Source organism: Cryobacterium gelidum (assembly GCF_004403985.1).
GTDB classification, from domain to species: domain Bacteria; phylum Actinomycetota; class Actinomycetes; order Actinomycetales; family Microbacteriaceae; genus Cryobacterium; species Cryobacterium gelidum.
In genome coordinates this window covers 1-57,671 of record NZ_SOHL01000030.1, presented here as the reverse complement: position 1 = coordinate 57,671, position 57,671 = coordinate 1, and the positions used below count along the sequence as shown (strand labels likewise).

Sequence of the window (57,671 nt, the reverse complement as noted above, 5' to 3'; positions counted from 1 at the left end):
CGTTACCCGAACCGCATCTTCACCGAAGATGCAACGTTCGCCGAGGGTGACCTCAGCTTCGTCGACTTCGACAGCTTCTCGTCGGATGACCTGACACCGGGCACGTACAACTAGTCCCCGGCAGCTCTACACGGATGGCCCCTGCTTCGGCAGGGGCCATCCGTCGTTAAGACACCCGGAAAGGGTGGTGGGTACCGTGGAAGCGCCCGCGCCGCCTCGCGGGGTACGCTCGAGGGACGAGTTTGTTGCCGATGCGCCCGAACTTGTTCCTGGGGGGGCGAGCACGTGCGGTTGAAAGTCACGTTGGCCCGGTCCAACGGTCAGAACGACGACATCGTCGTCACAGCGGATGCCGCGGCCAGCATTTCCGATGTCGCCGGTACGATCGCCAGGGTCGATCCGCGCTCGGCGCTCGCGCCCGGCGCCGCCGACCGGCCGCTCACCCTGCGCACGGTCGCTCCCGGAGGCACCGACTGGTTGCTCCTGCCGCCGGACGCCCTGATCGGCGAGGACTGGGTCGGCTCTGGCGCGAGCGTTGCCCTGGCGGACTCCGGCACGTTTTTTCTCTCTCACGAGCACGGTGCCGCCGCGACCCTGGCCGTGATCCACGTGCTGACCGGTCCGGACGCCGGAGCGCAGATTGCCCTCAGCCGCGGAACGACCATCATTGGGCGCGACGCCGAGTGCGACGTGGTGCTCAGTGACAAGCTGGTGTCGAAACGCCATGTACGTCTCGAAGTCGCCGCGGGTATCGATCTGGTGGACCTCGGATCGGCCAACGGTGTCGTCATCGACGGCGGACTGGTCACCCGGTTGCACATCGAGCAGGGCGAGACGGTGCAGATCGGCGACACCCAGCTGCGCATCACGGTCGTGCAGACCGTGGCCGCGATCGGCGACCAACACCGCGACGGTCCGGTGTACTTCAACCGGTCACCGCGGGTGGAAGGACGTTACGCCGGCCAGGAGTTCACGGCGCCCGAGGTGCCGACCGAGAAAGACGACCAGCCGTTCCCCTGGCTGGCCATGGTGGCACCGGTGTTGCTCGGAGTGAGCATGTGGCTCATTTTTAATCGCCCGGCGGCGTTGCTGTTCGTGCTGATGAGCCCGATGATGCTCATCGGCAACTTCTTCATGAACCGCTCCAAAGACAAGCGCCTGCTGAAGCGATCGATCGGCCGTTTCGACGTGCGTCTGGCTGCGCTCCGCGCGCAACTGCTCACCGAACGTAGCAGGGAACAGCAGGCGCGGCTCGGAGAGTCGCCCTCGACCCATGATGCGCTCAGCCAGTCGCTGCAGCGCGGCCCGCTCATGTGGACCCGCCGGCCCGAGCACTGGTCCTTTCTCAATGTGCGGCTCGGTCTCGGCACGATGCGCTCGCGCAACACGACCGACGCTTCCCTGCGCGGTGAACTGCTGCCCGAATTTCAGGAGCGTCTCGATACCGTCATCACCGAGCACGCCACGGTTGATCAGGTTCCGCTCATCGACAATCTGTTCGATGCCGGTGCCGTCGGTGTGGCCGGCACCGCCGCCGCGTGCGCCGGCACCGTGAATTCGCTGCTCGTTCAGCTCACCGCCCTGCACTCGCCCGCCGAACTGGCCGTCGCCTCGCTCGTGACACCGCACTGGTCGAGCGAGCTCGAGTGGCTGAAATGGCTGCCGCACACTTCCTCGCCGCAGAGCCCGCTCGCCGGCGGCCACCTGGCCGACAGCGCGTCGAGTGCGGCATCCGTTCTCGCCGCCCTGGAAGAGGTCATCACGCAGCGGCAGCAATCGAAGAGATCGGCGCGGCGCGGCGCCATGGACCAGGAGCGCGCAGCGCTCGAGCGCGGAGAAGAAGTGGGGTTGCACAGCACCGGCGATGGCACCAAATCGCCGATTCCAGCCATCATCGTGGTCATCTCCGACGATGTGGCCGTTGACCGATCGCGACTCGTGCAGCTCGCCGAGAACGGCGCCGACGCCGGCGTGTATCCGGTCTGGATCGCTCGCACCGTGGCGGCACTTCCCGCCGTGTGCCGCACCGCCATCGAAATCGACGAGAGCACCGGGCTCGGTACGGTCTCGTTCGTGCGGCTCGGTGAGACGATAGCGGATGTCGTGGTCGAGTCGGTCGACGCAGCCACCGCCCTGCACTTCGCACGCCGCCTCGCTCCGGTCATCGACGCCGGTGCACTTATCGCCGATTCGAGCGACCTGCCCCGCTCCGTATCGATGGTCACGCTGCTCGGCCACGACCTGATTGCGGCGCACGACGCCGTGATCGACCGGTGGCGGCAGAACGCGTCCATGCACGATCGCACCCCCGGCGCGGTGCCGTGCTCCAAACGTGCCGGAACCCTGCGGGCCATTGTCGGTTCCATCGGCGTGCAGTCCATGCACCTCGACCTGCGCACCCAGGGCCCGCATGCGCTGGTCGGCGGCACCACCGGCGCCGGCAAGAGCGAATTCCTGCAAGCCTGGGTGCTCGGCATGGCCGCCGAATACAGTCCAGACCGGGTCTCCTTTCTGTTCGTCGACTACAAGGGCGGCTCGGCCTTTGCGGACTGCGTGTCGCTGCCGCACTGCGTTGGCCTGGTCACCGACCTGAGCCCGCACCTGGTGCGTCGAGCACTGACCAGCCTGCGCGCCGAACTGCGCTACCGGGAGCACCTGCTCAACTCCAAGAAGGCCAAAGACCTCATCGAGCTCGAGAAGCGCGGCGATCCGGACAGCCCGCCAGCCCTCGTGCTCGTCATCGATGAGTTCGCGGCCCTCGTGAGCGAGGTACCCGAGTTCGTCGACGGCGTCGTTGACATCGCCCAGCGCGGCCGTTCGCTCGGCATCCACTTGATCATGGCCACCCAGCGCCCTGCCGGCGTCATCAGAGACAACCTGCGGGCCAATACCAACCTGCGCGTCGCGTTGCGCATGGCCGACGAATCCGACAGCAACGACGTCGTCGGGGTGAAGGATGCCGCCCACTTCGACCCGGGCCTACCCGGCCGTGCCATCGCCAAGACCGGACCGGGGCGGCTGCAGCAGTTCCAATCCGGCTACGCCGGCGGTTGGACCTCCCGCGAACCCGAGAGGGCCGAAATCGGCATCGCCGAGTTGCGCTTCGGCGGCGAGACCGCGTGGGAACCGCCGAGCAACCCGCTCGCCGGTCAGGAGCGAGAGCTCGGCCCGACCGACCAGCATAAGCTCGTCGCCGCCCTGGTCGGTGCCGCCGGTTCGGCGCAGATCCCGGCGCCGCGGCGGCCCTGGCTCGACGAACTGCCGTTGCTCTGCGACCTGGGGAGCATCCTGCAGCGAACGGATGCAGCGCTCACGCTCGGCCTGGCCGACGCACCGACCGAACAGCAGCAGCGACCGGTGTGCTTTCTGCCCGACGTCGACGGGCACATCGGCATCTACGGCACCGGTGGATCCGGCAAGAGCGTCGCGCTGCGCACCCTCGCGATCGCCGCCGGTAGTACGAGCGACGGTGGGCCAGTGGCGGTGTACGGGCTCGACTTCGCCGCGGGCAGCCTGCGCATGTTGGAACCGCTGCCGCACGTGGGCAGCATCATCGGCGGCGATGACACGGAGCGCATTATTCGGCTGTTCCGCCTGCTGCGGGCCGAGCTCGCATCCCGCGGCAACCGGTTCGCCGAGGCCACCGCGTCGACCATCGCCGAATACCGCGCCCTGGCGAACCGCCCGAACGAGCCGCGCATCCTGCTGCTCATCGACGGGTTTGCGACGTTCCGCGAAGAGTGGGAGGTCGCGAGCGGCCGGTCGAACTGGTACGACGTGTTCCGCAGCATCCTCGCGGATGGCCGTCAGCTCGGAATCCACGTGGCGTTCACCGCTGACCGTTCCGGCTCGGTACCGAGTTCGGTGCGCTCCAGCGTGCAGCGGCGCGTGGTGCTGCGCCTGGCCGACGATACCGGCTACAACCTGCTCGACGTGGCCGGAGACATCCTGAACGCGAAATCAGCGCCCGGCCGCGCGATTTTCGACGGCCTGGAAACCCAGATCGCGGTCTGGGGCGGCTCCGCGGTGGCTGCAGAGCAGGCGGCAGCGGTGCGCGTGCTGGCCGAAGAGTTGCGGGCGCAGAACATGCAGGCCGCCGTGCCCATCGGCAGCCTGTCCCGGCAGTATGCGGCGAGTGAGCTGCCCGACCGGGTCACGAACCGCCCGGCGCTGGGCCTGAGCGATGAAACTCTCACCCCGGTCGGTTTCGAGCCGCGCGGCACGCTGCTGCTGTCTGGCCCGCCCGCCAGTGGGCGCAGCACCGCACTACGCGCGCTTATGCATGCCCTCGTGCGGTTCGACCCCCTGGTCGCGCGGTACTACATCGGCAATGCGCGGTCTGGTTTGGCCGGGCTGCACGGCTGGGTGGCTGCCGCGACGACCATCGCCGAAGCCGTCGACCTGGCCAAGGAGCTGACGCAGGTGGTGAGCGCCGACCCGGCCACCCCCCGCATCGCAATTGTCATCGAAAACCTCGCGGACTTTCTGCAGACCCCGGCCGATGCTGTGCTCGTCGAGCTCATCAAACAGGTCAAGCGCAGCGATCACTTTCTGGTCGCCGACGGTGAGACGGCATCATGGAACTCGTCCTGGCCGTTGTTTGCCGAGATGAAGAACACCAGGCGCGGCCTGCTGTTGCAGCCCGACACCATCGAGGGCGACATTCTGCTGAAGACTCCGCTGCCGCGCTTGAACCGCGCCGAGTTTCCACCCGGTCGCGGCATGATGGTGACTGGCGGCAAGGTGGTCCGGGTACAGCTTCCGCTGGTCGAACAGGTGTGACTAACCGAGATCCCCCATTCACCCCATAGGGGTATTGGCACTAGATTGGGACGACACGCGGCCCGCTCGGGCTCATGCATTTGGGGGACACCATGGCCAATCTCAACGTGACCTATTCCGATATGACGGATGCCGCCGGTCGCCTGAGCTCCGGCAAAGAAGAGCTGATCACCAAGCTCACCGACCTGCAGACGCTCGTGAACAACCTGGTCGGTTCCGGCTTCGTGACCGATTCCGCTTCGGGTGCCTTCCAGACGTCCTATGACGCTTTCACGCAGGGCACGACCCTCGCGGTGAACGGCATCGACGGCATGAGCCAGTTCCTTACCGCCGCTGCCGACGCCCTCGGCAACACCGACACCGAGCTCGGCAACGCAATCCGCGGCTAGGCCTCCGCCGGCACCCCCATTGTGGGGGTACCCCACTTCCCCGAGTGGGTGACGCGGTCGGGCGCCATTGTTAAGCTTGAATCCTAGATCAGCCGCGTCTTTGCGAGTGAAAACACAGGCGCACTACAGAACCAATGCAGGTCGGGGGCAGCGATGGGCAGGCGACTCCCTTCTTCTCCGCCCGTATTGTCGGGCTACACCTACGTACGCCCCCTCGGCACCGGCGGGTTCGCCGACGTTTTTCTGTTCGAACAGAACATGCCCCGGCGTTCCGTGGCCGTCAAGGTCCTGCTGCAGGACATCGTCGACGACAACGTGCTGCGCTCGTTCAACGCCGAAGCAGACGTCATGGCGCGACTCAGCTCGCATCCGTCGATTCTCACCGTCTACGACGCGAGCATCTCGGCCGATGGTCGCCCGTACCTCGTGATGGAATACTGTCCCGGCTCCTACTCGTCTCGCGGGCGTGCGGAACCGCTGCCCGTGGCAACAGTGCTCAATGTTGCCGTACGAATTGCCGGCGCCCTCGAGACAGCCCACCGCTCGCAGGTGCTGCACCGCGACATCAAGCCGTCGAACATTTTGACCACCACCTTCGGCGGCCCGGTACTGGGCGACTTCGGCATCGCAGCGTCGCTCGCCGGTAACGCCCAGGGCGAACTGTTCGCCATGTCGCTGCCGTGGAGCGCCCCCGAGGTCGTCGACGAACGCACCACCGGCACGGTCGCGACCGAGGTCTGGTCGTTCGGTGCCACCCTGTACTCGCTGTTGGCCGACCGCGCCCCGTTTGAGTTGCCAGCAGGCTCGAACGGATCGCGCGCGCTGCAGCAGCGCATCGGCCGAGCCAAATACACCAGCATCGGGCGGGCGGATGTTCCCGCCTCCCTAGAGAGCGCCCTCGCCCGCATGATGAGCCGCGACCCGGCCGCCCGCCAGGTGAGCCTGCTCGAATGCGCCTACGACCTGCAGCGCGTGGAGCGGGACCTCGGACTGCCCCTCACCGCGCTCGAGGTGGCGGACGAAGCCTGGGCATCCGCTGGTTCCCCCATCGACTTTGACAACCTCGAGTCCCGTGGCACCGTCATCTCCGATGTCAGCATTCCCACGCTGCGCCCGGGCCCCCAGCGCAGCATTCGCCGCCCCGCCTCGCATACCCGCGAAGGCACCCTGCCCGACGGGGGCGACGCCGGGCGTAGGCAGTTCTCCCCGCTTGTGCTGACTCTGCTCCTGGCCGGTGCGGTCGTCATCGGCGGCGGCGCCACGGTGGGCGCGCTGCTGATAGCCGGGCTGATCTGATGGCCCGCAAACGGGCTCGTCGCCTCCTCCCCGCGCTGTCGAAAGCGCGCCTCAAGGTCATTCGCATCGCCGCGGTGGCCGCGATCGGCGCGCTGCTGGCCACCGTGGCCATCGTCGTCGATGGTTTCGACGTGAAACAGACGCCGGTCAACGCGAGTTCGATCTGGGCCTTGCAGAGCGGCGACGGCAACCGGTACGCCCGCATCAACACCGACCTGGGCGAACTCGACACCGTGAAGTCCGTGCCGGCACCGAGCGAACTGGTGCAGACCGATTCCACCGTGCTGCTCTACGCGCAGAACAACGAAAAGGTCGTCGACGTGAGCCTCGCCGCGCCGATCGACCTCGGTGACAACGCGGCCGACTACGACAGCACGCCGGCCGGTACCCGAACCATCGTGTCGTCGAGCTCGTGGGTCGGCTACCTCACGAGCGCGGGAACGGTCTTCGCCGGTGCGGTGGGCGCGACCGAGGCGCCCCGCCCGGTGAACCCCGACGACGCGGTAGCCGAGGGCGACACCCCGCACGCCTATCGGTCCGACGCGATCGCGATCACCCCGGACGGTGTGCTCTACAGCTACTCAAGCGAGGCCGAGAGCGTGCTGAGCTTCGATATCGCCGGCGACAAGATTCTGCGGCGTGACGCCGTCATCGACGGTCCGGCCGAACCCGAAAGTCAGCTGAGCGTGGTCGGCGAGACCTGGGCGCTGCTCGGCGCGGCCGGCGACGCACTGTGGCTGGCCGGCCAAAACGCACCGACCCCGACAAACCTGAGTGAACTGGCCGTGCTGCAACGCCCGAGCGCGACCGCCACCGACGTGCTCATCGCCGACCAGACCGGCCTCGTCTCCTTTGCGCTCGCCGACGGTGCCCGCACCGAACTGGTCGGCGACTTTGAAACGGTGCTCGGCGCCCCCGCCGCTCCGGCGCCCTTTCGAGGAGAACGCTACGCGGCCTGGCTGCCCGCCACCGGCACCGGCGGCACCCTGTTCAGCGAGAGCGCCGGCGAATCGATGCTCAGCTACGGGGCGGTCACACCGAACGGCGACGCCACCCCCGCGTTTCGCGCCAACGAATCGCTCATGATTCTCAACGACACCCGGAGCGGATGGGTGTGGACCGTTCCCGACGGAGCCCTCGTCGCCGGTTCCCAGGACTGGACCCTGGCCGAAGACTCGGAACCACAGCGCCAGGATGACGTCGAAGAAGCCGCCTCGCCCGCCGAGCCCAAGGCTCCGATCGCCGTGCCGGATGCCTTCGGCGTGCGCCTCGACCAGCTCGTGCCGCTGCCGGTCCTGCTCAACGACCACGACGCCAACGACGACGTGCTCAGCGTCGTACCCGCCTCGGTCACCGGCCTCGACCCCGCATTCGGCACGGTCACCGTCACCGATCAGAACCAGGCGCTCGCCGTGCAGGTCGCCCCCGGTGCTCGCGGCTCGGCAACCTTCAACTACGCCATTACCGACGGTTCGCGCACCGGCGGCCTCGATTCTGCGTCGACCACGGTCACGCTCACCGTGCACGGCGACGACGTGAATTCTGCGCCGGTCTGGTGCGGCACCGACGGCTGCCTGCAAGACTGGCCGAGCCCCGAGGTGCGACCGGGCGGAACCGTGACCGTTCCGGTGCTGCCGGGCTGGGTCGATCCCGACGGCGATCCGATCTTCGTCGCATCCGCTCGGAATACCACCGATACCGGTTCGGTCAGCGTGACGCCGGCCGGCGTGCTCGTGTACCAGCACCCCCAACAGGCCGAGCAGGCCGTGCAGTCGACCGCGATTCTGGTGCGCGTCTTAGACATTCACGGCGCCGGGGCCGACAAGGTGCTCACGATTGCGGTCACACCGACCCCACGGCTCACGGCCGTACCATTTGCGCTGCTCGCCTCGGTGAACGAGCGCCTCACGGTGAACCCGGCCGAATACGTTTCCGGCGCCGCCGGCTTGTATCGCATCACGTCGGCCACGATCCCGACGAGCGCCGACGGATCCACCGTGGGCATTTCCGCGAACGGCACCGCCTTCGACTTTGCCTCGACCGTTGTCGGCAACTACACGGTCAGCGTCACGATCGCCGACGAGGTGAGCGAGGTCGTGTCGCTCGTGCGCATTTCGGTGCTGAGCGCGGATGCGCAGGCGCTCACCACCTCCCCGGTGACGGTTTTCGTGCGGCCAAAGGCCGACACCAGTGTTGACGTCTTCACCGCCGTCTCCAACCCGGCCGGCCGGGTGCTGCTGCTCGGTGAAGCCATCCCCGAGACCGTCCTCGGCGCCTCGCTCAGCGTCGACGTGGTCGGGCAGAACATTCTGCGCGTGCGCGGCTCCACCGCCGATGAACGGCCCGGCAAGCTCGGCACCGTGCGGTACACCGTGTCGGACGGCACCGAAAACCCGCTGTACACCGTGCGCGGCGAGGCCACCGTGTACCTGCTGGGGCCGTCCGTTCCGCAGGCTCCGATCGCCATGAACGACCGCGTGTCGGTGCGCGTGGGCGCCCAGGTCGACATTCCGGTACTGATCAACGATGTGGCGCCAGACGGCAACATCGTGATACTCAACGCCGAATCGGTGCAGAATCGCAGCGAGCGCGGCCTTGCCTTCGCGGCCGGCGCCGAGCTGCGTTACCTCGCCCCCGGCGAACCGGGCAGCTACGAACTCGCCTACAGCGTCTACACCGCGGGAGCGCCGGAACTAATCGACTCGGCCGTGGTCTCGGTCGAGGTGCTCGCCGACGGCGACAACACGGCGCCGCAGCCGCACACCCTCTTCGGTCGGGTGCTGTCGGGGGAGTCGACCGAGATTCCCTTCGACAGCTTCGGCGTCGACCCCGACGGCGATACCGTCGTGCTCGATGGGGTGCTCACCCAGCCGGCCCGCGGCACGGCGTCGATCAATGCCACCGGCGACGCCATCGTGTATTCGAGCCCGCTCGACTATCACGGCGCCATCGAATTCCAGTACCGGGTGCGCGACAGCGTCGGCGCCACCGCCCTCGCCCTCGTGCGCATCGGAGTGCTCGACCAGCGCTCCAATCCGAGCCCGATCACCTTCAGCGACTACGTCGAGGTGCAGGTCGGAGCCAGTAACCAGGTCGTCGTCTTTCCCGCAGCCAACGACATCGAGCCGGGTGGCGGCAGCCTGACCCTGAGCACGGTCGCCCCCGACGCGGCGGCCGGTACCGCCGAGTTCGACGCGCTGGCGCAACGCATCGACTCCGTCACCGACGAGCATGTGGTGTTCACGGCCGGCACGGAGCCGGGCTTGCTCACTTTCGTCTACTCGGTGACCAACGCCAACGACGACGTCGGGCAGGGCCTCATCGTGGTCAAGGTGGTGCGCTCGTGGGTTCCCGACTATCCGGTCGTGCTCGACACGACGCTGGCCTCGGGCGAACGTGACATGCTCCCCGCTGGCGTCGACGTGGTCACCGACAAGGTGTCCTGGAACTCCGGTGACGTCTCCGGCCTCACCCTGAGCTTGTGGGGCCGCCACCCCGGCCTCGAAGTATCAGGCTGGAAGATCAGCGGCAGGGTCCCCGACGAGGGAGTGCTCGCCCCGTTCGCCCTGACCGGGCTGAATTTTCAAGGTGTCGAGGTGACCACCTACGGGTTCCTGCGCATTCCGGCGAAGGATGTGATCATCCTCTCGCTCAAAAAGGGCAGCGCCCCGCAGAGCGTGCGGGAAGACGCCTCCGTCACGTTCGACATGAAAAGCCTCGTGTCGATTCCGGCCGGAACGACGCTGGAACTGCAGCGCACGGGCGTCCGCTCGTCGGGGGAGCGCGGCAACGCGACCTGCACCTACAACTCCGACACGACGGTCACCTATGCGGCCGGATCCGATGCGCCGTGGACCGACTCCTGTACGGTGCCGGTGCGCATCGACGGGCAGGAGGACTTCACTCAGCTGGTCATTTTGATCGTGGTCGAGCCGCTCGACCCCCAACCAGAGCTGCGCCCGGCGGCGCTGACCGAGAGCCCAGGGGCCGACGCCTTGCGCTACGATCTCAGCCACATGGTCGAGTGGCAGGGCAAGGGCGCCGTGCCGGCCTTGACCTTTGCCATCGACTATTCCTCCGACCAGTTCAGCGTGACGCAGGACGGCGCGATTCTCACGATCGGTGTCGCCGACAACGCCGTGACCGGGCGTGAGGCTGCCGTCACGGTGAGCCTGTCGAGCCATCGTGCGGCGTCTCCGGCGGTACTCTCCCTCAAGGTGGGGCCGGCGCCGAGCGAACTGCCCAAGGGCGGCACCGTGGCTACGACCTGCACCCAATCGTCGGGATCGGGCTGCTCGATCGCGGTCGTCGGTACGGCCGGCGAGGTCAACCTCTACCGTGGCACCCCGCTCGTGCTGGTCGCCGTCAGTGCTCCCAGTACCTGCGTCGGCGTGTCGTTCGCGGTCGAGAATTCGCGTAACGTGCGGGCCACCTGGTCGGGTGACACCGCCGGCGGGGTATGCGAGGCGAGCTTTGTGGTGCGCGACGCCCAGGGCAAGCTCAGCGCCGGAAGCCGCGACGGGTCGGTGACGGTTGACCTGCGGGGCTACCCGAAAGCGCCGAACGCGGTGGCGCAGATCGCCTACGATGACCGAGCAATCACCCTCTCGGTCAGTCCCGGCGCTGCCAACGCCGCCTACCCGGCCCTGGCCGGCTTCAACCTGTACCGCAACGGTGCGTCGGTCGGCCGCTGCGACACGTCGGGAGACTGCGGCGTGATCCGAACGACCGCGAATGGCCAGAAAGACCGCTACGAAGCGAAAGCCGTGAACGCCGTCGGTGAATCGCGCACCGCCGTCAACGTGACGGCCTGGTCGTATGACACGCCCGGCATGGGCCAGCTCACGACCGAACCGGTCTTCCAGCAGGGCATCACGAGCGCGTCGACCGGTGCCGTCTCCGTGACGATCGAGAACAACGACCCATCAACCAACCGCTACAGCGTCAACGGCAGGGAACAACGGGTACAGACGCCCGGTACCGGAACGACCGAACTCACCCTCGCGCTCGGTGTCGGCAACCAGACCGTGGTCGTGACCCCCCTCAGCCGGGACGACCAGCCCGCTGGCAGCGGCCCGACCGAGGAGACGACGTCTCAGGCCGTGCGCGTTGCCGGATCGCCCGCGATTACCAGTGCCGGTTCGCTGAGCTCGCAAAACCGGTCGATCACCGTGCGAGACGCCCGGTTTGACGCGAATTCCAGCACACTGCCAGCAGACGTGCTGTACGTCGCCTCGCTCACCGAGGGCGCAATCTGCAGACTCACTCCGGCCGGCTTCACCTCGGCTGGAGCGGCCACCTCGGACGACCCCACAATCGGCAACCTCGCCCAGCATAAGAAATACTTCGTGACGCTCTGCTATTCCAACGGCTACGGCGTCACGTCGGCCACCGCCGGATCGATCACGACGTGGCAGGCGCCGGCAGCCCCGGGCGACAGCGAGTACACCTACCTGGTGGCGCCGCCGGCCAATGGCCAGTACCTGATCGAGGCGCCTACGTCGTCGGCGCCGGTGCCGACCGGCTTCCAGACCGACTTCGAGCGCTTCGACGAGACCACCGGCTCGACCGTTTTCGGCGCCGACCCTGGCATCCGCGTGCGGTACTGCCTGAGCGCCGATTCAACCCTGTGCAGCGCGTGGTCGACGGTCACGGCAGCCGACCCCAACCGCGCCTGGCAGGTGGAGTACGCGGTGCCGAGCCTGAATAACAACGGATGCGTCGCTGGCGGCACCCTCGCAGTCGCCGTGGACGCGACCTCCGCCGGACTGGCCAGGGCCCGGGTCACCTCCGCCTTCTACAACGTGCCGGATGAAAACGGGCCGCGCTGGAACGAGTACCCGGGCGCGGTGGCTCCCGCCGGGGCCACGCAGGTCAAAGACGTGGCCTGGACCATCACCTGGCACGCGCCCGAAACCTCAGGCCTAAACGAAGTAGCCGGCACGACCACACCGACCCCCGTCGACTGCACGTCCAACCTGCCGAAACCGTCCCCGAAGCCGTCTCCGTCTCCGCAACCGTCTCCGACAGCGTCTCCATCTCCGTCTTCGACACCATCGCCGTCTTCGACACCGTCTCCGTCTCCGTGACAATGAAAGAGCTACACACATGACAATCACCCCGGAGCAGTCAGACTGGTTCGCCGCGACCTTCACGATGATGGTCGACAACGTGGAGCAGGTCGTTCTCGGCAAGCGCCACGTGATCGAACTCGCCTTCACCGCAATGGTCAGCGAAGGCCATCTGCTGCTCGAGGACTACCCGGGCACCGGCAAGACCTCGCTCGCCCGCGCCATGTCGCAGACCGTGCAGGGCGTCTCGACCCGCATCCAGTTCACCCCCGACCTGCTGCCCGGCGACGTGACCGGCATCACCGTTTACGACCAGAAGACCGGCGAGTTCGAGTTTCACAGCGGACCGATCTTCGCCAACGTCGTGCTCGCCGACGAGATCAACCGGGCCAGCCCCAAAACCCAGTCGGCGCTGCTCGAAGCGATGGAAGAGGGCAACGTCACCATCGACGGCGTCACCCGTTCCACCGGGGTGCCATTTCTCGTCATCGCCACCCAGAACCCGATCGAGCAGGCCGGTACCTACCGGCTGCCCGAGGCCCAGCTCGACCGGTTCATGATGAAGGCCTCGCTCGGCTACCCCGACCTCGCCGCGACCATTCGCATCCTCGAGGGCACCGCCGACGTGCGCCACGAACTCGCCCCCGTCATCACTCCGCAGGCGCTCGTGAGCATGAGCGACATCGCCCGCGGTGTGTTCGTGAATCCGCTCGTCTACGACTACATCGGCCGCCTGGTGGAGGCCACCCGTCTGGCCCGCCAAGTGCGCATGGGGGTCAGCGTGCGTGGCGCGCGCGCCCTCACCAAGGCCGCCAAGACCTGGGCCGTGGCGCACGGCCGCGCCTTCGTCACTCCCGACGACGTGAAGGCCCTCGCCGATCGGGTGCTGGCGCACCGGATGGCGCTCGAACCCGAAGCCGAGTTCGACGGTGTCACCGCGAGCGCCGTCATCGGTCAGATTCTGCTCGACGTCGTCCCGCCCAGTCGGAGCGACCTGGCGTGAGCTTTCACACCGAATCGCGCCAGTCGCCCACATCGAGGCCGGCGCGCCGCGACACCCAGACCAGGTCTGCCACGCACACCCGGTACTCCGCGACGCACACCAACTACTCGGGGCGCACGAGCAAATCGACGACGTCGACCCTGGTTGGCGCGGTGGTGCTCTGGATGAAGGTCGCGCGCGCTGTGCGAAACGGTGTGCAGGCATCCGTTGAATGGATCGGCGAAACGGTCACTCCGGCCGGCTGGGTGGTGGTCGCGGCCGCGATCGTCTTGCTGCCGCTCGGCCTCGTCTTCGGCTGGACCGAGCTGATCGTGACCGGGTGTGTGGCGGTCGCCCTCGTTCTGCTCTCGCTGCCGTTTTTGGCCGGGGGCCGCGCCTACCGCGTGGACTTCGTGCTGCCGGCCGACCGGGTCGTAGCCGGTACCGAGGTGCTCGGCACCCTCACCGTCACCAACGTGTCCAAGCGCCTCGAGCTGCCGGGTCGCGTCGACGTTCCCATCGGCAAGGGTCTGGCGGATGTCTACGTGCCGCTGTTGCGCTCCGGCCAGGTGCACGAGGAGCGGGTGCGCGTGCCCGCCTACCGCCGCGGCGTCATCGATGTCGGCCCGGTCACGACCGTGCGCAGCGACCCGCTCGGTGTGCTCGGCCGCTCACGGCCCTGGGCCGACGTCAACCGCCTGTTCGTGCACCCGGTGACCGTGTCGATTCCGAGTACGAGCGCCGGTTTCGTGCGCGACCTCGAGGGCAACCCCACGAGCGACATCGTCGATTCCGACATCTCCTTTCACGCCATTCGCGAGTACGCGCCCGGCGACGGGCAGCGCCACATCCACTGGAAGTCCACCGCGAAGACCGGCCAGCTCATGGTGCGGCAGTTCGAAGAAAGCCGGCGCTCGCGCCTGGCCATCGTGCTGAGCCTGAACGCCGCGGAATATGCCTCGGAGGACGAGTTCGAAATGGCGGTCAGCGCGACCGGCTCGCTCGGTGTGCGTGCCATCCGGGACGGTCGAGACCTGGCCGTCGTGGCAAGCGCGGAGATCCCCGGCATCGTGCGCCGCAGCATCCGTTCGGTGCGCAGCCTGAGTGTCGTGTCGACGCGTACCCTGCTCGACGACCTCACCGCGATCGCGGTGAGCCCGCACGCCATGAACGTCGAAGACGTCTGCGAGCTCGCATCGAGCGTGGTGCCCGATATTTCCATCGCGTTCGTGGTGTGCGGCTCCACGATGACCGCGCGGCGTCTGCAGGCGCTCACCCTGAAATTCGCCGGGAACGTGCAGGTCGTCGCCGTGCTGTGCAACCCCAACGAGCAGCCGAGCTTTCGCGACCTGGCCGGCACGAGCGTGCTGACCATCGGCGTGCTCGACGACTTTCGTTCCCTGCTCAGCCGCAGAGCCGCATGAGCGCCTTCGAAACGCCCGTCGCTGGCCGACCCGTAACCGGCGTCGTGCCGACGGTTCGTGCGCGCCGGGCACCCGGCGGCCGCCGTGCCCGAGCGATCAACGCCCTGTTCGTCGTGGCGATGATGCTCGTCGCCGTCGGCGCGGCCTGGCCGATCTATCAGGACTCCAGCTACCTGATCATGGCGGCCGGCGCGATTGCGGCCGGTCTGGTGCTGGCCTGGCTCGGTGCCCGCCGCGGCTGGTCCTGGTTCACCATGCTGCTGAGCGTGCTCGGCACGTACCTGCTGCTGGGCGTTCCGCTCGCGGTGCCTGCCGCACTGTTCAGCGGATCGACGGGCGTGCCGAACGCTCTCGGCGGTCTGCTCGATCTGGTGACGGCCACGGTGTTCAGCTGGAAAGAACTCGTCACCATCCAGCTGCCGGTCGGCTCCTACCAGACCCTGCTCGTGCCGGCCTTTCTGCTGTTTCTCGGCGGCAGCACGCTCGCCCTGTCGCTGGTCTGGCGCGGCGGGCGACTCTTCGCCCTCGCCGTTCCCCTGATCTTTGCGGTGCAACTGTTCGGGCTGCTCTTCGGTTCGAGTGCCGTGAGCATTCCGCTGACCGTGTTCGGTGTCAGCGTGCCGGCACCGCGCGAAAGCCTGATCGGCCTCGCCGCGTTGCTGCTCGCCTTCGGCTTTCTCGCCTGGCGCACCCACCTGGCCCGCAGCGAGGCGCTCGACCTTGCCGCCCGCACGAGCGGGGTGCGGCGCACGCCCGGCGGTCTCGGCGGTCGCCTGCGCCGGGCCGCCCTCGCCGGGGGCGTTCTCGTGCTCGCCGTCGGCGTCACGCTCGGCGGGCTCTCGATGGCTGCCGCGACGCCGGCCCGTGAGGTGCTGCGCAGCAGCATCGATCCGGCCGTCGAACTGCGCGAATACGTCAGCCCGCTCAGCCAGTACCGGGGCTACTTCAGCGCCGAACAGTACGACAAGGAACTATTCACGGTGACCGGCGCGGCTGTCGAGAACGGCACGGGGTCGCGTGTGCGCCTGGCCGTGCTCAGCTACTACGACGGCGAGGTCTTTCGGGTTATGAACCCCGCCGCGGGCGAACGAGACCAGGCCACCGCCTTCGCCCGGGTGCCCCACGCGCGCGGGGCGACACCGAACAGCGTGTCCACCGGGTTCAACATTGCCGGGTACACCGGCGTCTGGATGCCGGGGGCCGGCGCGCTGGCCAGCATCCGCTTTGCCGGTGACCGGGCCGGTGACCTGAGCGACGGATTCTTCTACAACGCGGGTACGGCATCCGCAATTCAACTCAACGCCCTCGCCCGCGGTGACCGCTACACGATCATCTCGCAGCAGCCAGCGGATGCGACGGCCCTGGCCGGCGTCACCCGCCCGGCCGGTGACGCCATCGACGAGACGCTCATTCCGCAGAGCCTGAGCGACTGGGTCGACGCCCAGGCCGTCACGCGCGATGGCGCCGGACTGGCCGAACTCGTCACCCGCCTGCGCGAGCGCGGCTACCTCAGCCACGCCCTGACCGTGCCGGCCGTGGACTCCTGGACCGCCGACCTCGGCGACTACCAGTTCTCGCCCAGCCGGTCTGGACACTCGGTCGCCCGCATCGACGCACTGTTCACCGCCCTGCTCGAGAAGCAGAACAGCACGACCGCCACCGAGAATTCCCAGCTCGTGGCCGCCATCGGCGACGACGAACAATTCGCCGTCGCCACCGCCCTGCTCGCTCGCCACCTCGGGTTTGAATCCCGGGTGGTGGTGGGCTTCACCCTCGATGCGGCGGGCGCTGCAGTTTCGGGCGCCCCCGGCGCCTGCCCGCAGGGCGTCTGCTCGGGGCAGAACCTCGCCGCCTGGGTGGAAGTGGCCAGCGCCGACGGCAACTGGGCCACGGTAGACGTGACCCCGCAGTTTCAGAACCCACTGTCGCCCATGGACGACGCGACCCGCGACCCGCAATTCAACACCGAGGTCATCGCGGAGGGCGCCACCGAGCAGCGTGCTCCCGAAGCTGATCCGACCAGCGGCGAAGACCAGCAGGAACAGGACCCGGTCACCGCCCCCGACCTCGCCTGGCTGTTCGCGGCCCTCAAGATTGCCGGCATCAGCCTGGCCACGCTGCTCGCAATCAGCACCCCGTTCCTGGTCATTCTCGGTGCCAAACTCAAGCGTCGCCGTGACCGGGCCCGTGCTGCCACCGTCTCGGCCCGGTTCGCCGGCGGCTGGGACGAATACATCGACGCCGCCGTCGACCGCGGCCTCGCCGACCAGGGCAGCATGACCCGGGTCGAGATCGCCGCGCACTACCAATCGGTCGGTGGCGCGCACCTGGCGACCCTGGCCGACCGGGCCGTCTTTGGGGCGACCCCGCCGCGTGCCGCCGAGAGCGATGCCTTCTGGGCCCTCGTCACGGCCGAACGCGCTGGGCTCGCGGCGAGCGGAACCCGGCGCCAACGGCTGCGCGCGGCCATCTCGCTGCGCTCCTTTTCTCGGCTAGCGGATGCCCGCCGACTCTACACTTTTCGACCCAGCGCATCTCGACGCGACGTCACCACCGAGCGCCTGAACCGGCGCGACACGAACAGAATGGGGGAGCGGTCGCCCACCAGCGGCCGCGAATCATAAATGGATGAATCATCTGGAGCGATGATCGCGATCATCATGGTGGTCCTGCTGTTCAGTGTCGGCGTCTACGTCGTCTCGTCGATCGCCCTCGGCAAGGTCTTTGTGAAGCTCGGGGAGCAGGCCTGGAAGGGCTGGATTCCGATCGTCAACAGCATCACCCTGTTCGAGCTCGGTCGGTATTCGGCCCTGTGGGTGCTTGGCCTGTTCATACCGGCCGCAAATCTGGTGGCCCTCGTCGTCTTCATCATGGCGGTCAACAACGTCAATCGACGGCTGGGCCACGGCGGCGGGTTCACCCTGCTCTGCCTGGTGTCCTTTCCCCTCTGGGCCGGCGTGCTCGGATTCGGCAGGTCCGTAGACACCGGCTGGATGCCCGCGACCGCCGCGACCGGTTACGTTCCGTTTGTCCCGGTGACGCCGCTGTCAATGATGTTGGCAGCATCCGCGCCGGCGGGCCAAAGCGTCATGACGCCGACGCCGCCACCGCTGGCAGTGCCTCCGCTGGCAGTGCCTCCGCTGGCCGAGCCGCCCCTGCCCCCGGCCCGGCCCCCCGCAGTGCTGGAGACCGCACCTTTGGTACCTCCTGCTTCTCCCGCACCGCCGGCCGTGCGTGGTCTGCCCACCGGGCCGCCGCCGTTCTATGTGAGCGCCCGGCCTGTTCCACCAGCCGTCTCCGAGTCGTCCGCACCGCCCGCGGCAACGGATGCCTCCGCGGTCGCGGCACCGCCCGCGGCACCTACCGCTGCCGGAGGCGCGACCGCTCCGTCTTTTCCGGCGCACGCCGCAGCATCCGTCAATGAGGCCGCATCCGCCCCTTCCGTCGCCCTCGACTCGGGCGCCGAAGCCGACGACGATGACCTCGACCAGACCATGATCGTGGTGCGTCGTATGAAGCCGTGGACCCTCGAAACCGAACACGGCCTGAAGGTCTCGCTCACCAAACCGGTCGTGCTCCTCGGGCGCAACCCCGTGCGTGACGGCGCACACGCCGACGCGCAGTTAGTACTGCTGCACGACCCCGGAAGGACAGTCTCGAAGACCCACGCCCGCCTCGACTTCGTCGAGGGAGCCTGGGAAATTCACGACCTGCACTCGACCAACGGCATCGTGCTCATCGACGGCGGCGGCATCGAGAACGAGCTCGATGCGGGTGCGACCGCGCCCCTGACCGACCGGTTCCTGCTCGGGGAACTCGCGGCGCGCATCTACCTGGAGGCCTGAGCCATGACCCACCTTGCCGACCAGCGAGTAACCAGCGCTGAAGTGTCGCTGCGGTACGGCGCGCGCACCGACGTCGGCCGCAAGCGGAACGAGAACGAAGACTCCCTGCTGGCGGCGTCTCCGGTGTTCCTCGTCGCCGACGGAATGGGCGGGCTCGAAGCCGGCCACCGCGCCAGCGCCGCCGTGATCGCCGAATTTCAGACCTGCGTCGCCGGCACCGGCGTTCTGGCTGGCGACGTGGTGGCCGCGGTGGAGCGCGCCCACCGCGCGGTGCGCGTCGTGTCGGATTCGACCGGGCGCGGCGCCGGCAGCACGCTGACCGGTCTCGTGCTCATCGACCACGAGGATGCCCCGCACTGGCTCATCGTAAACGTGGGCGACTCGCGGGTCTACCGTTTGCACGGCGGAAACTTGCAGCAGCTCACGGTCGATCATTCCCTGGCCCAGGAACTCATCGACGCCGGGTCCCTGCTCAAAGCGGATGTCGCCACCTTCGCGCGCAAGAACGTCATCACCCGCGCCATGGGCGCCGACAACAGCAGCCCGGACTACTGGCTGCGCCCGGTCGTGACGGGCGAACGCCTGCTGGTGTGCTCCGACGGACTCAGCGGCGAACTCTCCGACGAGAGCATCAAGGCCAAACTGACCCTCGGCGGCACCGTTCAGCAGACGGCTGACATGCTGCTCGCCGGAGCGCTCGAACACGGCGGGCGAGACAACGTGTCGGTGATCGTCATCGATGTCATCGCTGGCGGGGTCAGCTCGTGGCACGGCGTCCCGATCGATGGCGACGATCATGCGCATATCGGAGACACCCGCACCGACGACACCCGACCGGTGCAACGCGTGGCCCGCCATGCCGTCCGGTGACCCGCGACGCCCGGCCTCGGTGCCAGCGCCCGAGACGGCCGACGACCTCGACGAGGCAACCCGCATTGTTCGCCGAGGCGCGCCGCGCCATGGCGCTTCGGTGCCGGCGCCAAGTAGCGAGTCCAACCAACCCGCTGAACCCGACGACGACCAGACGCGAATCGTGCAGCGCACCACCGACGAACACACCCTCGTCGTGGAAAGAAAGTCCGCGGCGAGCGGCCCAGGTGAGGCATCAGAAGCTCCCAGCGACGACGCAGATCCAACCGATGACTCCACAGTGCGTTCTTCCCGGGACAGCACGAGCAACGACACGCTCCTCAGCGGTCGGAGGGCGGCGTCAGCCGCACCCACTCCCGTCGTCGACGCACTGCAACGCCGCTACGAGCCGCCACAGGTGCGGAGCGGGTCGAGTGTGCGCTATGCGGCGCGGCCGGCCCCGGTCATCGCCGAAGCACCGGCATCAGCATCAGCCTCAGCCTCAGCATCAGCCTCAGCATCAGTATCAGTATCAGTATCAGTATCAGTATCAGTATCAGTATCAGTATCAGTATCAGTATCAGCATCAGCATCAGCATCAGCACCAGCCAACACGCCCGATCTGGCTCGCATCGCGCTCGCCGCGGCGGCCGCCCTCATCCGGCAGCGTACCCTGGCCAAATCTCGGCGCCGTCGACGCCTCACCCTGACCGCGATCGTCACGAGCACCCTCCTGGTGTTGCTCGGGGCGGCAACCTTCATCGCGTTCGCCATCACGACCTGGTGACAGCAGGCCCATTGTGCAATACCTTTCACGGTGCGCATAACACCCCCGAAAGGGGCCGTGGGAAGGGGGTGTGGGCTGGCTGGTTGAGGTAGCCTAAGGATCTATCGATAAGCCCCCAGTGCTCACAGGTGTAGCGGCCACGCCGTGTGTGTTTTGGCAGGTTTCCGCAGCAGATTGACCCGGGGGATGGTTGTGCCAAGCCTGACCGAGATTCTCATTTTGCACGGCCTGCTCCCGATCGAGCATCTCGACTCACTCGCGGTCGGTGACCCCGCCGATGAGAAGGCCGTGCGCGCCCTCGTAGACAGTGCGGTGATCACCGAGCTGCAATTCGCCAGGGCTCGGGCCGAGCAAGCCGGGCTGCCCTTCGTGGAGCTCATCGACTATCCTGTCGACCGGCTGGCCATTTCCAAGGTGACCGCCGCAGTCTGCCGTCGACACGAAATCCTGCCGATCGCCATCGAAGACGGCCGCCTGGTGCTGGCGATGGTCGACCCCGGCAACGTCTTCGCCCTCGATGACGTGGGCGAAGCGGCACGCATGCGCGTGGCCCCGGTCGTCGCCGAACGCGGAGACCTGCTCGCGGCGATCACCCGCCATCATCGCGCCGATGACGAGCTCAGCAACCTCACGACCACCCTCGAGGAAGAGAACGCGCCCGAGGCCGTCACCATGGGCGGCCCCGAGTCAACCGATGACTCGGCCCCGATCGTGCGATTCGTGAACCTGCTCGTGAGTCAGGCCATTCAGGACCTGGCTTCCGACATTCACATCGAACCCGGCGAACACAGCCTGCGGGTGCGCTACCGCATCGACGGTGTGCTGCACGAGATGCAGACCGCACCCAAGAATATCCAGAACGGCGTGATCTCCCGGCTCAAGATCATGAGCGACATCGACATCGCCGAGCGGCGCAAACCGCAGGACGGCCGCATGACGGTGCGTCACGCGGGCCGCCAGATCGACCTGCGCGTTGCAACCCTGCCCACCGTGTGGGGCGAAAAAGTCGTCATGCGTATTCTCGACAACTCGAACACGACCCTGGACGTGCGCGCACTGGCACTGCTCGAGCACAACTTCGAGGCCTACCAGACCTCCTATTCCAAGCCCTACGGCATGATTTTGATCACGGGTCCGACCGGCTCGGGCAAGTCGACCACCCTGTACACCACCCTCGGCGCGGTCGCCCGCCCCGAGATCAACGTGATCACGGTCGAAGACCCGGTCGAGTACCGCATGGCCGGCATCAACCAGGTGCAGGTGAATCCGAAGGCGGGGCTCACCTTCGCGAGCGCCCTGCGTTCCATCCTGCGCAGCGACCCGGATGTCGTTCTGCTGGGTGAAATCCGCGACCACGAGACCGCGCAGATCGCCATCGAGGCCTCGCTTACCGGTCACCTCGTGCTCTCGACCCTGCACACCAACGACGCGCCGAGCGCGATCACCCGACTGACGGAGATGGACATCGAGCCGTTTCTGGTCGGGTCGGCGCTGGACTGTGTGGTTGCCCAACGTCTGGCCCGCCGCCTCTGCGACCGCTGCAAGGCTCCGGCCGAACACGACTCCGAACAGCTCGCCCGGTTGCGCTTCACGTTCGACCCCGGGCAGCCGCTGCCGCAGACTTTTCTGCCGGTAGGCTGTGCGCACTGTTCCAAGACCGGTTACCGCGGCCGCATCGCGGTGCACGAGGTAATGACGGTCACCGAAGAAATCGAGCGGATGGCTGTCGCCCGTGCCTCCAGTTCTGAAATCGGCCGCACGGCGCGCGAGCAGGGAATGATCACCCTGCGCGAGGACGGCTGGATGAAGGTCCAGATGGGTTTGACCTCGATCGAGGAAATTTTGCGAGTTGTCGCATAGTGCACAAGGGGAGTTTTGCGTGAGCCAGCCAATTTATGACATACCATTTTCGCCAGCGGGGGATTCTGCGGCGGGGTGGAATCCGGCGGAGGACGATCGCCCCCATGGTGGCAATGAAGCGCCAGACCTCGTGGCGCAGCCGGAGGCTCACCCGGCTCCGGCCGACGGCGCGGGCGGTCGCCGGGAACATCGACGATCTGGCGGTGACGAGGTCTCCGACCTCGACCTGCTGAACGCGCTATCCGGGGTTCTCGACCTCAACGCCTCCGACCTGCACATCACGGTCGGCGCGCCCCCGAGCATCCGGGTCGATGGGAGCCTTCAACCCATCGAGGGCTCCACCCGCTGGATGGGCGATAAGGTTACCTCGGCGCTCTACAGCATCCTCTCGCCGAAACAGCGCGCACAGTTCGAGGAAGAACTCGAGCTGGATTTCGCCTACACGGCGGGTGGCGCGCGTTTTCGGGTGAATTATTACCATCAGCGCAATTCCATCGGCGCGGCTTTCCGACTGATCCCGCGCGGAATCAAGCAATTGAAAGAACTGGGGGTTCCCGATTCGGTGTCCCAGTTCGCGAAACTGTCGCGCGGCCTCGTGCTGGTGACCGGACCAACCGGATCGGGCAAGTCGACGACCCTGGCCGCCCTCATCGACGTGGTGAATCGCACGCGCGCGGAGCACATCGTCACGGTGGAAGACCCGATCGAGTTTCTGCACCAGCATCAGAAGTCGATCGTCAACCAGCGTGAGGTGGGGCACGATACGCACAGTTTCGCATCCGCGCTCAAGCACGTTCTGCGTCAAGACCCCGACGTCATCCTGATCGGTGAGCTGCGCGACCTGGAGACGATCTCGGTGGCGCTGACCGCGGCCGAGACCGGCCACCTCGTGTTTGCGACCCTGCACACGCAGTCGGCGGCTCAGACCATCGACCGCATTATCGATGTCTACCCGCCGCATCAGCAGGGGCAGGTGCGCACGCAGCTGGCCGCGACCCTGCGGGGCGTCGTCTGTCAGGCCCTGGTCAAGAAGGTGGGTGGTGGTCGGGTCGTGGCCACCGAGATTCTGGTGACGACCCCCGCCGTGTCGAACCTGATTCGCGAAGGTAAGACGTATCAGGTCGCGTCGTCGATGCAGGCCGGTCGTGCGCTCGGGATGCAGACCCTGGACCAGCACCTGGCCGAGCTCGTCAATGACGGTCTAATCACCCGACAGTCGGCGGAGGAGAAGGCGCAGGATCTCGAGGGGCTGGCGCAGCTCATTCGCCGGATCGATGTGTCCGACCCTGCGGCTAATCCGATGCTCACCGGCGGGATCGACTTCGGTGACTCCTTCTCCCCGCGGGATACCCAATGACGATCAGCCTGGCCTACGCCTATAAGGGACGCAACGCCGCGGGCAAGGTTGTGAAGGGGCGAGTAGATGCCCCGTCGCAGAGCGTGGCCACGACGCGCGTGCGCACCATGGGGCTGTCGCCGATCTCGGTGACTGAGGTGGCGGTGGGCACCGGGCTGAGCATGGAGATCAAGATCCCCGGCCTGGGCAAGGGGATCGGACTCAAAGACCTCGCAATTATGAGCCGGCAGATGGCGACGATGACCTCGGCCGGCTTGTCGTTGCTGCGCACCCTGAACATTCTCGCCGCGCAGACCGAGAACAAAGACCTGGCGAAGATTCTCACGACGATCCGCAACGATGTGGAGACCGGCATTTCGCTGTCGGAGGCGCTGGAGAAACATTCCATCGTCTTTCCGCCGATCATGATCAACCTGGTCAGGGCCGGCGAGACCGGCGGATTCCTGGAGAGCTCGCTCAACTCGGTGGCCGCTAACTTCGAAGCGGAGGGAAAGCTGCGCGACACCATCAAGTCGGCCATGGCCTACCCCACCATCGTGCTGATCATGGCCGTGCTGGCCGTGATCGGCATGCTCACCTTCATCGTGCCGGTGTTCGAGAAGATGTTCGCCGGTTTCGGCGGCGAGCTGCCGCTGCCCACCCAGGTGCTGGTGGTGCTGTCGAAGGCCATGGTGTGGCTGCTGCCGGTGCTCATCGTAGGCGGAATCGCATTCACGATCTGGTGGCGTAAGAACAAGAACACCGAGCGGGTGCGCAGGGTCGTTGACCCGCTCAAGCTCAAGCTCCCCGTGTTTGGCCCGCTTTTGACCAAGCTCGCTATTGCGCGCTTCAGCCGCAACTTCTCCACCATGATCGGCGCGGGTGTGCCCATTTTGCAGTCGCTCGCGATCGTGGGGGAGACCTCAGGCAACTGGGTGGTGGAGTCGGCGCTGCGCAAGGTGCAGGAGTCGGTGCGCGAGGGCAAGTCGATTGCCGGTCCGCTCAGCCTTGAGCCGGTCTTTCCGGCAATGGTGACGCAGATGATCGCGGTCGGGGAAGATGCCGGTGCCCTGCAACAGATGCTCGGTAAGATCGCGGACTTCTACGATCAGGAGGTGCAGGCCACGGCCGAGCAGCTCACCGCACTGATCGAACCGCTCATGATCGCCTTCATCGGTGTCGTGGTCGGTGGCATGATCGTGGCTCTTTACATGCCGATGTTTAGCATTTTCGAGTACATCAAGTAGTCTCCCCAAAAGTGGGGGTACGGCGCTGCAATAATTTCCTAGAAATAGTGGCTTAAAGCACTATCAGTCACCATATGCTCATCGTGGGGGCGATAAGGAGCCCTTTATCGGCCACCACACAGCGAAGAGGACTTCACATGACCAGCTCCATCACGGCTGCGCTTGCCCGCAAGCGTTCAGAACTCGGCAAGAAAGAAAAGGGCTTCACCCTGATCGAGCTCCTCGTCGTCGTCATCATTATCGGCATCCTCGCTGCGATTGCTGTTCCGATCTTCCTCGGCCAGCAAGCATCCGCAAAGGGAAGCGCTGTCGAGTCGGCTATCGCGACTGCGAAAGTGAATGTTGTCTCTGGGATAGTGAAAGGGGATGCGTTCCCGACTGCGGTCGCATCTGGCGATTCGAAAGTGACTCTCACTATCAGCGGAACTGTGGCAGCTTTCTGCATCCTTGGAAAGCACAGCGACCTCACTGCAACGACGGATTCGTGGGCTGCGGATGACAAGAGTGGCGTCATCAAGGGCAAATGCACTGGCAACGTTGCGACTCCGTAATCGCACCGTAGTCCACGCTCGTTCGTGACTGGGTGGGGTGCCAGTTTTGATGTCGCCCCATCAAATCGCTTTGAGATTTGCTCTCTTGAATAGGTGAATCATGAGGATACGTAAGCCGGTTCGCCGCGTCAGAGTATCAGAATCTGGCTTCGGTCTAATTGAAATCGTTATTTCGATGTTTCTTCTGGGTTTACTCGCCGTGGCCTTCCTACCGCTCCTCATCGCTTCCATGCAGACGACCGTTCGTAATTCGACGATCGCCACCGCGACACAGCTCGTCGGACAACAACTCGAACAGGCCCGATCGGCCGGCGATACCTGTGTTGCATTGAGCGTTTATGGCAGCGTCACGCCTCCCGCTGTTACCGATTCCCGCGGAGTGCGCTATCGGCCGACACGAACCGTGGGGGCTTGTTCTGTGCTGCTCACGGACTACCCGAAAACGGTTAGCGTGAAGGTCACAGTGTCCATGGTCGGCTCCGCGCAGCCGCCGGTGACCGCGGCGACCCTCGTCTACCTGCGGGCGCCATGAAGAAACTTATCAGCACGCTCGCAGAACGCCGATCCACCGAAGCTGGCTTCACGCTCGTCGAGCTCCTCATCTACTCGGTACTCTCCGTTGTTGTTCTCCTGATTGTCGGCGGGATCCTCATCAACTCGCTCAGAGTTGAGCGCTCCGTGCGAGAGGCCAGCCAGGCCAGTAGCGCCGGTCAGCTGGTGGCGTCATCCGTTAGCCTCGGTGTGCGTAATGCCAGCGGTATCTGGCAAAGCGCTCCCGGGGTCGTCCCACAGATTCTTATGGTGCGCACGGTCGGTTCGGCGGAAACTCCGAACTGGCGTTGCCAGGCATGGTCCTACGACAACGGGGAAGTTCGCACCAAGTACTCCACCGGGGCGATCTCAATGATCCAGACCTCGACGTCGGTGAAATCGTGGATGATCCTGGCTGAGGGCGCGCAACCGCTTATTGTTGCCGCGGTCCCCGCTCCAGTGTTCACCGTGGCCGGTCGGCGCGTCGACCTTGCGCTCGACATGAGCACCGGCGCAGGGCGGCCGGTGCTCATCAGTACGTCGTCGGTCAGCAGGCAGCCGACCACATCGATAGGAGGGCTGCCCACATGCTTCCCATAAAACGACTATGCGTCATTTATCGCGATGAGCGGGGCAGCGCCCTCATGGCCGTTCTCGGCGTCATGGCCGTGACCGCGATCGTGGGCATGACTCTCACCGCCGCGTCGATCAACGCGCTCAGCGTCACGAGCTCAACCCGCGCGTCGGTGCAATCACTGGCCGCGGCCGAAGCTGGCATCGACGTTGCTCTCACGGCATTGCGAACCGCGGGGGGTTGCACGGCGGGAGACAACGGTATTTTGGTGTTCGCTCCTGTCGCCGGCGTTCCGATATCCAAAATCCTGATCAAGCCCAATAACAAGAATGGCTGCCCCGACATCGCATCCACGTCGGTGCGCATCACCTCCACCGGGTCGGCGGTTAATTCGGGCGTCGCCGGGGCTACCTCGGGTGACAAATCGACCGTCGAGGTTCTTTATTCGTACGACCAGATCGTGGTGCAGGTGCCGATGGCGGGTGTCGCGGTTTATGCCTACAAAGTCGACGGGGTCCTGAAGAAATTCGTGCTGTCGTCGGGCGACAATAGCGTGGCCACATCCGTCATGATCAAAACGGGTGACGTGGAATGCACCAATAACGCGAGCATCGGTGGCGATCTCGTGCTCGGCGACGGTAGTGCAAAACTCGATATGTGCGACGTTGCCGGCTCGGTGCATGTGTCCAAGGATGCAGTGGTGAACAAGAGCAAGATCGGCGGAGACGTCAAGGCATCCGGGATCGCGACGGTTACTGACTCCGTCGTCACCGGCAGCATTCAATCGGGACCGACCGTTCCCGCTCCCATCGTGCCGGGTTGGGTTGACGTTGGTTTCAACCCGCTGACCTGGACCGCTCGAGGTTACAACGTTGTTGACTGGACGGGATCGTGTGCCATCTCGAAGGCGTCAACTGAGTGGGCAAACATCAAGAACTACACCTCGAAGACCGTCATTAACTTTCTTTCCAAATGCCCGCTTACTGCGGTGACCACGAGCAACAACATGGACAACGTGGCGCTGAGCGCTGATATTGTCTTCGTCGCCAAAGAATTCAAGTTCGACAGGCTCTATTTCTCGGCGGCGGCCGCCCGCCAAGTCTCGTTCATCGTGCCCGATGACCTGCCCAATCGCGCGCCGACATGCGTTCCTCCGCCCCTGCTCACTGGCGGTATCACGCTCTCGAACGAGGCGGATTTCGGCAGTAATATTTCTGCCATGATCTATACGCCCTGCAAGGTCTACAGCGACCGGAACGGGTTTCGCGGGCAGATCTACGCCGGAGAAGTCGAGTTCGGCCAGCAAGCGCAGCTCGTATTCGTTCCCGTGGGTATTGCCGGAGTCGACCTCACCGAAGGAATAACGGTCCCCAGGATCTCGGGGGCGGCCCTCGGTGAATTCTTGAGTCGGCGGGAGATGGTGCCGGTTGGCTAGCTTTGCGGTCATCCTCGCTGCCACAATCGGTTTGCTGATCGGGTCGTTTTTGAACGTCGTGATCTACCGGGTGCCGGCCAGGCGATCCATCGTGTCGCCGCCCAGCGCGTGCGCCAGCTGCGGTGCACGCATCCGCCCGTGGGACAACGTGCCGGTGATCTCCTGGCTGGCGTTGCGCGCCAAATGCCGCGACTGCGGGGAGCGAATCTCGATCCGGTATCCGCTCGTGGAGCTCGGAACCGCGGTGTTCTTCGGGGCTGTCGCCTGGTGGGTGGTCACCAGCAGCGGCTTTGGCTCGACCGGCATGTTGGGCGTGGTCTCGATTAGTTCGACCGGTGCGATCATTGGGATTGCCGTCACCCTGGTGGTGTTCCTCTATCTGGCCGCGGTGAGCGTTGCACTGGCCATGATCGACCTCGACACCTACACGCTCCCCAACAAGATCGTCGTGCCGGCCTACCCGGTGAGCGCGGCTCTGTTGGTGACGGCCGCGCTGCTCCTCGGCGAGCCCGGCCGGTTAGTCCCCGCGGTAATCGGCGGCGCCGCCCTGTTCGCCCTCTATCTCACTCTGGCGCTCCTGTACCCCGGCGGAATGGGTCTTGGCGATGTGAAGCTGGCCGGAGTGCTCGGCCTCTTCCTGGGTTTTCTGGGCTGGGGGCCGTTGGTCGTCGGCGCGTTCTCCGCGTTCCTGCTCGGTGGGGTGTTTAGTCTGGTACTAGTCATCACGCGGCGAGCAAACCGCAAGAGCAGCATCCCCTTCGGCCCATGGATGCTCGCGGGGGCGTGGCTCGGAATCTTCGGCGGCGAGCAGATTGCCGCGGGCTATCTCGCGCTGTACGGACTGACATGACGGCAACATCAGTAAGGAAAACGCAATGACTGCAAGTGTCGTCGGGATCGATATCGGCAAGGGTTCCGTGCGCGCGGTCGAGTTGAGCAGTTCGCGCCAGGACAAACCCACGATCGTGCGCTATCACCAGGTAGAACTGCCGGTGGGTGCGGTGAATCGCGGCGAGGTGCTTGAACCCAATACCGTCGCGGCCGCGCTCAAACAGCTGTGGTCTGCCGGCGGTTTCAAAACCAAGCGGGTGGTACTCGGCATGGGCAACCACCGTGTGCTCGCCCGTGAGCTGACCGTTCCCAAGACCTCGATGAAACTCATCCGTGAAGCATTGCCTTATCAGGTGCAAGACCTGCTTCCCCTTCCGGTTGCCGACGCGCTCCTCGACTTCTACCCGCTCTCTGAGAGCGCGGGTGACACCGGGCCACAGGTCAACGGTCTCCTGATTGCCGCTGTCAAAGAAGCCGTGCTCGGCAACGTTCGGGCCGTAGAACTGGCGGGGCTGACCCCCATTGATGTCGACCTCATTCCGTTCGCTCTTAGTCGAGTCACCCGCCGGGGAGAAACAACGGATGGTGCCGTAGTGCAGATTGACGTCGGCGCGGGCACCACCAGCGTCGTTATCTGCGTTGCAGGTGTGCCGCAGTTCGTGCGCTTCATTCCGACCGGCGGCGGCGATCTCACCCAGGCCCTCGCCGACCGGCTCGTCATTGACCTGGCAGAGGCAGAGACGCTGAAGAGATCGCTGGGCCTTGCCGCCACGGGGAACGTGTCAGAGAATCCGGCGGCGGCGATTATTATTCACGAGGTCACCGTTGAGCTGCTCAATAGCCTGCGAAACACCGTCAACTACTTCATCAATACGCGCAACCAGGTGAGCGTCACGCGCATCGTACTCACCGGCGGTGGCGCACAATTGCACGGCTTTGGCGAAGCGCTTGGCGAGATGACACGGATTCCGGTCTTCGTCCCGGATGCAGTGGGAACCCTCTCCCTCGGCCGGGGAGTCGACGCGAGTGCCCTCAAGAGCACCATGGGCACCTATCTCGTTGCACTGGGCCTGGCCCTGGGAAGCAAGGCATGAGCCGGCACAGCGGCGTCGATGACCTGGTCATCGGCGGGGAACCGCGAGTCGACCTCCTGCCGCCGGTCGTCAAGGCCCGGCAGAAGGCCAAGACCCTGCGCAAGATCCTGGGCGCATCCGTCGTTGCCGTGGTCATAGTGGTCGGGGCCGGCGTGGCCGCGGCCAGCTGGCAGGCCAGCGTGAGCCGAGAACAACTTGCCGTGACCCAGGCGCGAACGGCCGAACTTCTTCTGGAACAGACAAAGTTCGTCGAGGTTCGCACGGTGCAAGATGAAGTGGATGCGGTCGGCGCTGCTCGACAGATCGGTGCGTCGACCGAGGTGGACTGGCAAGGCTACTTCGCGGGCGTTCGCGCAGTCATCCCAGCGGACGTGACCATCGATTCGCTCGCGGTCGACTCGGAATCGCCGCTCGTGGCGTACGGTCAGCCCGAGGCGCCCCTGCAAGAGGCGCGAATCGCGACCCTGGTGATCGGTCTGACCAGCCCGAGCCTGCCCACGGTACCCGAGTGGCTGAACGCGATCAAGACACTGCCCGGCTACGCGGACAGCACGCCCGGTTCGATAACCCAGAACGAGACCGGGGCATACCTGGTGACTCTCACCGTGCACATCGACGAAGGCGCGCGTTCAAACCGCTTCGCCGTCGCCGCGGAAGGAAAATAGTCGTGAACGTGAATAGATTATGGGTTCTCGGCGCCGTGCTGCTGATGTCCGTTGTCGCCCTCATGGGGTGGTCGCTCGGTATCTCTCCGAAGCTCGGCGAATCGCGTGATGCCGCGGCCGAGCGGGTAGCCGTGGAGGCGCAGAACACCAGCTACGAGCTCCAGCTCGCCACGCTCAAGCAACAATTCGAGAGCATCGATGGTCTCCAGGTTGACCTGGCCGACCTTCGGGAGTCCGTTCCGCAGGGCGCGAACATTCCCCAATTCGTGGGCCAGCTCGACTCGATTGCCCTCCAGAACACTGTGAAGCTCACGACGATCACGGTCAGCGACGCACAGTCCTACGCAGCAGCGCTGGCGACGACAGCTGCGCCAGAGGCTGCGCCGCCTGCCGAGGGTGCTGCCGCTGCGGCTGTGCCTGCCGAGGATGCCGCCGCTGGTGCTACTGCGGCTGCCGACGCTGCCGTACCGGTTGCCCCGGTTGTGACTCCCGCCGACAACCTCATCGCCATTCCCATCTCCCTCTCGGTCGAGGGCGGCTACCAGAATGTGCTCGACTTCATTAGTGGTCTGCAGCAGGGCGAGCGGCTCGTGACGGTCAGTGCGTTCGGTACCACAGCCACTGCGGACGCGCCCGGCATGGTCACCGGCACCATCACCGCTCTGATCTACGTGCTTCTGAACGGCGCCGCGTAGCCCCACGCGGGTGGCGCGTCAATTCGAACGGCAAGCAGATGGAGCCGGGCGCCTACGAGAAGGCTTTGACCATACTGAGCACGGCGGGTGTGAGCAGCACGATGAACAACACCGGCAGGATGCAGAAGATAAGCGGGAACAGCACCTTGACCGGGATCTTCATCGCCTTCTCCTCGGCCCGCTGGCGGCGACGCAGTCGCATTTCCGCCGCTTGCACCCGGAGCACGTCGGCGATTGCGATGCCATAGGTATCGGCCTGGATGACGGAGCGCGTGAACCGGCGCAGGTCCGGTGACGAGGTGCGCGCGCTCAGTGATTGGTAGGCGTCCTTGCGTGCGCGGCCAATGCTCATGTCCTGCAGGGTGCGAACGAATTCCTCAGCGAGCGGCCCCTTGCCGTTCGTCGCTGCCTTGACCATGGCCGCCTCGAAGCCGAGGCCCGCCTCCACAGCAATCGTCATCTGGTCGAGGGTGTCGGCGAGGGCGAGCTGAATCTTCTCCTGCCGCTCTTGCCCCCGACTTTGAATGAGCAGGTCGGGCACGAAGAAGCACAGCACCGTGAGCGCGCCGCCGAGCCCGAACCGTAGCAGGACCGGGTCGCCGCTGATCCACAACACCGCGAGGAGCGCACCGCAAGCGGCCAGGATCAGCTTCGCAATGAGGATCTTGTCGATGGTCCACGCTGGTGGCCGCCCGGCGAGTGCGAGTCGATGATCGAGCATGCCGAGATAACCCTTGGGGGCGGCGTCGCGCACGCCCGTGATGAACGAACCGCCAGTGAAGACCGAACCCGCGGGTGCGCCGGTGCCTGCGGTGACCTCGCGCGGCTCGCGACCGCCGACCAGGATGCCGACGAGAGCTCCGAGCCCGCCGGCAACGGCGAGGGCGGCGAGGATGGTTATGAAAGGGGGCATGGGATTCTCCTAGAACTTCACTTTGACGACGACCATCATCCACAGCGAGCCGATCCCGAGCAGGATGGCGGCGACGACGAGGGCGGCGATTCCCCAGATGCTGCTGAAGAAGCCGCCGAAATAGCCCGGCTGGGTCAACAACAGAAAGGTGAAGACGCCGATGGGTAGCAAGATCAGCACCCAGGCGCTCATCTTGCCCTCCGCGGCCAACGCTTTCACCTGCCGCCGAATTTCGTTGCGTTCACGGATGGTGTGGCTCACCTGGTCGAGCACCTGGGACAGGTTGCCGCCGACTTCACGGTTGATTGCGATCGCCTGGGCGACCCATTGAAAATCGTCGCTGCGCATCCGCGTCGCGGTGTTGTCGAGTGCGTCGCCCAGATCGCGCCCGATTCGGGTTTCGTTCACGACCCGGGCGAGCTCATCGGCCGTCGGTGACTCCGTATCGTGCGAGGCAGCGTCGACGGCACGGAGCAGGCTGTGGCCAGCGCGCAGTGAACCGGCGAGAAGGGTGAGTGATTCGTCGAGCTGTTCGGCGAATTTGGCTCGCCTGCGCCCGGCGCGAAGGTTGATCAGTACCTTGGCACCGATCGGGGCGAACGCGGCGAACGTGACCATGAGTGGCACGACCCAGGGTGAGCCGGTGCCGAGAATGAGTCCGAACAGCGACAGAACGATGGCGGCAGAGATGACCATGAGCACGAATCCCGAGGGCTGCATCCGAATGCCCGCCTGCTCCAGTTCCGCCGCGCTGAACGGCGCCCGGCCGCCCCGGCGGAGCGCGCCATCGATCGCTTCGACCGTGCGGTCGGTCATCTTGGTCAGGGTGGACGTCTCGATCACGCCGGGGGCGCGACGGCGTTCCAAAGACACGCGGGGGGCCGGCGGCGCGATTACCACGAACACGAGAACCAGCAGGGCGATTAAACCGGCCCCGATCCCGGAGTAGAGAATAATCTCGCTCATCGCTGTGCTCGTGTCGTCAGTTCAGCCTGAAATATACCCGGCGAGAGCTCAATACCCAGATCGCGGAACTTGTCGGCAAACCGTGGTCGCACCCCGGTGGCGACCGCGTGGCCGAGCAGATGTCCGTCAGCGTCGGTGCCAGCGCCGTGGTCGAAGACGAAGGCGTCTTGCAGAGTGACGATCTCGCCCTCCATGCCCTGCACCTCGGTGACATGGGTGACGCAGCGGGTGCCGTCCTTGAGCCGACTGATCTGCACGATCACATCGATCGCTGAGGCGATCTGCTCCCGAATGGCGCGCAGCGGCAGGTCCATCCCGGCCATGAGCACCAGGGTTTCCAGCCGCGCGATCGCGTCGCGCGGCGAGTTGGCGTGCACGGTCGAAATGGACCCGTCGTGGCCGGTGTTCATGGCCTGCAGCATGTCGAGGCTTTCGCCGCCGCGGCACTCACCGATCACGATCCGATCCGGGCGCATCCGCAGGGAGTTGCGCACCAGATCGCGGATGGTGATTTCACCTTTGCCCTCGATGTTCGCGGGGCGTGATTCGAGACGGATGACGTGTTCCTGTTGAAGCTGCAGCTCCACGGCGTCTTCGATCGTGATGATGCGCTCGTCGGGCGGAATGTAGCCGGACAGCACGTTGAGCAGGGTCGTCTTGCCGGTTCCGGTTCCCCCGGAGACGATGATGTTGAGCTTCGCTTTTACGCAGGCATCGAGTAACTCCGCCATGTCCGCGCTCAACGTGCCGAATTCGATCAAGTCTGTGACCGTAAGCGGCTCACGGGAGAATTTGCGGATGGTCAGCGAGGAGCCGTCGACGGCTAGTGGCGGGATGATCGCGTTGACGCGTGAGCCATCGGCGAGGCGCGCATCCACCAGCGGCGACGACTCATCGATGCGCCGACCGACCTTGGAGACGATCCGCTCGATCACTCGCCGCAGCTGGGCTTCGCTTGTGAAGCGGGAGGGGCTGAGGCTGAGGCGCCCGTTTCTCTCGACGAAAATCTGTTCATGGCCGTTGACCATGATCTCGGATACGGCCTCATCAGCGAGCAAGACGTCGAGCGGACCATACCCGAGAACGTCGGCATCGATCTCGGCGATGAGGCGGGAGCGCTCGTCGGAGCTGAGCGGTACCTGTTCGGCTGAAACGATGTTGCCCAGCTCGGCTCTTGCGTAGGCATGTAGCTGCTCTTCGCTCAGGCTGGGGTCATTGAGGCGCGTTCCGATGCGCTCGAACAGCTCTTGGGCGGCTCGCTCCTTGATCTCGGCGAGGGGATCAACCGGGGGTGCAGGCGCGACCACCGGCACCGGCACCGGCAATGGCACCGGCACTAGGAGGGACTGGACATCCGCTGCTGAAATGGACAGCGGTCTCACAGCAGTCTTGGCCGCGGCCGGCTCGCTATAGTCAATTTTCACCGCGCCTAAAACCGGGGCGTGCTTGTCAAAGCGATGCTGGGGGCCTTTTTCCCGTGCCGCATCCGCTCGTTCGGTCAGTTTCATGCCACAACCACCCTTCGGTGTAGGCGGCCGCGTTTGAGCGAAGCCGATGGGTCGAATCGGCGCACCAGAGCGGTGAGCGCGGTTGATGCGGGGTTTCTGGCACCGTCAGCCAGGATCGGCACGCCACGGTTCGTCGACAATGCCACCAACTTGGATCGCCGAATGGCGATATCTACCGGCGCTCCGATCGTCGCCTCAATATCGCGCACGGAAATGCCACTGGTGTGGTCGCCCAGATTCAGCACGACGTGGCGGGCGGAAGGCATTATGCCGATACTCACCAGTGCGGCCAGCTCCTTGCGCAGTCCTCGCGCACTCGGTACCGACATGTCGCAGACGATCACGGCGTCGGTAGCCAGCTCGAGCGCGGCCAGGGCGTGGTCGCCGAGCCCGGGCGCCGTGTCGATCACGACGAATCGGAACACTTCTCTGAGTTGCTTGATCAGATGGCTGAGCTGGTCGCCGGTCACCCGGTCCCCTTCGACCGGGGTGTTCGCACCGCACACGGTATAGAAGCCGCGCTCGTGCGGGGTGAGGTAGGTCTTGAGCACCATCGTGTCGAGTTGCGCTGCTTCCGTGACCGCGTCGGGAAGGGTATGCACGGGCGACAGAGACAGGGCAGTGGCGACGTCGCCGAACTGCACGTCGGCATCGACGAGCACCACCGACATTGGCGCCTGCTTGGCCAGTCCCACGGCGAGGTTGGTGGCGACCGTCGTCTTGCCGACGCCACCCTTGGCCGACACGACGGCGATGACCTGGCAGCGGATGCCGGCGGCCGCGGCGACCGTCTCGATGGCCGGCGGAATGAGCGTGGCGACGTCGGGCTCCTTGGCTGAAGCCGGAAAAAAGTCCGATTCGAGCGCAAGTTGCGGTGTTTTCTCCGCGTCTGGCCGGTGCGGATTACGCACGCTGCACGGTACACCGCAGGAGTACCGGGCACCGGTGGGTGTGGGAGCCACCGCCTGCTCGTCGCTCGGGCTTAGGACCGTGTGGATGGTCAGATCGGAGACCCACTGGTCGGTTCCCGCCCGGTTTCCGCGCACGATCACGATGCCCACGCCGGGGTAGAGGATGGCGAGTCCGGTCGAGAGTACGTTCGTTTGCGCGAGGGAGAGAGCCGATCCGAGCAGGGCCACGTCCGGTCGGTCTGCCGCGTGCAGTCGGTCGAGCACGGCCGAGGGTCCGAAGGCCAGAAACTGCCCCTTGACCAGGCTGAGAGCGGCTCCGAGCAGAATGTTGAGACGGGTCTCGAATCCATGGCTGTTGCCGATGAGTAGTAAGCGACTCATTCGAACACCGCGTTGCCGTCGACGATGCGTGAGCCGGTCTCCTCGGCCTTCGCGTTATCCAGGGTGAGCCACACGGAGCCGAACTCCTGGCCCCAGACGAGTTTCTCGATGTCTGGCGTGGTGCGGGCGAGGGTGACCATGACCGAGCTGACCGGCTCGGACGCCGCATCGGCTCCGTCCTGACCCTTCGCGGGCGACGTCATGGTTCCTTCCTGTACAGCGGTCACGAGCACCTTATGGAAGACCTGCTTGCTCACCGGCCGCTCCTCGCTGCCGCCAGCGGGCTTGATCGACGCGGTGATCACGACGCCGACGGTGTCTCCCGCCTTGATGGTGCCGCCGACGACATGTTCGACGGGAAGCGCGATGGTCACGGCCTGCATGCCATCAGGCACTTTGACGTCGCCGCGGGCGGCGAGCTCGGCCGAGTTCACCCAGCGTGAGGTGAGGAGCTGCTCGCCGGGCTGGAGGGTGGTATCCGCCACCCGGCCGGCCAGGGCGCTCAGCTTTGTTACGCGACCGGGCACTGCGGCAACCGCGGGCATCTTCTTCTCGGCGATGAGCTCGCCAATCTTCTCCGCGGCGGTACCGGCGGGGATCTCTTCGGTCACGACATAGACGGATACCATCTCGGCGCCGTTGGTGGCACGGGCATCTGCGCCCTGCACATATCCGGTGAGCACGACGGTGCCGACGACGGCAAGCACGATCGCAAGGATTGCTCCAATGAGTCGGGTTTTCATGGCTTCTCCTAATTGATAAGTCTGACGGCGTCGGCGTTGAGGTTGGGTCCGCCGAGTTCGAAGGCGCTGTCCACGGACACCCAGTCTTGGAAGTATCCCTGGATGAATCGATAGTCGCCGCCAGTGCAGAGACACCCCGGGTAGTTATCGACGTTCACGAGTGGCATGCGGTTTCCGCCGCCGAATTTCCAGCCGGTGACCTTGAAGGACGCGAAGGCGTAAATGTGGAAGACCCCGTTAGCGCCGGTGCCGGTGGACGAATCGAAAATGGGAATGAGGATCGTTCGACCCTCAAGGTTGGCCAGAGTTTCCTCACAGTCAACAGGCTGGCTGTTACCGGGTCGGCTTGGCACCTCGGCGGCGTCGAGGTCTACCAGTACGTCGCACTGGCCGGGAACCTGGTCGAGCCAGCCGAACCCGCCCGGGATGTCATGGCCATCCCGCCTGCACGGATGGTTTTCATCGTAACGAATCGTGATCTTGACCTCGTTGATGAGGGAGCCGAACAGTAGAAACTCACAGTACGAGAGTGCGAGTGGTAAAACTGCCGGGCCGTCGCCGGGTGGGCCCCACTCCGCGGTAGCGGTGGCGCCAACGGTCGTCGAGTCTATGCCGATGAGCGAGGCGAACGGATGTCGGATGGCATTCGCCCCGGTGTCGGTTCGGGTCGAGTCGGACACCGTGACGGTTTGGTCGATCAGGTTGATGTGCGGCGCGAGAACGTTGGCGGCGCCGTCATTGGCATTCGCATTGGTGTAGCCGGCTGCCAAGCCTGAGGAGTTACTGCAGACGCCGTCAGCGCAGTCCCGGGCGATCGCGAGGGCCGCGGCGTCCGCCCCGTTTTGCAGCTGGGCGCGTTCGGCGTAGAGGGCGCCGACGTCGAGTGCAATGGCCAGGAAGCCAATAAGCGGTACCAGCAGGATGCCTAAGAAGACGGCGCTCGCGCCGCGCTCCGAGCGGAGTCGGGAATTCAACCACCGCACAGCATTACCCCCTTGCCGGTCAGTGGCAGGACGGTGCCAAAAAATCCGGTGAGGAGCCGTGCGTTGTAGACGATGGTCACGGTCACGGTCGAGCCGGACGTACAGTTCGACGGGCTGACGCTGATATCGCCGGCGGAGATCCGCGGGTTGACCGACGGTGCCGCCGCGATAACGGCGGACTTCGCGTTCGCCGAATTGTTTTTGATGGCCATGAACCTGGCACCCTCGCGGGCCGCGTTGGTCAGGGAGATTTGGTTGTTGAAGAGCAGGCTGAACTCGATGAGACCCATGACCAGGACGAGAAGCACGGGGAGGATGAGTGCGAACTCCACCGCTGCCGCGCCGCGTTCGCCTGGTTTGATGCGCTGATGAAGCATGTCTGTGCCCCTTCGGGTGGGCGGTAGTTGTGTGTAGCGGCGACTTCGAACGGGAAGCCGCCGCCACTACACGATCGTGCGGGTGACCGAGCATCGGCCGAATGTGGCGAGGGAACTTAGGGAGTGACGCGAATTCTGGTCGCGACGTTGCCGAACATGGTGTTGAGGTTCGTGCCGATCAGGGTGACGGCGACGATGACGGCGACGGCAATCAGGGAGACCATCAGGCCGTACTCCACCGCGGTGGCGCCTTCTTCCTCGCTGCGCATGCTGTTGATGAGGGCCTGGACCTTGGTATAGAACTTCACGGGTTTTCCATTCTGTGTGGAGCTGACCTAGGTAGTCGCTCGGTGAACGAAAAGATATGGGCCACTGGTGGCGGGTGCATTACCCAGAATGGGGGGTGCAAACATACGGTCGTTGAGCCCTACATTGGGCGTGATCGAATGAATTCGGGCGCGAATTCCATCGCGCAACACTTGTTCAGGGCGTCCTGCGTTTCGCCTCCGTAACCACGAGGCTGCTGGCTGTCGACTCGATCGAAAGATGCGCCGCGTGTCGACGTGTCCCGGAATTCAAGCGCACGATTGGTACAGTGGAGGTCAGTCACGGCGAAGGCCACAAGGAGTTCAGCATGAGCGACAACACGCCAACCGACGGCAAGAAGAATCATGAGCCGGATGCTGCAGCAGCGCCCGATCCGGCGAGCCGAGAGCCCACGTCCACCGACCAGACCGGTGCCCCCGACCACGCCGCCCCGGAGTCGGGCGCGAACGAGACTGTCGTGCCGGAGCCTGAGCACGAACCCCTAGTCATCGACTACGACGCCATCAATGCCAACCTGAGCGCGGCCGAACGCGGCGACGAGACGCCCGCCTCCGCTCCCGCCCGCCACCTGCCTCTCACGTCTTCGACCGATGCCGATGCCGACGCCTCCGCGCCGAGCCTCGCCGACGACTACGCACACACTTCTGCGCCCGCCGAAACCGTGCCGGCGAACAGCTCCACCGTCGATCCTGATCACGAAGTTCTGATCGCGCCGGTGGCGTACGTCGCCACAACAACCGCGGCTGCCGCGCCGCCCGTCGATGACGCTCCCGTCAACACGGCGCCGTCGTACACGCCGCAGGCCCAATCGCCCATCTACGTGCAGGCGCCCACCAAGCCCAAGGACCGCGGCAACCGGGGCGGCGGCATCCTGATCGCCCTGCTCGCCACGGTGGTCTTCGCGGTGCTCTACGCCGTCGCAGCGTTCATTATCATCGGTGTGACGAGCGCGACCATCGCCATGACCGTGGCCGGCTTCACCGCCTTTGCCTCGCTGCCGGTGTTCTACATTCCCGTCATCTTCTTCTTCCTCGCCTACAGCGGCCTGATCGCCCTGATCAATCGGGGCGGCTGGTGGGGCTACGTACTCTTCGGATTCGTCGTCGGCGCCGTGGTGTATTTCTCCTATATAGGCGGAGCGCTGCTCGGCCTCGTGATCGACGGCCGGGCCGACGGCCTCAGCCCCGCCGAAATGGGCCGCATCGTGCAGTCCCTGTGGCTGAACCCCGGCGCCATTGCCGCCGGCCTCATCGCCCGCGAGGTACCGATCTGGGCCGGAGCCTGGATCGCCCACCGCGGACGCCGCGTCACCGCCCGCAACCTCGAGGCGCGCACCGAATACGAGCGTCTGCTCGCCGAGGGCCCGCAGGTAACACGACCCTAGCGTTCGATTCGCGCTTTCCGGCCCCGGCTGCCCTTTCGGCAGCCGGGGCTTCGCTCGCTTCACCGGTGGGCCTACGCTGGTGCCATGCGGGAATACCGAAAGTACGCGATCACCATGGCGGCCTTCGCGGCCGCCCTCTACGCGGCCTTCATCGTGGCGGCGTTCGGAGTGCTCAGTCTGCTGCTCAATCGTGACGTCATCAACCAAACGGATGCCGGCGCCCTCCTCGGCCCCATCATGGTCACCATCGCGGCCCTCGCGCTGGTCTGGGTCGTTCTTAGCGCGGTTCTGCGCTCGCCCGAGCGCCTGAGGCACATACCGCCGCTGCCGATTTTCATGGCCGGCGTGGCCGCGTACCTCGGCTATTGCATCTCCGGGGGAGTCCTCTACAGCCTCGGCGCCGGGGAACTCTTTCGCTCGGTCGTCTTCATAGGCGGTGAAATGACGAGCCCGTTCGCAATCGCCATCGCGGTCAGTGGCTGGCTCATCGCCTTTCTGTTCTTCGCCGTGCTCCTGGCCAAACCCGCGGGCTCCGGCGCCCCCGCGTGGCCCTGGGAGAAAAACGACAACAACTAGCCGCGCGCTTGGGCCATTCTTGACATCTCGGAAAGCACGCCGGGCGAGTACTCTTAGGCACTATGGACAGGTCCATCGAGACGCGCGTCGAGCACGAGGTGGAGAACTGGCTGCGCTGGATCACCCGCTGGCGCCCCGCGACTCATCGCGGGCGGTCCCGACTGTGCCGGCAATGCTTCGGCTCGCCCATCGTTTCTGCCGCCGGGCTCGCCGTCGACGTGCCCCACGTCGTGCAGCACGCGCTGTCGATGCGCATGAGGATTGTGATCGACGCGTCGGTCGACGAATACACCGAGCTCAACCTGCCGTTGCTCGCGCACGAACTCAACCTGAGCGAGCGCCGCGAATCTGCCCGAGCCTACCGGCCCGCCGAGGGCCTCGACCCGGAGTTTCGTGGCCTCGACCTCGATCCGCAACCGACAGCGGATGCCCCCTACCTCTTCACCTTCAGCGAGCTCGCCGACCAGCAGCTCGCCGACCAGCAGCCCGCCGACCAGCAGCCCGCCGACCCCCAGCCGACGCCCACACAGGCCAACGACGACGACGAGCAGTCCGCCCTCCTGCCCCCGCTCACCCCGGAGGAGAAGGCGGCGCTCAGCGCCGAGTTGCGCCTCGCCGACACGTTTGCCACCCAGGTCGGCCGTCGAGTCTGCGCCGAGCTCACCCAGCAGCGGCCCCGCCTCCTCGCTGCGATCGCCCAGTTCGTCGAGCCCCAGGTGCAGGCCCTGCTCGCCGACCTGGAAAGCACCCTCGATTCCCCGCTCTGGCCGCGTAATCCCTAGCCGAGCCGCCGCATCCGCTGCCTGGGCCAGGCACGCATAACGGATCGCACGAAGCGGCAGCATGCGGGGCGCAACCCATTTGACCGTAGATGCTCCGCCGGGCTAGGATTACGCAGTGTGCGCTTTGTCGTGCGCCTGAATTATGCCCTCCCGATGTTCGCATCGAGGTAGCACCAGGTTAGGGCGAAATTCCACACATGCAGGGTTGACTCTTCGAGCTAACCCCCACGGCATACCCACCAAAACACGCACGAGCAATCGTGTGGGTTCAAGCGGGTCCAGATGAACTCGATCGCGAGGTCGAATGCTAACCATCACAAAGCTGTCACCGTGCAGCAATAACAAGGAGTAATTAGTGCCCACCATTCAGCAGTTGGTCAGAAAGGGCCGTAGCCCCAAGGTCACCAAGACCAAGGCTCCCGCCCTGAAGTCCAACCCGCAGCAGCGCGGCGTTTGCACCCGCGTGTACACGACCACCCCGAAGAAGCCGAACTCGGCTCTGCGCAAGGTCGCCCGCGTCAAGCTCTCCAACGGCACCGAGGTCACCGCCTACATTCCCGGCGAGGGCCACAACCTGCAGGAGCACTCCATGGTGCTTGTGCGCGGAGGCCGTGTTAAGGACCTCCCCGGTGTGCGTTACAAAATCATTCGCGGCGCGCTGGACACCCAGGCCGTCAAGAACCGCAAGCAGGCACGTAGCCGCTACGGCGCAAAGATGGAGAAGAAGTAATGCCTCGTAAAGGACCCGCTCCCAAGCGCCCTGTCATTGCCGACCCGGTTTACGGTGCACCCATCGTCAGCCAGCTCGTCAACAAGATCCTTCTCGATGGCAAAAAGGGCCTCGCCGAGCGCATCGTTTACGATGCCCTCGCCGGTGTCTCCGCCAAGAACGAGCTGGATGCCGTTGTCACGCTGAAGAAGGCACTCGACAACGTTCGTCCGACCCTCGAGGTGCGTTCGCGCCGCGTCGGTGGTTCCACGTACCAGGTTCCGGTTGAGGTCAAGCCGCACCGCGCCAACACCCTGGCCCTGCGCTGGTTGACCAGCTACGCCAAGGCGCGTCGCGAGAAGACCATGACCGAGCGCCTCACCAACGAGATCCTCGACGCGAGCAACGGCCTCGGTGCCGCTGTCAAGCGTCGTGAAGACACTCACAAGATGGCTGAAGCGAACAAGGCCTTCGCTCACTACCGCTGGTAGTTCGTCTATCGAGCATTCCTGATCATCGGTTCAGGCGCGTGCCGGCTTGCGTCGGCACGCGCCTGCCCGCTGAAAAGGCGGATGCTCACGGCCTTGTTCCGCATTCCCACCCCTACCCGCTGGAGGACCCCCGTGGCACTTGACGTGCTCACCGACCTGAGTAAGGTCCGCAACATCGGCATCATGGCTCACATTGATGCTGGCAAGACCACCACAACTGAGCGCATCCTGTTCTACACGGGTGTAAACCACAAGATCGGCGAGACCCACGACGGCGCCTCGACGATGGACTGGATGGCGCAGGAGCAGGAACGTGGCATCACGATCACCTCCGCTGCGACGACCTGTTTCTGGGACAACAACCAGATCAACATCATCGACACCCCCGGACACGTGGACTTCACCGTGGAGGTGGAGCGTTCGCTCCGCGTTCTCGACGGTGCCGTTGCCGTGTTCGACGGCAAGGAGGGCGTTGAGCCCCAGTCCGAAACCGTGTGGCGTCAGGCCGACAAATACGACGTGCCCCGCATTTGCTTCGTCAACAAGATGGACAAGCTCGGCGCCGACTTCTACTTCACGGTCGACACCATCATCAAGCGCCTCGGCGCAAAGCCGCTGGTTATCCAGTTGCCGATCGGTGCAGAGTCTGACTTCGAGGGTGTCGTTGACCTCGTGCAGATGCGTGCGCTGACCTGGCGTGGCGACTCCAAGGGTGACGTGGAGATGGGCTCGAAGTACGCCATCGAAGAGATCCCCGCCGACCTCGTGGAGAAGGCTGCCGAGTACCGCAAGCTTCTGCTCGAGACCGTCGCCGAAACCGACGACGACCTCATGGAGCGTTACTTCGCCGGCGAAGAGCTGACGGTTGCCGAGATCAAGGGCGCCATCCGCAAGCTCACCATCAACAGCGAGATCTACCCGGTTCTCTGCGGTTCTGCGTTCAAGAACCGCGGCGTTCAGCCGATGCTCGATGCTGTCGTTGACTACCTCCCCACCCCGCTCGACGTGGCCGCCATTGAGGCGCACGACGTTCGCGACGAGGAGAAGGTCATCATGCGTCACCCGGATGCCGAGGAGCCGTTCACGGCTCTCGCATTCAAGGTTGCGGTGCACCCGTTCTTCGGTCGCCTCACCTATGTGCGCGTGTACTCGGGCCGTCTCGACTCTGGAGCCCAGGTCATCAACTCGACCAAGGGCAAGAAGGAGCGCATCGGCAAGATCTTCCAGATGCACGCCAACAAGGAGAACCCGGTCGGTTTCGTCACCGCCGGTCACATCTACGCGGTCATCGGCCTCAAGGACACCACCACGGGCGACACCCTGTGCGACCCGAACGCTCAGGTTGTACTCGAGTCCATGACGTTCCCTGACCCGGTTATCGAGGTCGCTATCGAGCCCAAGACCAAGCAGGACCAGGAAAAGCTGGGCCTTGCCATTCAGAAGCTTGCCGAAGAAGACCCCACCTTCCGTACCGAGCAGAACCAGGAAACTGGCCAGACGGTAATCAAGGGAATGGGTGAACTTCACCTGGACATCCTCGTCGACCGCATGAAGCGTGAATTCAACGTTGAGGCGAACGTCGGCAAGCCCCAGGTGGCGTACCGCGAAACGATCCGCAAGGCCGTTGAGCGTCACGACTACACGCACAAGAAGCAGACCGGTGGATCCGGCCAGTTCGCGAAGATTCAGATCGCGATCGAGCCGATGGAAATCACTGCTGAGAAGTCGTACGAGTTTCTCAACAAGGTCACCGGTGGCCGTATCCCGCGTGAGTACATCCCCTCGGTGGATGCTGGAATTCAGGATGCGCTGCGCGTAGGCGTCCTGGCCGGCTACCCGATGGTGGGCGTTCGAGCCAGCCTGCTTGACGGTGCTGCGCACGACGTTGACTCCTCGGAGATGGCCTTCAAGATTGCCGGCTCGATGGGCTTCAAGGAAGCCGTTCGTAAGGCGAACCCCGTTCTGCTCGAGCCGCTGATGGCGGTCGAAGTTCGTACCCCTGAGGAATACATGGGTGACGTAATCGGAGACCTCAACTCGCGTCGTGGGCAGATCCAGACCATGGAGGATGCGCAGGGCGTGAAGGTAATTCGCGCCCACGTTCCACTGTCGGAAATGTTCGGATACATCGGTGACCTGCGGTCGAAGACCTCAGGCCGCGCGGTGTACTCGATGACGTTCGAGAGCTATGCGGAGGTCCCGAAGGCAGTTGCCGACGAGATCATCAACAAGAACAAGGGCGAATAGTCCTCTATTCTGGCCTTCGGGCCGAATCGCTTCGGCCACCTGGCCCGAGTACCATAAATAGACACATCCAGCGCATACCGGCCGCTCATAACGGCGGCCGTGCATTTGCAAGCGAGTCCTGAGGAGGACCCACAGTGGCCAAGGCCAAGTTCGAGCGGACAAAGCCGCACGTAAACATCGGAACGATCGGTCACGTTGACCACGGAAAGACCACGCTGACTGCAGCGATCTCCAAGGTTCTTGCCGATAAGTTCCCGTCCAAGATCAACGTTCAGCGCGACTTCGCGTCGATTGACTCGGCTCCGGAAGAACGCCAGCGCGGCATCACGATCAACATTTCGCATGTTGAGTACGAGACCGACAAGCGTCACTATGCGCACGTCGATGCTCCGGGCCACGCTGACTACATCAAGAACATGATCACCGGTGCTGCTCAGATGGACGGCGCAATCCTCGTGGTTGCCGCTACTGACGGCCCGATGGCTCAGACCCGTGAGCACGTTCTTCTCGCCAAGCAGGTCGGCGTTCCGACCCTGCTCGTCGCGCTGAACAAGGCCGACATGGTTGACGACGAAGAGATCATGGAGCTCGTTGAGCTCGAAGTTCGTGAACTTCTCTCCAGCCAGGGCTTCGATGGCGACAACGCCCCCGTCGTTCCGGTGTCCGCACTCAAGGCGCTCGAGGGCGACGAGAAGTGGACCGCCAACATCCTGACTCTCATGCAGGCCGTTGACGACTTCATCCCCGACCCCATCCGCGACAAGGACAAGCCGTTCTTGATGCCGATCGAGGACGTCTTCACGATCACCGGTCGTGGCACCGTTGTTACGGGCCGCGCCGAGCGTGGAACCCTCAAGATCAACTCCGAGATCGAGATCGTCGGCATCCGCCCGACGCAGAAGACCACGGTTACCGGTATTGAGATGTTCCACAAGCAGCTCGACGAGGCGTGGGCCGGCGAGAACTGTGGACTTCTTCTTCGTGGCACCAAGCGCGAAGACGTTGAGCGCGGCCAGGTCGTCGTCAAGCCGGGTTCGGTTACGCCGCACACCGACTTCGAGGGCACCGCGTATATCCTCAGCAAGAACGAGGGTGGCCGTCACAACCCGTTCTACGCGAACTATCGCCCGCAGTTCTACTTCCGCACCACGGACGTCACCGGCGTCATCACGCTGCCCGAGGGCACCGAGATGGTCATGCCTGGCGACACCACCGACCTGACTGTCGCGCTGATTCAGCCGATCGCCATGGAAGAGGGCCTCGGCTTCGCTATCCGTGAAGGTGGCCGCACCGTCGGCGCCGGTACGGTGACCAAGATCATCAAGTAGTCTTCTTCTACTTCGATCTCTAAAAAGGGGTCGGGCCTTCGGGCTCGGCCCTTTTTTGTACCCGCGACGCCCTGCCGGTTGTCGGGCGCATTCCCAACGGATGCCGTGGCGCGACGCCCGCAGACACGGTGAGAAAGTTTCGGTTAGTGTCGTCGTATGCAGCTATCAAAGCTTGAAATGCGCATCTTATTGGTGATGGTGGTTGTCATTGTGGGCATTCTTGCCGTGGTGATCGTGCCGCGCCTGGTCGCTCCCGCTCCCGCGGAGCCGGCCGCCGTGGCCCGAGTCACGGCCACTCCCACTCCCGCGCCGATAGCACTGCCCACGCCGAGCCCCACACCCACGCAGAAGTCAGAACAGCATAGTCTGGATGACATCGTCGCTAGCACCGTAAGTGTGTACAGCGTGCTGGTGTGCAGCAGCCTGCAGGAGTACTCCGCCGTGTCCATCCCACAAATCGTGGACCGCGTGCTCACGCAATACCCAACCACGGGCCTCTCCGACCAGTCCCGTCAGGTGATGGCGCAGCGCGTGCTGGCTGAATCTGCCGCCAAGAGCTGCCCCGACCAGGGCCCCCGAGTAGCCGCCGGCATCACCCAGGGTTGATCTGCAAGATTAGGGTGCTGCTGCAGTCGATCCTGCGGTCGCATGCGCTTAGGTCGGTCGCGGGTGCGTCCAGAGCGCACGTTTCCCGCCTGATTGTCGTTCACTCAGTCATACGTGGATCGGACGTCATGCTTGCCCCCTGCGTGAGAATGAGGTCGCCACCACGGGCGCGACTTGTGCCCGCGTGCTCAGTTCGGGTTCGGTTACGCCGCACACCGACTTTCGAAGGCACCGCGTACAGCCTCAGCAAGAACGAGGGTGGCCGTCACAACCCGTTCTACAAGAACTACCGCCCGCATTTCTACTCCCGCACCACCGGCGTCATCACGCTGCCCGAGGGCACCGAGATGGTCATGCCTGGCGATACCACCGACCTGACTGTCGCGCTGATTCAGCCGATTGCCGTGGGAGAGGGCCTCGGCCTCGCTATCCGTGAAGGTGGCCGTACCGTCGCCGCCGGCACGGTGACCAAGATCATCAAGTAGTCTTCTTCTACTTCGATCTGTGAAAGGGGTCGGGCCTTCGGGCTCGGCCCCTTTTTTTGTGCGCACGTGCACGCCCATGGCCTGTACCGGAACGGCAACGGGCACACGAAAGTGTCGGCGGGGGTGTGTCAAGTTTGGTAAAACGTCTAGAGGGGGAATCATGAGAATTTCTGTAATTGGTTGTGGCTATTTGGGTGCTGTCCACGCGGCGGCAATGGCTGAGCTCGGGCACGACGTTGTCGGAATCGACATTGATGCGGCGAAGATCAAGCAACTATCGCTAGGTCTGCCGCCCTTTTTTGAACCGGGACTCCAAGCAGTTCTGACCTCAGCGATCGCTTCGAGTCGGCTCAGTTTCAGCACCGATATGGCCGATGCACGGGGTGCCCAGGTGCATTTTGTGGCCGTCGGCACTCCGCAAAAGAATGGAAGTCACGCCGCAGATCTTACCTATGTGGATGCTGCAGTGGCCGCACTGCTTCCGCACCTTGGTGACGGCGATTTAGTCGTGGGTAAGAGCACGGTCCCGGTCGGTACCGCAGAGCGCTTGGCTGAGGTCATCTCCTCGTCGGGCTCCACCGCCTTGCTGGCCTGGAATCCAGAGTTCTTGCGCGAGGGCTTCGCAGTTGCTGACACGATTTCGCCGGACCGTCTCGTGTATGGCGTACCGTCAGGGGCTGAGGGAAAGACGGCCACAGCACTGCTAAACGAGGTCTATCGCGACGCGCTTGCACGGAACACCCCTCTGGTCGTAACCGACTATGCCACCGCCGAGTTGGTGAAGGTGGCTGCCAATGCCTTCCTGGCGACCAAAATCAGTTTCATCAATGCCATGGCTGAAATCGCCGAAGTGTCAGGTGCAGACGTCACGCAGCTCGCCGACGCGATCGGCTATGACGCCCGCATCGGTCGGCGGTTTCTAAACGCCGGTGTCGGCTTTGGTGGCGGGTGCCTGCCCAAGGATATCCGTGCCTTCACCGCTCGCGCCGAAGAGTTGGGCCGAAGTGAATCCGTAGCCTTCCTGAAGGAGGTGGACTCGATCAACCTGAGGCGCCGCCAGCGAGTTGTGACCTTGACGGTGTCGCAAGTTGGGCGCCCGGTCTATGAGGCGAACGTCGCAGTGTTGGGTCTCAGCTTCAAGCCAAACTCCGACGACGTGCGGGACTCTCCAGCGCTTGACGTCGCGGTTCAACTCAGCGGTCTCGGCGCGCGGGTCGTGGCAACTGACCCGCAAGGTATAGAGAACTCGCGCGCGCGCCACCCGCAGCTCACCTACTGTGTGGCGATCGAGGAAGCGCTGCGCGACGCTGATGCCGTGGTACTCGTGACGGAATGGCCCGAGTACCTCAGCATTGATCCTGCCTGGGCGAAAACCCTGGTGCGCACTCCCGTAATTATTGACGGGCGAAACGCATTAGATGCAGCAGCGTGGAGAGCCGCTAGCTGGACGTATGTGGGTCTAGGACGGCCGTAGGGCTTTGGTATGTATAAAAAAGTAGCCGGACCGTCATAGCCGGAATATTACCCCAAGTATCGAAATGCGACTTTGATCAGCGGAACGGGGTTGGGCGGCTGAGCCCGACCCCGAACTGTTGCATTCGATGCCTCGTCACCTTGTTCATAACCTCGCAGTATCTGACGGTCTGACGGTCTGACGGTCTGACGGTGTCGGCCTGTCGGGACCGGTATGACTGTTGTCCCGTTCGCTGATTACCGGGGCCGTCGGTACCAGACTCATTGCCGTCGCGTGATCACGGGCAGGGGTTCGATTAGGTCCAAAGCCGAGGTTGTTCGTAGCATGGGGCCGAGACTGACGCCGGAGACGAGGCTACGAGGAGACGTGCTCGAAAACTTTGTTAGCGACGACGTGTTCGTCGATGTTGGCTGAGTATTTAAAGTCCTGAGCGCAAGCGAATGGAGTGGTTCAGCGCCGGGGGATCGTGCGAGAGCGCACCAGCAAACGCGTGGATTGAACCCCTGACGCCCTCGGCAGACTCAGACCGCCGCGGACTGGGCAGGCTTTGGTTCGAGCCTGGCCCGGAGGCCGGGACGTCCTCGCTGGCTGGCGCAGGCCTAAGCAAGCCCTCGCAGCCCGTGACGACGGTGATGACCCATCTGTCGCTTTCGTGCATAGACGATGCTGCCAAGCCCCGCGTGGCTGATCTGTTGGCATGAGTGGGCAGGTTCGTTGTTACCATCGGGCAGTCGTCGTGACCGGCGATAGTTGGGTATTCCTGGGCGGCGCCCGTTCAGAAGATCGACGCAGCGCCAATCTGCCTTCTCAACGGGTGGTGCTCACCCGCACCAACGCTGACGCACACGTGCGCCAAATGGAATCTTGTAAAGGCGCTCACCTGCACCACCTGCAGCCCCTTTCAAGGCCAATATTCGCAATGGAGGCAAGATAGGGGCGGTGCTGCAAAAGCGCAAGCACTCGACGGTGCTCCTGGTCACCGACCAACAGGACAGAGTTATGAGTGCTGCGCGGGCGACAACTCTGGACCAGACTTTTGCCCAAACTCGAAAGCCGCCCGCCGATCCTCTTGCTGAGGATGATTTTTCCGGAGAAGGAGAAGGAGGGAAAGAGCAAAAATCAAGTAACGCCAATTCGAGTCGAACGGAGAAAAAAATATGTCCCAAGCTACCCAAACTGCCAAGAGTGTCTGCAGACCCGTGGTGTACGCATTTACACCCGAATACCAAAGGAACCAAGCAATCGCGACGAGAAGCACTAACGATAGTGCGAGCCCGACTAGTCCAAAGTTTGCCCACAGATCCGAAACAATACCGTGAAGACGAAACTGACCACCAAACATATAAGTGTCTATATGGTACGAATCCTCGTTGGCACCGATTGCTTCGAGTCCACGCTTTCCGACGGCCACGTCCTCCGGATTAGGAACGACTCCCGGTCCGAATCCAAGTGGGCTTTGGCGGAAGAGTGCAACTGCTGCGGCCCATTCTTGGCGCCCACCAACCAAAATTGAGCCCGACTCCGCTATCTGCTCCTGCGTACGCGTCTGCGCTATGGAACCCAGCGCCCCCCCCAGCAATAGCCAGGAAAGGCTGACAAACGCCAAGGCGGGTATCGCAAGGACAGACATCCCGAATCTGAGTCCTCGCTTCAGGTCGCCGCCGTTCTTGTTCCAGAGCGTGCAAAGATATAGCCCCACTGCGACCACGGCGAACGCCACCAGGCTCCGGTAGCCGCCTCCCACACTGACCGCGACCAAGGCCGCAACGACCAGGAGTGTCCAAAGCGGTTCTCTTTTTCGGCCAATCACGAGTGACAGCGCGATTACAGCGCACGGCCATGCATATCCGTACTTCCAGCCATTCTCACCCCATTCGCCAGCTCGAATGACACTGTCGAGTAGCGCGCCAGCTCCATAGGCAACACCAAGTGAAGCCAGGTTGATCGCTTGCCGCGCCCAAAGGAGGACGCCTAATGTTAGAGCGGAGAATAACATCGTCACGGGCAGTGCAGCCGCGCGTTGTGGAATGATTTCGTGAGTAGTCGAAGTTTGGAGTAGCAAGAGCAAACCGCAGACAATCGATGCAAGCATCAGTGCTTGGATCACTCGTGCACCGAGATAAGAAGTTGCCGCCCGAAACCATAGCGGCAGGCATGCCAACGAAATCAATATGCCCAAGTTAAGAGTCGCGATCCCGCCGACTCCAAACGAGCCAAGCGGCAGTAGGAACGTAATCGCTATTGCGATTGCGCTCCTAAATCTTTGGGTTCTGAAGGCGGTGCGCAGTCGGTTCAGCCCGCTGGACAGGGTTCTAAAACCTCCCGTGCCCTTATTAGCGTAATTCTTCACGCTTGATTTTCCCCCTGATAATTCATAACTGCCAAATAAAAAGCTTTTGTGTCTATTCCAATTTTCGGCCATTCAAGTGCCGTGAGATCTGGCGACCCCTTCAGGCTCGCGGTCCGCAGAGCCTCGTCAATAGCACTGCCCGTTAACGGCTGTTCATATGTGATGATCCAATCCTCGCCCACGGTCTTGCTCATTTCAGGAATTGCACCGATTCGTGGCGCCAGTACCCTAGTCCTCGTCTCCAGCGGAGGAAGGACGGAGGCACTGTTGAGAATCGACGTGTATGGATACGCGACTACGTCTGCTGCCTGCATCAGGTTGGCAAAACCTGTCGACCCCAGACGCTCATCATTGAATTGGATTCTCGAATCAGCGGAGGCGATGCATTCAATCTCCTGGGCGTAGTCTCTGTCCGCACAGCGTCCCGCGATTATGAGGCGCAGCTCCTTATTCGTTGAGGCATGCACGACTTGCGCCAGATCCAGCACCCCCTTGTAGCGCGCCACCTGCCCCACAAATACCACTAAGGGGTTTTCGCCGAATATTTCGTGCCTCGCGCGCGTGGTTTCACGCGGCTCTGACGGAAAGAATTCACCTGAATATCGGCCGATGGGGATAACGGCTTGTAGAGACTGTTTGGATCGAGTGATGATTTTGGAGAGGATCGGTGCACTGGCACTGCTGAGGTGAATATATCCGCCAACTGTGAAACCCAGCCCGACTCTGAGGAGAGCAAGTGACGCCCTGCGGTCTAAATCGTGCGGTCTGAGATTATGAACCGTCCACACGACTTTACGTCGCCTAACAAACCTGACCACGAATAGGACACCAACTACCGCAAGTATGCGGGCGAGACCATTTATCCGGCCACGTCCATTCTTTAAGACTCCCTCTGGCCAGTGAACGTGGAGGACGTCATATGAAGAAAAGAGTGCTCGACCGATGGAGAATTCGATAACAATGACACCACACAATTCCAGCGCTGTTGAAAGGCGACTTGTGTATGTGTTGTCTGCAGCGTTTACTCTAGAAGGCCATGCAAGCACGGTTAGCAAAATTCCGCCCAGTTGTGAATTGCTATCTCGACAACGAACGACCGGCATGCAATCGACATATTGCCCTCCCCTTTTCCAACACCAGCACTAACGTCTTCAGGCAGGGTATATATTCGCGATGCCGTTCTCTGACAGATGGCAGGCAGGCGCCCATTGTGAAATGCATCGGTTGGGCCCGAAGAGACCAAGAAATAAATCTTCTCACAGAACCGGTCTAAGACAGTACAGGTACCAAGGCGTGATCGCCTCGATCTATCAAATCCGCGGAGCAAAGACCACTGGTGGTCGCGAAGTCCATTGTGGTTTCTCGGAGCTGGCACTCCGCTGAAGCGCCCATCCCTGCAGCCAGCAGTGTGCCGGAGTGCCCAGCAGTGCTTCGAATTAAATCATTTATGTGTCTGGCCGTCGCGCCGGCCGCGATCCGACATCCTCGGATCGTCAAGCACACGCCGGAAGAAGTCCAAATGCGCGTGCGCGACGTCTTCATCAATCATCAAGCCTGCGGTTTTCGAAGCCGCGTCAGCCAAGCGTTCTCGTAACTTTGCATCCTCCGCTAGCGTCGAGAGTTTACGCGCCAAGGAGGCTCGATCTCGGGCTTGAAAAAAGATACCATTCTTCCCCGACTCGATCCATTCCGTTGGTCCTCCTTCGTTGGCCGCGATGATCGGCTTTCCCCGAGCGAGATACTGAAGAATGTTCTGGCCGAGTGGTTCCGGCCTCAGGGACGACTGCACGCAAATATCTAGACTGTCAATGCATTTTGCAACGTCGGTTACGTGCCCGAGGAAGTCGACCTGACCTTCCACTCCCAACTGCCGGGCCAATTTCCGCAACTCGGCAAGAAAGGCTTCGTTGCCGAATGCGGGCGAGCCTGCGAGTACGAGGCGAACCGAAGAGCCTGCAAAGTTGTCGGAGAAGGCCTCAAGCAGAAGTCGTTGTCCTTTCCACGGATCCAGCCTCGCAACCATGCCTATTCTGCTAACCTCGGGCTTGGATTGGGCCGGTATCGTGAACATCGGCCCAATTGGGCTAGGAATAACTACTGTGGGAATAGATGCACGTACGTATGCCTGTGCGGAGGCGAACGTTCCCGCGGAGTTAGATATGATTCCATTCGCTCTCCGCAACGCCAATTTTGTGAAAGCATGAAATCCAAAGGAGCCCAAACTCGGAATGTCCACTGAATCCCTCAAGTGAACGACCAGCGGCTTCCGCGTTCCCCAGCAGGCAATTGCTCCGTAAACCGCCGAACGAGACGTGTTCGCGTGAACAATGTTTGAAGATCTAAATTCCTTGTTCAGACGAATGGCCACGGCCTGGCCGAGAATCTGAATGGCAAACCTGACAATCGCTATCCCAGTTCGCGCCCGACTTGCACCTGAGTTTTGGGCGGGGCCGACTTTCCGCAGCCGAAAGACCTGCGCCCTACGCTCAAATGTGCTGTTTTCCATACTCGTTTCGTCAGCTGGCACGAGGATGGTGGCGGACCAAAGCGAGTAAGACAGGGTGCGACGAAGAGCGAGCTCTGCTCCACCTGGGGCTTGAGTATGATCCAAGTGCAAAATCTTCAAAGAACCATCGACTCGCAATTTTTGGTTTCCCTTCGGACGCGAGTCGAACCGTCTTCATAAATATGGAAAAGGACTAGCGATTCGATTAGCTTACCAGCGGCCGCTTCTCTTCCGTTTGCCCTGATAAGTAGGCGCGGTCGTTGGTCCTGTATTGCTTGGTCGCTCAAGTCCGGCGTACATTCTCTTCAGTAATACCGTGCGTTTTTAACATTTTTCCTGCGGCAAACACGGCCGGAGACTTGGGAAGAGCAGTCTGCCCGAACTGGTGGCTTTCGCGATCGTGTGCCGTGCGATGTCGACGCTTTCTATCTCGAGTCTCTACGGACCATCGCTGTGAACTTGCCGAGCTAAGTGGACTCATCCACGCTGCAGCCTGCATATTTACTGGGCGGCGGCTCCTCAATGCTATTGAATAGAACGAGTTTTCAACTGCCGCCAGCGCAAGTGACAAACTCCCTCCAGGTTTGGGAACCAGTACCGAGTCCGCGCGGTCAGCGTACTGAGGTGCGAGGAACGGATCTGCAAAATCTTGGGTGACGTTGGACGGCCAAAAAACTCGCTTAGACTGACCTGGGACATAGTAGGCGCCGATCGGCTTTTAGAAGGCCTGTCGGCAAAGGGGGATCTTTTGAATAATTTGGCTGTCAGGACGGCATTCACTCGCGACGTCGAGTCGCACATGGCCGAGAATTTTCTAGTTATAAGGGTGCCCGCGGTTGGCAAGCCCGACTCAGCTCACATGGTGGTGGATGCCGACATAGCCAAGTTCGCGTGCTCCGTCAGCCACGGGGCGGACGCGGCAAACCTCGTTGGGCTGGGAGTTAATTGACCATGACCGAAACCATTAAGGATGCTCGCGACCGTGTCAAATTCAACGCATCGGCCCTAGACCGAGATGCTCGGTTCTACGTCGCCGGGCACCGGGGACTAGTTGGCTCCGCCATCTGGCGGCGCTTGGAATCAGACGGGTTTTCGGATCTCGTCGGGCGTACGTCGGCCGAGCTGGACTTGAAGGACCGCGATGCCGTGTTCGCGTTCTTCAAAGAGGTCCAGCCTCGGAATGTCGTGCTTGCAGCGGCCAAGGTCGGCGGGATTCTGGCGAACAGTACGTACCCGGTGGATTTTCTGAGCGACAACCTGCGCGTTCAGGTCAACGTGCTCGACGCGGCATTGAAGTACGGCGTCGAAAGGCTCCTGTTTCTTGGCTCATCGTGCATTTATCCGCGATTAGCGCCACAGCCCATTCGGGAAGACTCTCTGCTTACCGGCCACCTTGAGCCCACGAATGATGCGTACGCCATAGCCAAAATTGCAGGGATATTGCAGATCCAAGCGATTCGCCGTCAGTACGGTCGACCGTGGATCTCGGCAATGCCGACGAACTTGTACGGTCCCGGTGACAACTTCTCGCCCACAGGCTCGCATGTTCTACCAGCGCTAATTCGTCGTTACGAGGAAGCTGCGAAGGCTGGCGCAAAGACCGTCACGAACTGGGGAACTGGCACGCCGCGCCGGGAGTTTCTTCACGTGGACGATATGGCCGAAGCCTGCCTCCACCTTTTGGATCACTACGATGGTCCTGAGCAGGTTAACGTGGGCACCGGCTGCGACGTCACGATCAGCGAGATCGCCGACACCATTGGCCGCGTAGTGGGCTTTAAGGGAACTACCGAGTGGGACGCGGACCACCCCGACGGCACGCCGCAAAAGCTACTGGACGTTAGCAAACTCGCTCATATCGGGTGGACCGCTAGGATCGGCTTGGAAGAGGGGCTCCGCAGCACAGTGCAGTGGTACCGTGACCACGCGGACAACTTGCGCGACGTCAGGTAGAGGGTTTCTTGCGAGTCGCCAAGTAGGAAATTGAGGGCAGCATCTCGGCCGGGGCAACGACAGAAACGATATTAGGATTAGGCACTGAATGAAGATCGCGGTATATCGGACTCGGGGCGTCTCGGTTCAGATGTGAGTCAGAATCGGGGCAGATCTTAGCAATTCGATCTGGCGGGGCCTGCATCTGGCGGGTGTGGTGCCGTGATGATGTTGTCACGGCATGCTAACGACGATAGAGACGGGAGATATGCCTCTCCGTAGCGCGATGGCGGCGAAGCAATGGGTGTGTGGCGCCTGGCGATAAGTGTTTGAATCCCTGAGCGCGGCTGCACCGCGCGGAGTGTTTACGCGGCGCTGGATTGCACGTTCCGCATCATCGGCGGCGCCCCAACTTACGTCCTGACCGACAACTAGAAAACGGTCACCGTGTCCCATATTGCCGGCGTTCCCGTGCGGGGAACGTCTCCACGGTTGAATTCGCCTGCCACTATGGCGTCACGGTCCTGACCTGCCAACCGGCGAACCCCGCGCCCAAGCGCGGGGTCGAATCATCTGTAAAGCTCGCCAAGGCCGACATCGTCCCCAAGACACCAACCCCCGGCCCGAATACGACTCCTCTGCCGATACCGAAACGGCTTGCCAAGAATTCATGGACCTCGTCAAAACCGCGAGCACCGCGCCACCCGCCGTGAACCCGCCGCGATGCTTTTGGAGGAAACCCCGGGTTACATCGCGTTCCCGACGTTGCCCACACCATCTCCTTCGGCATGTCCCGCCGTGTCCCGGACAACATCTCGATGGTCACGTTCGAGAACGCGCAATACTCGGTGCCGTCGTACCTGCTCGGCGCACTGGTGTTCGTGCGCAGCCACGGCTTCGGCCTGGACGAGCAGGTCATCGTCGTCCACTAGGGCCACGACGGACCCGTCGAAGCCGCTCGGCACCACCGCGCCGGGCCCCGCAGCCCGGCCATCGACGACGCTCACTTCCCCGACCACGCCCCCAAGATCTTCAGCGACTACGCCGTGAAAGCGCGAAGCGCGGCCGAGGCGCAGTTCTTTGCGATCGGCGCCGGCGCTCGGACCTGGCTGCTCGAAGCGGCCGCGGTGGGCACGATGTGCATCACGCAGAAGATGGCCGAAGCCGTCGCGCTGGCGAAGATCGCAGCAGGCCGACGTCGACCAAGCCCTCGGCGTCGCGGCCATCCGCGACCGCTTTGCCCACAAGGACCTCTGAACGCCGCGGGCCTGAGGCGAGCGCCCACACGGCCAGCGAAGCGCAGTCCATACTTAGAGGAACCCCTGGCTGGGCCGCGATCGGTCAACTGCACGCAACGTTGGGAACCCTCCGAAGTCGTCAAAGCCCTCCTCGTTGAGGAGGTCACCGGCCGGTCCCGGTCGATGCTCGCTACCCGACGGAAGGCCGCTGGTTCCCGACGGGGAAGAACCTCGACAGTTGGGACCCGGCCGCGTCCTCGATGCCGCTACCGACCTAGCACTCCCTCCGCACCCTTGAGTGGATCAGCCGGAAGGAGAACATTGTCGTTTGCGGGCCGTCCGGCACACGAAAGACGTTCGTCTTCGAGGCCCTCGGCCAGCAAGTCGTCGAGGCCGGCATGCGCGTGGCATGGTTCCGCTTGGATGACCTCGGCGCGCTGATGCGCGCCCACCACGCTGACGACAGCGTCACCCGAGTCGTCGCGCGCATCCTCCGCGGATCCCATTGTCATTGATGACATTGGCCTTGCCCCCGGTTAGTGGACACGGGTTAAGCGGCGAGTTGAACTTCCGCGGTCTCTAACGAGTATTGCAGTTCGAAGTCGACTGGGCTGATCTGCCCGATCGAGGAGTGCCGGCGTCGGCGGTTATAGCGGTCCTCGATCCAGGCGCCGACTTCGCGGGTGGCGCGGTCGCGGGTGGCGCGGTCGCGGGTGGGCCAAACTCGGCGGTAGTAGAACTCGGTTTTCAGCGTCGCGAAGAAGCTCTCGGCCATCGCATTGATGCCCCTATGTTGTCAATTCGTGCTGCGCGGGGTTTTTGTGCTGGTCGGGGATGGTTTTGAGGATGGTGAAGATTTCGCGTGCGAGGTATCGTTTGAGGCAGCGGATGACGTCTCGCTTGCTCCTATGTTGTNCCTATGTTGTCAATTCGTGCTGCGCGGGGTTTTTGTGCTGGTCGGGGATGGTTTTGAGGATGGTGAAGATTTCGCGTGCGAGGTATCGTTTGAGGCAGCGGATGACGTCTCGCTTGCTTTTCCCTTGCGCGCTGCGGTTCTGTAGGTAGTTTTGGGTGGTTTCATCCCACCGAAATCGCGTCAGCACGATTCGATATAAGGCTGCGTTGGCTTGGCGGTTCCCACCGCGATTGAGGCGCCGCTTCGTCGTTTTTCCTGACGAGAACTCGACCGGGCTGACGCCGCAGAGCGCTG

Annotated in this window: 46 protein-coding genes and 2 pseudogenes (1 of these 48 running past the window's edge); 35 read left to right on the top strand and 13 right to left on the bottom strand. The window is 63.8% G+C overall.

Annotation, left to right across the window (positions count from 1 at the left end; all coding sequences use genetic code 11):
- The 22 genes from E3T50_RS15480 to pilO all read left to right on the top strand — a co-directional run.
- Positions 1–114 carry the end of a DNA-directed RNA polymerase subunit beta' gene (locus tag E3T50_RS15480; RefSeq protein WP_134463272.1) on the top strand. It extends 3,810 nt beyond the left edge of the window, so the window shows 114 of its 3,924 coding nt (coding positions 3,811–3,924); its start codon lies off the left edge, out of view; it ends in the stop codon at positions 112–114.
- Between the two features lie 171 nt (positions 115–285).
- On the top strand, positions 286–4,782 hold the full coding sequence (locus E3T50_RS15475; RefSeq protein WP_134553240.1) for an FtsK/SpoIIIE domain-containing protein: 4,497 nt from the start codon (positions 286–288) through the stop codon (positions 4,780–4,782).
- Positions 4,783–4,874: 92 nt separating this feature from the next.
- Positions 4,875–5,171, top strand: a complete 297-nt coding sequence (locus tag E3T50_RS15470; RefSeq protein ID WP_134463274.1) for a WXG100 family type VII secretion target — start codon at positions 4,875–4,877, stop codon at positions 5,169–5,171.
- A gap of 153 nt (positions 5,172–5,324) precedes the next feature.
- Positions 5,325–6,467: a serine/threonine-protein kinase gene (locus tag E3T50_RS15465; RefSeq protein WP_134553238.1), complete on the top strand. Its 1,143-nt coding sequence runs from the start codon at positions 5,325–5,327 to the stop codon at positions 6,465–6,467.
- Complete coding sequence (locus tag E3T50_RS15460; protein WP_134553236.1) at positions 6,467–12,556, top strand: Ig-like domain-containing protein; 6,090 nt, start codon at positions 6,467–6,469, stop codon at positions 12,554–12,556. The genes E3T50_RS15465 and E3T50_RS15460 overlap by 1 nt, the downstream gene beginning before the upstream one ends.
- 19 nt (positions 12,557–12,575) lie before the next feature.
- Complete coding sequence (locus tag E3T50_RS15455) at positions 12,576–13,541, top strand: AAA family ATPase (protein WP_134553234.1); 966 nt, start codon at positions 12,576–12,578, stop codon at positions 13,539–13,541.
- Positions 13,538–14,944 carry a DUF58 domain-containing protein gene (locus tag E3T50_RS15450; protein WP_134553232.1) on the top strand — a complete coding sequence of 469 codons (1,407 nt, stop codon included), beginning with the start codon at positions 13,538–13,540 and terminating at the stop codon, positions 14,942–14,944. The genes E3T50_RS15455 and E3T50_RS15450 overlap by 4 nt, the downstream gene beginning before the upstream one ends.
- Positions 14,941–17,568, top strand: a complete 2,628-nt coding sequence (locus E3T50_RS15445) for a transglutaminase domain-containing protein (protein ID WP_134553230.1) — start codon at positions 14,941–14,943, stop codon at positions 17,566–17,568. Before E3T50_RS15450 ends, E3T50_RS15445 begins: the two co-directional genes overlap by 4 nt.
- Positions 17,569–18,789, top strand: coding sequence for a DUF5684 domain-containing protein (locus E3T50_RS15440; protein ID WP_134553228.1), 1,221 nt, complete (start codon positions 17,569–17,571; stop codon positions 18,787–18,789).
- Between the two features lie 3 nt (positions 18,790–18,792).
- Entirely contained in the window at positions 18,793–19,659 is an 867-nt protein-coding gene (locus tag E3T50_RS15435) for a PP2C family protein-serine/threonine phosphatase (RefSeq protein WP_134553226.1), read from the top strand.
- On the top strand, positions 19,646–20,425 hold the full coding sequence (locus tag E3T50_RS15430) for a hypothetical protein (RefSeq protein ID WP_166784330.1): 780 nt from the start codon (positions 19,646–19,648) through the stop codon (positions 20,423–20,425). Before E3T50_RS15435 ends, E3T50_RS15430 begins: the two co-directional genes overlap by 14 nt.
- A gap of 192 nt (positions 20,426–20,617) precedes the next feature.
- Complete coding sequence (locus tag E3T50_RS15425) at positions 20,618–22,285, top strand: GspE/PulE family protein (protein ID WP_134553222.1); 1,668 nt, start codon at positions 20,618–20,620, stop codon at positions 22,283–22,285.
- Positions 22,286–22,304: 19 nt separating this feature from the next.
- Entirely contained in the window at positions 22,305–23,642 is a 1,338-nt protein-coding gene (locus E3T50_RS15420; RefSeq protein ID WP_277612670.1) for a type IV pilus twitching motility protein PilT, read from the top strand.
- Complete coding sequence (locus E3T50_RS15415; protein ID WP_134553220.1) at positions 23,639–24,868, top strand: type II secretion system F family protein; 1,230 nt, start codon at positions 23,639–23,641, stop codon at positions 24,866–24,868. The genes E3T50_RS15420 and E3T50_RS15415 overlap by 4 nt, the downstream gene beginning before the upstream one ends.
- A 137-nt stretch (positions 24,869–25,005) precedes the next feature.
- Positions 25,006–25,419 carry a type II secretion system protein gene (locus tag E3T50_RS16465; RefSeq protein WP_198418004.1) on the top strand — a complete coding sequence of 138 codons (414 nt, stop codon included), beginning with the start codon at positions 25,006–25,008 and terminating at the stop codon, positions 25,417–25,419.
- A 175-nt stretch (positions 25,420–25,594) separates the two neighbouring features.
- Positions 25,595–25,951: a hypothetical protein gene (locus tag E3T50_RS15405; RefSeq protein WP_134553218.1), complete on the top strand. Its 357-nt coding sequence runs from the start codon at positions 25,595–25,597 to the stop codon at positions 25,949–25,951.
- Positions 25,948–26,550, top strand: a complete 603-nt coding sequence (locus tag E3T50_RS15400) for a prepilin-type N-terminal cleavage/methylation domain-containing protein (RefSeq protein WP_134553216.1) — start codon at positions 25,948–25,950, stop codon at positions 26,548–26,550. The genes E3T50_RS15405 and E3T50_RS15400 overlap by 4 nt, the downstream gene beginning before the upstream one ends.
- Positions 26,538–27,959 carry a pilus assembly PilX N-terminal domain-containing protein gene (locus E3T50_RS15395; RefSeq protein WP_134553214.1) on the top strand — a complete coding sequence of 474 codons (1,422 nt, stop codon included), beginning with the start codon at positions 26,538–26,540 and terminating at the stop codon, positions 27,957–27,959. The genes E3T50_RS15400 and E3T50_RS15395 overlap by 13 nt, the downstream gene beginning before the upstream one ends.
- Positions 27,952–28,809, top strand: coding sequence for a prepilin peptidase (locus E3T50_RS15390; RefSeq protein WP_134553212.1), 858 nt, complete (start codon positions 27,952–27,954; stop codon positions 28,807–28,809). The genes E3T50_RS15395 and E3T50_RS15390 overlap by 8 nt, the downstream gene beginning before the upstream one ends.
- 25 nt (positions 28,810–28,834) lie before the next feature.
- On the top strand, positions 28,835–29,884 hold the full coding sequence (pilM, locus tag E3T50_RS15385; RefSeq protein WP_134553210.1) for a type IV pilus assembly protein PilM: 1,050 nt from the start codon (positions 28,835–28,837) through the stop codon (positions 29,882–29,884).
- A complete protein-coding gene (locus tag E3T50_RS15380) occupies positions 29,881–30,549 on the top strand; it encodes a hypothetical protein (protein WP_134463302.1) in 669 nt (222 codons plus the stop codon). Before pilM ends, E3T50_RS15380 begins: the two co-directional genes overlap by 4 nt.
- A gap of 2 nt (positions 30,550–30,551) precedes the next feature.
- Positions 30,552–31,244 (top strand): type 4a pilus biogenesis protein PilO, encoded by a 693-nt coding sequence (gene pilO, locus E3T50_RS15375; RefSeq protein WP_134553208.1) that lies wholly within the window; start codon positions 30,552–30,554, stop codon positions 31,242–31,244.
- 52 nt (positions 31,245–31,296) lie between these two features.
- Here pilO and E3T50_RS15370 read toward each other — a convergent pair whose 3' ends face one another.
- The 8 genes from E3T50_RS15370 to E3T50_RS15335 all read right to left on the bottom strand — a co-directional run bounded on the left by E3T50_RS15370 (position 31,297) and on the right by E3T50_RS15335 (position 38,334).
- Positions 31,297–32,157 carry a type II secretion system F family protein gene (locus tag E3T50_RS15370; RefSeq protein WP_134553206.1) on the bottom strand — a complete coding sequence of 287 codons (861 nt, stop codon included), beginning with the start codon at positions 32,155–32,157 and terminating at the stop codon, positions 31,297–31,299.
- Positions 32,158–32,166: 9 nt separating this feature from the next.
- Positions 32,167–33,123 carry a type II secretion system F family protein gene (locus E3T50_RS15365; protein ID WP_134553204.1) on the bottom strand — a complete coding sequence of 319 codons (957 nt, stop codon included), beginning with the start codon at positions 33,121–33,123 and terminating at the stop codon, positions 32,167–32,169.
- A complete protein-coding gene (locus E3T50_RS15360) occupies positions 33,120–34,631 on the bottom strand; it encodes a TadA family conjugal transfer-associated ATPase (RefSeq protein WP_134553202.1) in 1,512 nt (503 codons plus the stop codon). Before E3T50_RS15360 ends, E3T50_RS15365 begins: the two co-directional genes overlap by 4 nt.
- Positions 34,628–35,923, bottom strand: coding sequence for a CpaE/TadZ family protein (locus tag E3T50_RS15355; RefSeq protein ID WP_134553200.1), 1,296 nt, complete (start codon positions 35,921–35,923; stop codon positions 34,628–34,630). Before E3T50_RS15355 ends, E3T50_RS15360 begins: the two co-directional genes overlap by 4 nt.
- Positions 35,920–36,666 (bottom strand): Flp pilus assembly protein CpaB, encoded by a 747-nt coding sequence (gene cpaB, locus E3T50_RS15350; protein ID WP_134553198.1) that lies wholly within the window; start codon positions 36,664–36,666, stop codon positions 35,920–35,922. Before cpaB ends, E3T50_RS15355 begins: the two co-directional genes overlap by 4 nt.
- A gap of 8 nt (positions 36,667–36,674) precedes the next feature.
- The gene (locus tag E3T50_RS15345) at positions 36,675–37,649 is read right to left on the bottom strand and encodes a TadE/TadG family type IV pilus assembly protein (RefSeq protein WP_206751318.1); all 975 of its coding nucleotides are present in this window, start codon (positions 37,647–37,649) and stop codon (positions 36,675–36,677) included.
- A complete protein-coding gene (locus E3T50_RS15340) occupies positions 37,637–38,026 on the bottom strand; it encodes a TadE/TadG family type IV pilus assembly protein (RefSeq protein WP_134463316.1) in 390 nt (129 codons plus the stop codon). Before E3T50_RS15340 ends, E3T50_RS15345 begins: the two co-directional genes overlap by 13 nt.
- A gap of 116 nt (positions 38,027–38,142) precedes the next feature.
- On the bottom strand, positions 38,143–38,334 hold the full coding sequence (locus tag E3T50_RS15335; protein ID WP_241990967.1) for a Flp family type IVb pilin: 192 nt from the start codon (positions 38,332–38,334) through the stop codon (positions 38,143–38,145).
- Between the two features lie 326 nt (positions 38,335–38,660).
- On the opposite strand from E3T50_RS15335, the gene E3T50_RS15330 reads away from it, so the two are divergent.
- The 10 genes and pseudogenes from E3T50_RS15330 to E3T50_RS15285 all read left to right on the top strand — a co-directional run bounded on the left by E3T50_RS15330 (position 38,661) and on the right by E3T50_RS15285 (position 48,435).
- Complete coding sequence (locus tag E3T50_RS15330; protein WP_134553196.1) at positions 38,661–39,737, top strand: hypothetical protein; 1,077 nt, start codon at positions 38,661–38,663, stop codon at positions 39,735–39,737.
- An 84-nt stretch (positions 39,738–39,821) separates the two neighbouring features.
- Entirely contained in the window at positions 39,822–40,313 is a 492-nt protein-coding gene (locus E3T50_RS15325) for a DUF6121 family protein (RefSeq protein ID WP_134553194.1), read from the top strand.
- Between the two features lie 62 nt (positions 40,314–40,375).
- Entirely contained in the window at positions 40,376–41,095 is a 720-nt protein-coding gene (locus E3T50_RS15320; RefSeq protein ID WP_134553192.1) for a spermidine/putrescine ABC transporter substrate-binding protein, read from the top strand.
- Between the two features lie 355 nt (positions 41,096–41,450).
- Positions 41,451–41,825, top strand: coding sequence for a 30S ribosomal protein S12 (gene rpsL / locus E3T50_RS15315; RefSeq protein ID WP_035834602.1), 375 nt, complete (start codon positions 41,451–41,453; stop codon positions 41,823–41,825).
- On the top strand, positions 41,825–42,295 hold the full coding sequence (rpsG, locus tag E3T50_RS15310) for a 30S ribosomal protein S7 (protein ID WP_092107221.1): 471 nt from the start codon (positions 41,825–41,827) through the stop codon (positions 42,293–42,295). Before rpsL ends, rpsG begins: the two co-directional genes overlap by 1 nt.
- 132 nt (positions 42,296–42,427) lie before the next feature.
- Entirely contained in the window at positions 42,428–44,542 is a 2,115-nt protein-coding gene (gene fusA, locus E3T50_RS15305; RefSeq protein WP_134463324.1) for an elongation factor G, read from the top strand.
- A gap of 134 nt (positions 44,543–44,676) precedes the next feature.
- The gene (tuf, locus tag E3T50_RS15300) at positions 44,677–45,870 is read left to right on the top strand and encodes an elongation factor Tu (protein ID WP_104127849.1); all 1,194 of its coding nucleotides are present in this window, start codon (positions 44,677–44,679) and stop codon (positions 45,868–45,870) included.
- A 177-nt stretch (positions 45,871–46,047) separates the two neighbouring features.
- Positions 46,048–46,476 carry a hypothetical protein gene (locus E3T50_RS15295; protein WP_134553190.1) on the top strand — a complete coding sequence of 143 codons (429 nt, stop codon included), beginning with the start codon at positions 46,048–46,050 and terminating at the stop codon, positions 46,474–46,476.
- A 193-nt stretch (positions 46,477–46,669) separates the two neighbouring features.
- Positions 46,670–46,961: pseudogene (locus E3T50_RS15290) on the top strand (EF-Tu C-terminal domain-related protein); the annotation flags it as partial.
- 160 nt (positions 46,962–47,121) lie between these two features.
- The gene (locus E3T50_RS15285; RefSeq protein WP_134553188.1) at positions 47,122–48,435 is read left to right on the top strand and encodes a UDP-glucose dehydrogenase family protein; all 1,314 of its coding nucleotides are present in this window, start codon (positions 47,122–47,124) and stop codon (positions 48,433–48,435) included.
- A gap of 997 nt (positions 48,436–49,432) precedes the next feature.
- Here E3T50_RS15285 and E3T50_RS15280 read toward each other — a convergent pair.
- The 3 genes from E3T50_RS15280 to E3T50_RS16710 all read right to left on the bottom strand — a co-directional run bounded on the left by E3T50_RS15280 (position 49,433) and on the right by E3T50_RS16710 (position 52,856).
- Positions 49,433–50,857, bottom strand: coding sequence for a hypothetical protein (locus E3T50_RS15280; protein WP_134553186.1), 1,425 nt, complete (start codon positions 50,855–50,857; stop codon positions 49,433–49,435).
- Complete coding sequence (locus E3T50_RS15275; protein WP_166784328.1) at positions 50,782–51,573, bottom strand: glycosyltransferase; 792 nt, start codon at positions 51,571–51,573, stop codon at positions 50,782–50,784. Before E3T50_RS15275 ends, E3T50_RS15280 begins: the two co-directional genes overlap by 76 nt.
- Positions 51,574–52,226: 653 nt before the next feature.
- On the bottom strand, positions 52,227–52,856 hold the full coding sequence (locus E3T50_RS16710) for a glycosyltransferase (protein WP_241990966.1): 630 nt from the start codon (positions 52,854–52,856) through the stop codon (positions 52,227–52,229).
- A 1,386-nt stretch (positions 52,857–54,242) separates the two neighbouring features.
- Between E3T50_RS16710 and E3T50_RS15265 the strand changes: the two genes are divergently transcribed.
- The 3 genes and pseudogenes from E3T50_RS15265 to E3T50_RS16705 all read left to right on the top strand — a co-directional run bounded on the left by E3T50_RS15265 (position 54,243) and on the right by E3T50_RS16705 (position 56,976).
- On the top strand, positions 54,243–55,244 hold the full coding sequence (locus E3T50_RS15265; RefSeq protein ID WP_134553180.1) for a GDP-L-fucose synthase family protein: 1,002 nt from the start codon (positions 54,243–54,245) through the stop codon (positions 55,242–55,244).
- A 321-nt stretch (positions 55,245–55,565) separates the two neighbouring features.
- Positions 55,566–56,619, top strand: a pseudogene (locus E3T50_RS16880) (transposase); the annotation flags it as partial.
- A 144-nt stretch (positions 56,620–56,763) separates the two neighbouring features.
- Entirely contained in the window at positions 56,764–56,976 is a 213-nt protein-coding gene (locus E3T50_RS16705) for an ATP-binding protein (RefSeq protein ID WP_338145373.1), read from the top strand.
- A 35-nt stretch (positions 56,977–57,011) separates the two neighbouring features.
- Here E3T50_RS16705 and E3T50_RS15255 read toward each other — a convergent pair whose 3' ends face one another.
- Positions 57,012–57,236: an integrase core domain-containing protein gene (locus tag E3T50_RS15255; RefSeq protein ID WP_134553178.1), complete on the bottom strand. Its 225-nt coding sequence runs from the start codon at positions 57,234–57,236 to the stop codon at positions 57,012–57,014.
- A gap of 142 nt (positions 57,237–57,378) precedes the next feature.
- A partial coding sequence (locus E3T50_RS15250) for a transposase (RefSeq protein WP_166784326.1) occupies positions 57,379–57,671 on the bottom strand: 293 nt, incomplete at its 5' end.

Coding starts and splice junctions, on each gene's coding strand:
- E3T50_RS15295 (WP_134553190.1), top strand. CDS start 46,048: ATGCGCATCTTATTGGTGATGGTGGTTGTCATTGTGGGCATTCTTGCC.
- E3T50_RS15435 (WP_134553226.1), top strand. CDS start 18,793: ATGACCCACCTTGCCGACCAGCGAGTAACCAGCGCTGAAGTGTCGCTG.
- rpsG (WP_092107221.1), top strand. CDS start 41,825: ATGCCTCGTAAAGGACCCGCTCCCAAGCGCCCTGTCATTGCCGACCCG.
- E3T50_RS15415 (WP_134553220.1), top strand. CDS start 23,639: ATGACGATCAGCCTGGCCTACGCCTATAAGGGACGCAACGCCGCGGGC.
- E3T50_RS15360 (WP_134553202.1), bottom strand. CDS start 34,631: ATGAAACTGACCGAACGAGCGGATGCGGCACGGGAAAAAGGCCCCCAG.
- E3T50_RS15400 (WP_134553216.1), top strand. CDS start 25,948: ATGAAGAAACTTATCAGCACGCTCGCAGAACGCCGATCCACCGAAGCT.
- E3T50_RS15325 (WP_134553194.1), top strand. CDS start 39,822: ATGCGGGAATACCGAAAGTACGCGATCACCATGGCGGCCTTCGCGGCC.
- cpaB (WP_134553198.1), bottom strand. CDS start 36,666: ATGAAAACCCGACTCATTGGAGCAATCCTTGCGATCGTGCTTGCCGTC.
- E3T50_RS15405 (WP_134553218.1), top strand. CDS start 25,595: ATGTTTCTTCTGGGTTTACTCGCCGTGGCCTTCCTACCGCTCCTCATC.
- E3T50_RS15470 (WP_134463274.1), top strand. CDS start 4,875: ATGGCCAATCTCAACGTGACCTATTCCGATATGACGGATGCCGCCGGT.
- E3T50_RS15370 (WP_134553206.1), bottom strand. CDS start 32,157: ATGCCCCCTTTCATAACCATCCTCGCCGCCCTCGCCGTTGCCGGCGGG.
- E3T50_RS15430 (WP_166784330.1), top strand. CDS start 19,646: ATGCCGTCCGGTGACCCGCGACGCCCGGCCTCGGTGCCAGCGCCCGAG.
- E3T50_RS15255 (WP_134553178.1), bottom strand. CDS start 57,236: ATGGCCGAGAGCTTCTTCGCGACGCTGAAAACCGAGTTCTACTACCGC.
- E3T50_RS15460 (WP_134553236.1), top strand. CDS start 6,467: ATGGCCCGCAAACGGGCTCGTCGCCTCCTCCCCGCGCTGTCGAAAGCG.
- E3T50_RS15280 (WP_134553186.1), bottom strand. CDS start 50,857: ATGGCCGAAAATTGGAATAGACACAAAAGCTTTTTATTTGGCAGTTAT.
- E3T50_RS16465 (WP_198418004.1), top strand. CDS start 25,006: ATGACCAGCTCCATCACGGCTGCGCTTGCCCGCAAGCGTTCAGAACTC.
- pilM (WP_134553210.1), top strand. CDS start 28,835: ATGACTGCAAGTGTCGTCGGGATCGATATCGGCAAGGGTTCCGTGCGC.
- E3T50_RS15330 (WP_134553196.1), top strand. CDS start 38,661: ATGAGCGACAACACGCCAACCGACGGCAAGAAGAATCATGAGCCGGAT.
- E3T50_RS15440 (WP_134553228.1), top strand. CDS start 17,569: ATGGATGAATCATCTGGAGCGATGATCGCGATCATCATGGTGGTCCTG.
- E3T50_RS15365 (WP_134553204.1), bottom strand. CDS start 33,123: ATGAGCGAGATTATTCTCTACTCCGGGATCGGGGCCGGTTTAATCGCC.
- E3T50_RS15285 (WP_134553188.1), top strand. CDS start 47,122: ATGAGAATTTCTGTAATTGGTTGTGGCTATTTGGGTGCTGTCCACGCG.
- E3T50_RS15265 (WP_134553180.1), top strand. CDS start 54,243: ATGACCGAAACCATTAAGGATGCTCGCGACCGTGTCAAATTCAACGCA.
- E3T50_RS15445 (WP_134553230.1), top strand. CDS start 14,941: ATGAGCGCCTTCGAAACGCCCGTCGCTGGCCGACCCGTAACCGGCGTC.
- E3T50_RS15395 (WP_134553214.1), top strand. CDS start 26,538: ATGCTTCCCATAAAACGACTATGCGTCATTTATCGCGATGAGCGGGGC.
- E3T50_RS15465 (WP_134553238.1), top strand. CDS start 5,325: ATGGGCAGGCGACTCCCTTCTTCTCCGCCCGTATTGTCGGGCTACACC.
- E3T50_RS15340 (WP_134463316.1), bottom strand. CDS start 38,026: ATGCTTCATCAGCGCATCAAACCAGGCGAACGCGGCGCGGCAGCGGTG.
- E3T50_RS16710 (WP_241990966.1), bottom strand. CDS start 52,856: ATGTTCACGATACCGGCCCAATCCAAGCCCGAGGTTAGCAGAATAGGC.
- E3T50_RS15320 (WP_134553192.1), top strand. CDS start 40,376: ATGGACAGGTCCATCGAGACGCGCGTCGAGCACGAGGTGGAGAACTGG.
- E3T50_RS15380 (WP_134463302.1), top strand. CDS start 29,881: ATGAGCCGGCACAGCGGCGTCGATGACCTGGTCATCGGCGGGGAACCG.
- E3T50_RS15455 (WP_134553234.1), top strand. CDS start 12,576: ATGACAATCACCCCGGAGCAGTCAGACTGGTTCGCCGCGACCTTCACG.
- E3T50_RS15355 (WP_134553200.1), bottom strand. CDS start 35,923: ATGAGTCGCTTACTACTCATCGGCAACAGCCATGGATTCGAGACCCGT.